General features: G+C 42.8%; 47 protein-coding genes and 1 pseudogene. 40 read left to right on the top strand and 8 right to left on the bottom strand.

What is annotated here, in order from left to right; all coding sequences use genetic code 11:
- The 9 genes from DXA13_RS16790 to DXA13_RS16750 all read left to right on the top strand — a co-directional run.
- Positions 1-1,539 (top strand): DEAD/DEAH box helicase family protein (locus tag DXA13_RS16790; RefSeq protein ID WP_118246205.1); only part of this gene is annotated, 1,539 nt, incomplete at its 5' end.
- Positions 1,520-1,705 carry a hypothetical protein gene (locus DXA13_RS16785; RefSeq protein ID WP_054348706.1) on the top strand — a complete coding sequence of 62 codons (186 nt, stop codon included), beginning with the start codon at positions 1,520-1,522 and terminating at the stop codon, positions 1,703-1,705. The genes DXA13_RS16790 and DXA13_RS16785, both read left to right, overlap by 20 nt.
- The gene (locus tag DXA13_RS16780) at positions 1,696-3,687 is read left to right on the top strand and encodes an AAA family ATPase (protein ID WP_118246204.1); all 1,992 of its coding nucleotides are present in this window, start codon (positions 1,696-1,698) and stop codon (positions 3,685-3,687) included. The genes DXA13_RS16785 and DXA13_RS16780 overlap by 10 nt, the downstream gene beginning before the upstream one ends.
- Positions 3,688-3,691: 4 nt before the next feature.
- Complete coding sequence (locus DXA13_RS16775) at positions 3,692-4,210, top strand: hypothetical protein (RefSeq protein ID WP_118246202.1); 519 nt, start codon at positions 3,692-3,694, stop codon at positions 4,208-4,210.
- A gap of 3 nt (positions 4,211-4,213) precedes the next feature.
- Entirely contained in the window at positions 4,214-5,275 is a 1,062-nt protein-coding gene (locus tag DXA13_RS16770; RefSeq protein ID WP_118246200.1) for a sigma-70 family RNA polymerase sigma factor, read from the top strand.
- An 83-nt stretch (positions 5,276-5,358) separates the two neighbouring features.
- Positions 5,359-5,868: a hypothetical protein gene (locus DXA13_RS16765; RefSeq protein WP_118246198.1), complete on the top strand. Its 510-nt coding sequence runs from the start codon at positions 5,359-5,361 to the stop codon at positions 5,866-5,868.
- Positions 5,869-5,872: 4 nt separating this feature from the next.
- Complete coding sequence (locus DXA13_RS16760; protein WP_118246196.1) at positions 5,873-7,144, top strand: DNA sulfur modification protein DndB; 1,272 nt, start codon at positions 5,873-5,875, stop codon at positions 7,142-7,144.
- Between the two features lie 1,171 nt (positions 7,145-8,315).
- The gene (locus DXA13_RS16755) at positions 8,316-9,026 is read left to right on the top strand and encodes a phosphatase (protein ID WP_118246194.1); all 711 of its coding nucleotides are present in this window, start codon (positions 8,316-8,318) and stop codon (positions 9,024-9,026) included.
- A 23-nt stretch (positions 9,027-9,049) separates the two neighbouring features.
- Entirely contained in the window at positions 9,050-11,758 is a 2,709-nt protein-coding gene (locus DXA13_RS16750) for a sensor domain-containing phosphodiesterase (RefSeq protein WP_118246192.1), read from the top strand.
- A 253-nt stretch (positions 11,759-12,011) separates the two neighbouring features.
- Here the strand turns inward: DXA13_RS16750 and DXA13_RS16745 are convergent, their stop codons facing one another.
- On the bottom strand, positions 12,012-12,899 hold the full coding sequence (locus tag DXA13_RS16745) for a LysR family transcriptional regulator (RefSeq protein ID WP_118246190.1): 888 nt from the start codon (positions 12,897-12,899) through the stop codon (positions 12,012-12,014).
- A gap of 113 nt (positions 12,900-13,012) precedes the next feature.
- On the opposite strand from DXA13_RS16745, the gene DXA13_RS16740 reads away from it, so the two are divergent.
- Both DXA13_RS16740 and asd read left to right on the top strand, forming a co-directional pair.
- Positions 13,013-14,269: an alanyl-tRNA editing protein gene (locus DXA13_RS16740; protein WP_181995721.1), complete on the top strand. Its 1,257-nt coding sequence runs from the start codon at positions 13,013-13,015 to the stop codon at positions 14,267-14,269.
- Positions 14,266-15,354: an aspartate-semialdehyde dehydrogenase gene (gene asd / locus DXA13_RS16735; protein WP_118246186.1), complete on the top strand. Its 1,089-nt coding sequence runs from the start codon at positions 14,266-14,268 to the stop codon at positions 15,352-15,354. The genes DXA13_RS16740 and asd overlap by 4 nt, the downstream gene beginning before the upstream one ends.
- A gap of 89 nt (positions 15,355-15,443) precedes the next feature.
- Here the strand turns inward: asd and DXA13_RS16730 are convergent, their stop codons facing one another.
- Positions 15,444-16,334 carry a LysR family transcriptional regulator gene (locus tag DXA13_RS16730; protein ID WP_118246184.1) on the bottom strand — a complete coding sequence of 297 codons (891 nt, stop codon included), beginning with the start codon at positions 16,332-16,334 and terminating at the stop codon, positions 15,444-15,446.
- Between the two features lie 299 nt (positions 16,335-16,633).
- Here DXA13_RS16730 and DXA13_RS16725 point away from each other — a divergent pair, with 299 nt between their 5' ends.
- From DXA13_RS16725 to DXA13_RS16695, 7 genes are all read left to right on the top strand, one after another.
- Positions 16,634-17,776 carry a mandelate racemase/muconate lactonizing enzyme family protein gene (locus DXA13_RS16725; RefSeq protein WP_207662184.1) on the top strand — a complete coding sequence of 381 codons (1,143 nt, stop codon included), beginning with the start codon at positions 16,634-16,636 and terminating at the stop codon, positions 17,774-17,776.
- Between the two features lie 96 nt (positions 17,777-17,872).
- Positions 17,873-18,796, top strand: coding sequence for a dihydrodipicolinate synthase family protein (locus DXA13_RS16720; protein WP_181995720.1), 924 nt, complete (start codon positions 17,873-17,875; stop codon positions 18,794-18,796).
- A gap of 87 nt (positions 18,797-18,883) precedes the next feature.
- Positions 18,884-19,546 (top strand): tripartite tricarboxylate transporter substrate-binding protein, encoded by a 663-nt coding sequence (locus DXA13_RS22565; RefSeq protein ID WP_118246180.1) that lies wholly within the window; start codon positions 18,884-18,886, stop codon positions 19,544-19,546.
- An 8-nt stretch (positions 19,547-19,554) separates the two neighbouring features.
- A complete protein-coding gene (locus tag DXA13_RS22560) occupies positions 19,555-19,944 on the top strand; it encodes a hypothetical protein (RefSeq protein ID WP_181995719.1) in 390 nt (129 codons plus the stop codon).
- 41 nt (positions 19,945-19,985) lie between these two features.
- Complete coding sequence (locus DXA13_RS16705) at positions 19,986-20,456, top strand: tripartite tricarboxylate transporter TctB family protein (protein ID WP_181995718.1); 471 nt, start codon at positions 19,986-19,988, stop codon at positions 20,454-20,456.
- Between the two features lie 8 nt (positions 20,457-20,464).
- Entirely contained in the window at positions 20,465-21,964 is a 1,500-nt protein-coding gene (locus tag DXA13_RS16700; protein ID WP_118246174.1) for a tripartite tricarboxylate transporter permease, read from the top strand.
- Positions 21,961-22,869 carry a dihydrodipicolinate synthase family protein gene (locus DXA13_RS16695; protein WP_118246172.1) on the top strand — a complete coding sequence of 303 codons (909 nt, stop codon included), beginning with the start codon at positions 21,961-21,963 and terminating at the stop codon, positions 22,867-22,869. The genes DXA13_RS16700 and DXA13_RS16695 overlap by 4 nt, the downstream gene beginning before the upstream one ends.
- Positions 22,870-23,038: 169 nt before the next feature.
- On the opposite strand, the gene DXA13_RS16690 is transcribed toward DXA13_RS16695, so the two are convergent.
- The 4 genes from DXA13_RS16690 to DXA13_RS22550 all read right to left on the bottom strand — a co-directional run bounded on the left by DXA13_RS16690 (position 23,039) and on the right by DXA13_RS22550 (position 27,183).
- Positions 23,039-24,532 carry an IMP dehydrogenase gene (locus DXA13_RS16690; protein WP_118246170.1) on the bottom strand — a complete coding sequence of 498 codons (1,494 nt, stop codon included), beginning with the start codon at positions 24,530-24,532 and terminating at the stop codon, positions 23,039-23,041.
- Between the two features lie 164 nt (positions 24,533-24,696).
- Positions 24,697-25,395, bottom strand: a complete 699-nt coding sequence (locus tag DXA13_RS16685) for a hypothetical protein (RefSeq protein ID WP_118246169.1) — start codon at positions 25,393-25,395, stop codon at positions 24,697-24,699.
- Positions 25,396-25,426: 31 nt separating this feature from the next.
- Positions 25,427-26,305, bottom strand: coding sequence for an SPFH domain-containing protein (locus tag DXA13_RS22555; protein ID WP_278287065.1), 879 nt, complete (start codon positions 26,303-26,305; stop codon positions 25,427-25,429).
- On the bottom strand, positions 26,302-27,183 hold the full coding sequence (locus DXA13_RS22550) for an SPFH domain-containing protein (RefSeq protein ID WP_118246165.1): 882 nt from the start codon (positions 27,181-27,183) through the stop codon (positions 26,302-26,304). Before DXA13_RS22550 ends, DXA13_RS22555 begins: the two co-directional genes overlap by 4 nt.
- A 265-nt stretch (positions 27,184-27,448) precedes the next feature.
- Here DXA13_RS22550 and DXA13_RS16670 point away from each other — a divergent pair, with 265 nt between their 5' ends.
- From DXA13_RS16670 to DXA13_RS16625, 10 genes and pseudogenes are all read left to right on the top strand, one after another.
- The gene (locus tag DXA13_RS16670; RefSeq protein ID WP_181995717.1) at positions 27,449-29,095 is read left to right on the top strand and encodes a toll/interleukin-1 receptor domain-containing protein; all 1,647 of its coding nucleotides are present in this window, start codon (positions 27,449-27,451) and stop codon (positions 29,093-29,095) included.
- Positions 29,096-29,329: 234 nt separating this feature from the next.
- Complete coding sequence (gene rsmH, locus DXA13_RS16665) at positions 29,330-30,379, top strand: 16S rRNA (cytosine(1402)-N(4))-methyltransferase RsmH (protein ID WP_118246161.1); 1,050 nt, start codon at positions 29,330-29,332, stop codon at positions 30,377-30,379.
- 33 nt (positions 30,380-30,412) lie between these two features.
- Positions 30,413-30,664 carry a Smr/MutS family protein gene (locus DXA13_RS16660; RefSeq protein ID WP_118246159.1) on the top strand — a complete coding sequence of 84 codons (252 nt, stop codon included), beginning with the start codon at positions 30,413-30,415 and terminating at the stop codon, positions 30,662-30,664.
- Positions 30,665-30,760: 96 nt separating this feature from the next.
- Positions 30,761-31,366, top strand: a complete 606-nt coding sequence (locus DXA13_RS16655) for a DNA-3-methyladenine glycosylase (RefSeq protein ID WP_118246157.1) — start codon at positions 30,761-30,763, stop codon at positions 31,364-31,366.
- Positions 31,367-31,458: 92 nt separating this feature from the next.
- On the top strand, positions 31,459-32,877 hold the full coding sequence (locus tag DXA13_RS16650) for an extracellular solute-binding protein (protein WP_118246155.1): 1,419 nt from the start codon (positions 31,459-31,461) through the stop codon (positions 32,875-32,877).
- Positions 32,861-34,819: a diguanylate cyclase gene (locus DXA13_RS16645; protein ID WP_118246153.1), complete on the top strand. Its 1,959-nt coding sequence runs from the start codon at positions 32,861-32,863 to the stop codon at positions 34,817-34,819. Before DXA13_RS16650 ends, DXA13_RS16645 begins: the two co-directional genes overlap by 17 nt.
- 123 nt (positions 34,820-34,942) lie before the next feature.
- Positions 34,943-35,350 (top strand): type II toxin-antitoxin system PemK/MazF family toxin, encoded by a 408-nt coding sequence (locus tag DXA13_RS16640; RefSeq protein ID WP_118246151.1) that lies wholly within the window; start codon positions 34,943-34,945, stop codon positions 35,348-35,350.
- Positions 35,351-35,632: 282 nt separating this feature from the next.
- Positions 35,633-37,245, top strand: a pseudogene (locus DXA13_RS16635) (CTP synthase).
- Positions 37,246-37,364: 119 nt separating this feature from the next.
- Entirely contained in the window at positions 37,365-38,141 is a 777-nt protein-coding gene (locus DXA13_RS16630; RefSeq protein ID WP_118246149.1) for a ZIP family metal transporter, read from the top strand.
- A 5-nt stretch (positions 38,142-38,146) separates the two neighbouring features.
- On the top strand, positions 38,147-38,710 hold the full coding sequence (locus DXA13_RS16625) for a GNAT family N-acetyltransferase (RefSeq protein ID WP_118246147.1): 564 nt from the start codon (positions 38,147-38,149) through the stop codon (positions 38,708-38,710).
- A gap of 9 nt (positions 38,711-38,719) precedes the next feature.
- On the opposite strand, the gene DXA13_RS16620 is transcribed toward DXA13_RS16625, so the two are convergent.
- Positions 38,720-39,331: a nitroreductase family protein gene (locus tag DXA13_RS16620; RefSeq protein ID WP_118246145.1), complete on the bottom strand. Its 612-nt coding sequence runs from the start codon at positions 39,329-39,331 to the stop codon at positions 38,720-38,722.
- A 211-nt stretch (positions 39,332-39,542) separates the two neighbouring features.
- On the opposite strand from DXA13_RS16620, the gene DXA13_RS16615 reads away from it, so the two are divergent.
- From DXA13_RS16615 to DXA13_RS16560, 12 genes are all read left to right on the top strand, one after another.
- Complete coding sequence (locus tag DXA13_RS16615; protein WP_118246143.1) at positions 39,543-40,100, top strand: hypothetical protein; 558 nt, start codon at positions 39,543-39,545, stop codon at positions 40,098-40,100.
- Positions 40,084-40,890, top strand: coding sequence for a hypothetical protein (locus tag DXA13_RS22545; RefSeq protein WP_118246141.1), 807 nt, complete (start codon positions 40,084-40,086; stop codon positions 40,888-40,890). Before DXA13_RS16615 ends, DXA13_RS22545 begins: the two co-directional genes overlap by 17 nt.
- Before the next feature lie 144 nt (positions 40,891-41,034).
- A complete protein-coding gene (gene galE / locus DXA13_RS16605) occupies positions 41,035-42,051 on the top strand; it encodes a UDP-glucose 4-epimerase GalE (RefSeq protein WP_118246139.1) in 1,017 nt (338 codons plus the stop codon).
- Between the two features lie 362 nt (positions 42,052-42,413).
- Complete coding sequence (locus tag DXA13_RS16600; RefSeq protein WP_181995716.1) at positions 42,414-43,304, top strand: phosphatidylglycerol lysyltransferase domain-containing protein; 891 nt, start codon at positions 42,414-42,416, stop codon at positions 43,302-43,304.
- Positions 43,305-43,356: 52 nt separating this feature from the next.
- Positions 43,357-44,412: a GNAT family N-acetyltransferase gene (locus DXA13_RS16595; protein ID WP_181995715.1), complete on the top strand. Its 1,056-nt coding sequence runs from the start codon at positions 43,357-43,359 to the stop codon at positions 44,410-44,412.
- A 23-nt stretch (positions 44,413-44,435) separates the two neighbouring features.
- Entirely contained in the window at positions 44,436-45,161 is a 726-nt protein-coding gene (locus tag DXA13_RS16590; RefSeq protein WP_118246135.1) for an NAD-dependent protein deacylase, read from the top strand.
- Positions 45,158-45,355, top strand: coding sequence for a DUF951 domain-containing protein (locus DXA13_RS16585; protein ID WP_118246133.1), 198 nt, complete (start codon positions 45,158-45,160; stop codon positions 45,353-45,355). Before DXA13_RS16590 ends, DXA13_RS16585 begins: the two co-directional genes overlap by 4 nt.
- Positions 45,356-45,498: 143 nt before the next feature.
- Positions 45,499-45,786, top strand: coding sequence for a 30S ribosomal protein S6 (gene rpsF / locus DXA13_RS16580; protein ID WP_118246131.1), 288 nt, complete (start codon positions 45,499-45,501; stop codon positions 45,784-45,786).
- Between the two features lie 21 nt (positions 45,787-45,807).
- Positions 45,808-46,266 carry a single-stranded DNA-binding protein gene (locus DXA13_RS16575; RefSeq protein ID WP_118246129.1) on the top strand — a complete coding sequence of 153 codons (459 nt, stop codon included), beginning with the start codon at positions 45,808-45,810 and terminating at the stop codon, positions 46,264-46,266.
- A gap of 20 nt (positions 46,267-46,286) precedes the next feature.
- A complete protein-coding gene (gene rpsR, locus DXA13_RS16570) occupies positions 46,287-46,553 on the top strand; it encodes a 30S ribosomal protein S18 (protein ID WP_118246127.1) in 267 nt (88 codons plus the stop codon).
- Between the two features lie 115 nt (positions 46,554-46,668).
- Complete coding sequence (locus DXA13_RS16565; protein ID WP_118246125.1) at positions 46,669-47,280, top strand: hypothetical protein; 612 nt, start codon at positions 46,669-46,671, stop codon at positions 47,278-47,280.
- Between the two features lie 186 nt (positions 47,281-47,466).
- On the top strand, positions 47,467-47,751 hold the full coding sequence (locus tag DXA13_RS16560) for a hypothetical protein (RefSeq protein ID WP_118246123.1): 285 nt from the start codon (positions 47,467-47,469) through the stop codon (positions 47,749-47,751).
- A 167-nt stretch (positions 47,752-47,918) separates the two neighbouring features.
- Here the strand turns inward: DXA13_RS16560 and DXA13_RS16555 are convergent, their stop codons facing one another.
- Complete coding sequence (locus DXA13_RS16555) at positions 47,919-48,206, bottom strand: helix-turn-helix transcriptional regulator (RefSeq protein WP_118246121.1); 288 nt, start codon at positions 48,204-48,206, stop codon at positions 47,919-47,921.
- Between the last annotated feature and the right edge of the window lie 133 nt (positions 48,207-48,339).

Genomic DNA, 48,339 nt, shown 5'->3' with positions numbered 1-48,339 from the left:
ATTTGTTATGAAGAAATAAAGCATTACTTTGATGAAAATGATAAATTTGAAGAGATTAATAACACAGAAGATTATATAAATATTCCACGAATTCCGTATAATGTTCGATTTCATGATTATCAAATTAAAGCAATAGAGAATTGGAAAATAAATAAATATACAGGAATTTTTGATATGGCAACAGGAACCGGAAAAACTTATACTGGACTTGGTGCAGTTGTAGCTTTGTCGGAATATGTACATAATCAGCTTGCGGTTATTATAGCGTGCCCGTATCAACACTTAGTTGAACAATGGGTTGAAGACATAAAAAAATTTAATATTAAACCTATCATAGGTTATAGCAACTCCAGGCAAAAAAATTGGAAATCTTTATTAGAGAATGCTGTTAGAGACCAAAAATTAAAAGTTAAAAAAAGAGATTTTTTTTGTTTTATTACAACTAATGCTACTTATTCTACAGAGTTTGTCCAAAATCAAATTAAGAAAATACGCGGTTCAGCGCTTTTAATAATAGATGAAGCTCACAATTTTGGAGCTGAAAGTTTGAGAAATTTACTAAATAATAAATTTCAATATAGACTTGCGTTATCAGCTACTTTAGATAGACATTGCGATGAAGAGGGTACAGCCTCACTGTATAATTATTTTGGGACAAAATGTATTGAATATACATTAGAGCAGGCAATTGAAGAGGGAAAATTGACAAAATACAAATATTATCCAGTGATTGTTACGTTGGAGGATGAGGAGCGAGAAAGGTATGATGCATTAACAATCCAAATCCAAAAATGTTTTATAAAAAACAAAAGAGGGAAGTTTGCACTAAACGAAAAAGGAAAACGTCTTGCTTTAACTAGGGCTAGGCTGGTTGCGGGAGCTGTTAATAAGCTTGCTGCTTTGGAAAGGGAAATTTTACCCTATATTCACGATAAGCATATTTTAGTATATTGTGGTGCAACAACTATAACAGATTTTAACCAGGACTATACAACTATTGAAGAAGAAGAGTTGAGGCAAATTGATGCGGTAACCAGTATATTGGGTAACAAATTGAATATGAAGGTTTCTCAATTTACCTCTAATGAAGATATAGAGGAGCGAGTGATTTTAAAGAATGAATTTTCAAAAGGAGATAACTTGCAGGCATTAATAGCCATTAAGTGCTTAGATGAAGGTGTCAATATTCCTAAAATAAAGGTGGCTTTTATCTTGGCTAGTACGACAAATCCTAAAGAATATATTCAACGAAGAGGCAGAGTTTTGAGATTGGCAGAGGGAAAAGACTACGCAGAGATATATGATTTTATAACATTACCACGAAAGCTAGAAAAAGTTCCATCACTTACAGAAGAACGAATGAAAAGAGAATTGACATTAGTTAAAAATGAATTATCCCGTGCTAAAGAGTTTGCTCGTTTAGCCATGAATGGAAGTCAAGCCAATATAATTATTGATGATATTATTGAGGCTTATGATTTACAAAAATATGATATAGAAAATTGGGAGGGATTTTCTGATGAGTACAAAAGTGAATGAAATTGTGATGGTTAATGGAATTGAAGTGGATACGGATAAAGCTCAAAAGATGATGAGAAAGATAATTATTAATGAAAAAAAGAATCTTAGTACAAAAGAACTTGATAATTTAAAAATGATTAGAAAAATCAAGAAGATGATAGAGGAGGAAGTGGAATGTTACTAAAAGAGATGAAACTTCGTGATTTTCGTCAGTTTAGAAATGAACAGTCCATCCAATTCTCAACAGATCCTGATAGAAATGTTACTATCATCATGGGGGAAAATGGATCGGGAAAAACTACTTTAGCGCAGGCATTTACGTGGTGTTTATATGGAGACACAGATTTTGAAGATACAGAAGTGCTCAATAAAATTAAAGCACAAGAAATGGGACCTAATCAGGAATGCATTGTAAAGGTAGAGTTACTGTTAAGACATTTAGATGTAGATTATACTATGATTCGTGAGCAAAAATATACAACAGATTCTGTAGGAGGGTTAAAACGCCCTAATAATACAATTTTTCGAATTGCCTACAAGAATGTGGATGGGCAAACAGAATTTATCAAGGATACTGAAACTGAATTTAGAATGAAGGAGATTTTACCCAAGGAACTATCTAGATATTTCTTTTTTGATGGAGAACGAATTGGAAATATGAGTAAAGAGATTAGAAGGGGAAGAAGTCCTGAATTTGCTGAGGCTGTTAAAAGGCTCTTGGGGCTAAGTGCATTCTCAGCAGCATTAGATCATCTTAATGGACGTTCTCAGAATTCGGTAATAAAAAGTTATGAAAAAGATTATGATAGTAAAAGTGACAGTAAGATTTCGGAATATACAAATGAAATGGATCGATATGATACTCGGTTACAGGAAATTGATAGTAGATTAGTAGAGATTGATAATGAACGATTAACAGTAAGTGATAAGGTAAAAGAAATAGAACAAAGGATTTCAGATAATAAAGATAGTGAAAAATATGCACAAGAGCGTATAAAACTAAATAAAAAATTGAATGGTTTGACTATTAGTAAAGTTAACAATACTGTGGGTATTATTCAGTTGCTTAATAATAGGGTAACGTCATGGATGTCACAAAAATTAATATATGATGCACTACAAGAGTTGGCAAGTTCAAATAAAATAGATACAGGAATTCCAGATATACATGCAAGAACTGTGCAGTATTTAATTAAGCGTGGTACATGTTTATGCGGTCGAGAGATAGAATTTGGAAATGATGCACATAAAGAGTTAATGAGACTGCTAGACTATATTCCGCCTCAATCAGTTGGAACTATTATAGGTCAATTTATAAGGGAATGCGAGTTGAAATCAAAAGCCGCAGATGGTACATTTGACGAATTAAGTGAAAAATATTCCATTGTTAGAAATTTTGAAAATGATTATGACGAGGTTTTACATCAAATTGAAAGTATAAATAAAAAGCTTGAGGGAATGGCAAATGTTGGTGAATTACAAAAAAGGTATACATATTATAATACAGAATTGAAAAAAATGGATATAGAGCATGACCGATTAATAGAAGAACGAGGTAAGCTTCAAACCAAGCGAGAACGTTGTGAGACTAATATTAATGAATTAAGTTTAAAAGATGAAAATAATAGGAGAGTTGCACGGTTTAAAGCATATGCGGTATATATATATCAACAGTTGAATGCAATATATAAGGAAAAAGAGCAAGAAACTAGAGAAAAACTAGAAAAAACAGTTAATGAAATATTCAAGGAGATTTACAATGGGGGATTTTCGCTTTCTCTCGATGAAAAATATAATATTCAAGTAACAGTGGATAATTTTGATGGATATATTGGTGACATTGAAACATCAACTGCACAGAGTATTTCTGTTATTTTTGCATTTATAGCAGGGGTGATAAGATTAGCTAGAGAAAATGATACTGATGAAAATGCAATGTTGCTTACAGAGGCATATCCGCTGGTTATGGATGCGCCGCTTTCTGCATTCGATAAAGCCCGAATAAAAACTGTATGTGATACATTGCCAAAAGTAGCTGAACAGGTGATTATATTTATTAAAGATACTGATGGCGAAATTGCGGAAGAGAATATGGGTAATAGAGTTGGAGCTCGATATTTATTTGATAAAATTAATGAGTTTGAAACACAATTAGCGGGGAGATAAGCTTATGTTTGATAAAGAGTATTCTTTTAAAGGTCAACACGCAGAAAAGGTTATTAAGTTAACTGCAAAATTCGATGAAAAAAATCAATTATTCAAAAGAAACTTGGATGTTTATCTTATGGCACCAATTGTAGGATTTTTGTACAATAGCAAAGCACCATTGGATACGGGAGAAACGACTAAAATATTCCCGCAGCAATTAACAGAAGCGTCAGAAGATCTACTTTTTAACTATCGTTTGATTATGTTGCTTAATAGAAAGAGGGAGCTAACAATCGAAGAAAGAATTGACAAGGCTTTTCGATACTATGGAAGTAATAAGGCAAAATCAGATGAAGATATTTTTGAAGAGTATGTTAGAGGTGGCGTAGATATTTTATATGAAAAAATAATGGCATCTGCTACTAAGCCAGAAGATTATATAAAGAACCTATATGACTTTATGGAGGAGATTGACGAGAGATACAATCAGGAGCTAGATACAGATAGTATTAAAGAATTATGTTCTCTTGCCAGAAAGTAGACAATGCATGATATACAAACTGTAGAGAAAAAACTTTTTGCTCAATATCAAGTAAAAGGAATATTGTCAGAAGATGAAATTATTAATATATGTATTGAGGAAGATTTAGATTTAACGGAGATAGATAGATTATGTGGTAGACTTATATCTAAGGGTGTTATTATAGGCAGTAAAGAATTTAATAAAGTATCATCTAGTAATAATATTATAGACAAAAGTCAGATAGACTATGGGATTTTGCAGGAGAAAATAGCAACTGAATATCCATCGATGAAGACATTAATTGAGTACACTAGTCAAATATTACCACCTCAGACGAAAGAATGGAGATCATTGATTGTACCGGCGCAGCAGGGAAATATTTATGCCAGGGAGCGTATTGTTTTAATGTATCTAAGAACAGTATTGAAGCAGGCCTACAATTTTGCTAAGTTGTATTCTTGTGACCTGGAAGAGGTATTTCAGTGGGGGGTTATTGGGTTAATAACAGCAATTGATAAATATGATGTGTCTAGTCCAGAGACGTTTGTTTCATATTTTCCTTTGAGGGTTAGACAGACGATGCAGCGAGAGGCTTCATTTAATAATGTACTGTTTTATTTTCCAGCGCATTTTAAAGAAAAAGTTTTTCCTGTCATGGAGTGCATCCAAGCGTATGACTGTGGCGAAAATGATATTGTAACGGCCATGAATTATGTTCAGGATGAATTAAGATGTAATATTGTCAGTAATGAAGAAGAGCTGAAAAAGATACTACTGTGCTTGAGTCCTCCTATTGAGTTAAAGGAAGAAACAGCAGAAATTGATGTTTGGGAGGAGTACATACGGGTTCAATGTTGTTCTACAGTTATTAATAAATTATTTGCACAACTGAAAGAACGGGAATTAGATATTATAATGACTCGCTATGGCTTTATTGATGGAGAAGAAAAAACGCTTGAGGAAGTTGGGGCTAAATTTCGCGTGACACGTGAGAGGATAAGGCAAATAGAGTTGAAAGCAATTAAAAAAATGCAGGTGTATATACAAAACAATCATATAAATTTGGAGGACTTACTATTATAAAAGTCGATAATCATATGTTATTAAGGCATTATATCAGATTTGTATAACGTATGGGAAAATACAAATGTGGGTGGTGACAAATTATGTCCGAAATAGTTGATATGTGTAGACGTCAAAAAGAAACAGAAGTTGTTTTTAGTTTGAATTATGATAAATGGAGAGACTTTGATGATGAAATAAAATTATTAGTTGATTCTGAATGGAGAACAGTCAAATTTTTAGATGAGAAAGGTGATTTGCACGAGGAATTAAAAGAAATTCCAGCCGATAAAGGTGGAATCTACATATTTATATTAAATCCAAACATAGTGCCTGGTGCTCATACATATATTATGTATATTGGAAGAGCACAATATACATCAAATAAGAATCTTAGAAAAAGATGTAGAGATTACCTCAGAGATATGAGGCCTAAAATAGCTACTATGCGTGAAACTTGGGGAAAAGAATTATATATAAAATATCTTCCTTTAAATGATAATGAGACAATTAGGAAGGTTGAAAAAGAGTTAATTAGAGTAATCATTCCACCATTTAATGATCAGATTCCGGATTTGTATAAAGCACCTAAGAAGTCAGCATGGGGAGGATAAATATATGAAGTTGCCAGCAATAAGAGCACAAATTGGAATATGGGTATATTATGTTTCTGCTTTATCATTTGGAGATGTAAGTAAATATGTAAAAAGAGTTGACGATGAGTTGCATAAATCTAGTTTATTGAGAGAAATGTTACAAAGAAGTATTACAGAAAATTATAAAAGTATCTCGGAATATATTAATACTCAAAATGAACGTTTTTTTAATGCTTTAATATTAGCTGTATATGATGGTGATCCTGAGTGGCATGAAATAAGGGTAGAATATGATGATGACGAAGAATTTGTTGATTTAGGGATTTTAGAATTAACTGGAGATGAGAAAATCTTTCCGGTTGATGGACAGCACAGAGTAGAAGGAATTAAGCATGCGCTTATTAATAATCCTGATTTGGCTACAGAAAAGATCCCTGTGGTTTTTGTCGGACATAAAAAAGATGATGAGGGCATGCAACGTACTAGAAGGATGTTTAGTACATTAAATCGATATGCAAAGCCAGTATCAATGAGAGATATAATTGCGTTAGATGAGGACGATATCATTGCTATAGCTTCTAGAGATTTGATTGATAACAATCAGATGTTTGGCGATAACAGAATTCTTGATTCAAAAACAAAAGCAATACCGGATACAAACACATCAGCATTTACAACTATAATTACATTTTATGAATGCAATCGAGAATTGTTATGGATCATGGTTAATGATATGGAAATATTTGATTTAGAGGGAAAAAAAATAAGGGGGAGTAGCAAAATTAAATATTATATCCGTCATAGACCAAGTGATGAGGCTATTAATGAATTTACGAAATTATGCAATGAATACTGGAGTAGTATTTTCGATATGTTTCCAAGCTATTCAAAGAGTGATCCTGCCGATGTTGGAGCACTCCGAAATAAAGAAGGAGGGAATTTAATATTTAGACCTGTATCTTTGATTCCATTTACAAAAGCCATTGTACGAATAAAATTAGAAACGGGAAAATCATTTTCGGAGATTCTCAATGGCTTTGAAAAGAGTATAATGTGTATTCAACATCCAATATGGAAAAATGTTATATGGGATTCAGAGCAGCAGGTCATGGTTATGAATCATCAAAAAGTAATAGAGCTTATGATAATATATATTTATGATAGAAAAATGCTGACTGAAAATGAATATAAGAAGCTTATGCAGGATTGGTCTAGTATTAGACAAATTTATGAAAAAGAAACGATTGGTTCAGTAATTGATGAGTTAATTCAAGAAGATGATTGGGAAGTATAAATGTTTGCCCTCCCGCTTGCGCAAACACCCCTCGGCATGCGCACCCCTCCATTCTTCAACGTTTTTCAGCCGTCATCCAGTTCAAATCGAGTTGGTATATTGTCCGTGAGTTCTGTGAAGGGGAATGGAAAGCCCTTGGGTATATGATATGACCATGTCTGGTAGATTGAGTTTACCATTGATCGCCTTTCTCATATCGGTATATCCACAGGCAAGGTAGATATTTTCTGCCCGTGAAAATTTCACCTGACATTTGGAAACAGACAGGATTGTGGACTGTATAAGGGAATTCAGAGCATCCACCGGGATTTCAGTAAATTCTATTAGTGCAGGACTGGATACCGTGAATGCCGTTGTTGGCGATCCGGATAACTTTCTTGGAATGTTTTCAATTGCCAGTTTTTGAATTTTTGAAAGCCAGTAATAATAGCATTTCGGCTCAATACCGTTATCTTCACACCACTGGCGGTTAGAAAGTCCGCTGTGTCTGCTACGATGAATGATGTCCAGCCATTTCTGGATGTTTATGTAGGATTTTCGAGGAAAATTCGTTCATAGTATCAGGCCTCCGTTTCTTAGCGTTTTAGGAGCTGCTCCCAAAACGCTAAAAGTTGGAAACCTAATTATGATGGATTTTATAAAAAATGAATCCACTACATTATTTGACGGTTATGTTTTACTATACAAATGTCTGATTTCCAATCGTTTTTTGTTGTAGAAGCGTATGTAATCCTAAATTACATATTGTTGAGTGGCATTATCGATAAATTTTATACTTCTAAATATATTTCAGCCGTGATGATTCCCTCAAAAGCTTTCCATCAGTACCATTGTCAATGCAATACCTGCCCCATAATATGGCGGTCTGTGGACGATTCGCTGCCTGACTTGCGGCAGCCGCATGCAGGGCCATTTTAATGAAAGTCAAGATGTATATGATATGCGGGCTTTAACAGAACTAATTAAGCATTAAATTTACGGAAATAAGCAGCGGTAATAAATGAATAAATCCGATAAAGATTAACCGAAGCTGCTGAATACATATTTATTTTAAATATAGGGCGAAAAACTGTTAAATGATTTTTCTGCTCTATATTTTTTTGAGTATATTTGATATAATAGTTAAGTTGGAATTATATCATGTATTTGTTTGATGAATAAGGAATTTACAATGGAAAAAATAAAGGCAGATATTCATACACACACAATAGCAAGCGGGCATGCCTATGGGACAATTCGCGAAATGGCGCGGGCGGCAGCTGATCAGAACCTGCAGCTGCTGGGGATCAGCGAGCATGCTCCAGGCATTCCGGGAACGGTGGATCCGTTTTACTATCGCAATCTTGAAGTGATACCCAGAGATCTGTTCGGAGTTCACATACTGCATGGGTGCGAAATTAACGTATTGAATGACGGAAAATTGTCTTTGGAGCAGGAATACATCGATATGCTGGATTATGCCATAGCCGGAATTCACCGTCAGTGCTATGAGGATCAGGGCAGGGAAAAAAATACAGAAAACCTGATCAAATGTATGCGAAATGAGAAAGTACATTTTGTCTCTCATCCGGATGATGATCATACGCCGCTGGATTATGAAAAACTGGTACAGGCGGCGGGAGAGACAAAGGTAGCGTTGGAGGTTAACAACAGTTCGCTGATTAAGAAAGATAGGCGATTAAATTGTATTGAGAACTACAAGACTATGCTCTATTACTGCAGTCTGTTTAGCGTTCCTGTAATCATTAGTTCAGACGCCCATGATCCAAGTGGTGTAGGCGTCTTTAATCTTGCTTGGAATCTTCTTAAAGCTCAGAATTTTAATGAGGATTTAATATTAAATACTGATATCGGAAGGCTCATGGACTTTATCCATACATAATATAACGAAAAGAAGGAGGGGCTATGAAAAAGAAGTTTGCACCCATAATATTAATAGCAGTACTGTTCCTGTCCGGCGTATGGTCACTGATGTCAATTCTCAGTGTCCAGGGAAACGCCCGTATTATTAACTATACCGGCGTTATCCGCGGGGCTTCCCAGTTGCTGATCAAACAGGAACTGCATGGGGATCCGAACGATGCATTAATTAACCGGCTTGACAGCATTATAGAGGAATTGATGACCGGAGAGGGGAAGAACCACCTTACGAAACTATCGGACAGGGACTACTTAGAGGCAATGAGTGTTTTTAAGGAAAGCTGGTTAGAGGTTAAAGACGAAATACAAAAAGTCCGTCAGGGCGGAGAGGAGGAAAATCTCTACCGGTTGAGTGAGGACTTGTTTAAAAAGGCTGACCTGGCGGTATCCGCAGCAGAAGAATATACGGAAAAGCAGGTCGCCAATTCTGTGAAGATATTTTTAGCCCTTTTTACGATCATTGCGATTGGAATCTGTTTGTTTGCAGCCAATGAGATCCGCCATCGCCGTAAGCTGAAAGTAATCGAAGATGCTGAAGCAAATAATAAAAAAGAGAGGGAACAGCTGGAAAAAATGTCCGAAGCGCTGCGCACCTCTTTAAACGACATGTCGGAACTTATGTATGTAGCGGATTTAGAGACGAATGACCTGCTTTTCTTTAATGAAGCCGGTCTGAAGAACTTTGGATTGGATTCCTATGAGGGAAAGAAGTGCTATAAGGTGCTGCGTGGACGGGATAATCCCTGCGAATCCTGCAGAGCTCATGTATTGCCGGATGGAGAGACCTACACATGGGAGGATAGAAATCCTGTTACAGGGCGTCACTATATGCTGAAAGACCGTGATATTTTATGGGAAGGCCGGCCGGCAAGGCTCGAGATCGCCTTTGATATTACAAAGGCGGAGGAGGAAAAGCAGAGGCTCAAATATACGCTGAAGACAGAAAACATAATCATGGAGTGTGTACGCACGCTGTATCAGGGACAGAGATTTACAGAGACAATTCCCAAAATTCTGGAGAGCCTTGGACAGTTTCTGGAAGCGGAGCGAAGCTACATATTTTTAGTGAGAAATGGGCGCGCTTACAATGATTTTGAGTGGTGCAAAGACGGTGTAGAGCCGCAGAAGGATAATCTGCAGGACCTGCCGCTGTCGTTTTTTGACAGCTGGATGCCGCGTTTTAACCGTCGGGAATGTATTCTGATTACCGACCTGGAATTGATAAAAGACAGTTCGCCGGAGGAATATGATATACTTAACAGCCAGAATATTCATAGTCTGGTGGCGGCTCCACTGGAACGGGACGGGGAGTTCTGCGGTTGTCTTGGCGTAGATAATCCGCCGCAGGAGCATTTGACCTACATCAGTACCATGCTGCAGACATTATGCTATTTCCTGATGCTTTCCATTAAGCGTACAGAGGATGAGGAGCAGCTGGCGCACCTCAGTTATCACGACACGCTTACCTCTTTTTACAACCGCAACCGCTATATGAAAGATTCCGAAGTCTTACAGAATTCGAACTTACCAGCAGGAATTATATATCTTGATGTTAATGGGCTTAAGGATTTGAATGACAAAAGAGGACATGCTTATGGAGACAAAATTCTGAAAGAAGCGGCAAACCGTATGAGAGAGGTATTCAGCAAGGCAGACTTTTATCGTATCGGCGGTGATGAATTTGTTATTATCTGCAAAGACATTGATGAGCAGACATTCACGGAACGAGTGCAGGTGTTAAAAGAGAGATTCCAGTCAGACACCGTCTGCCGGGCAGCAATCGGAAGCCAGTGGTCCGCGCATCTTCATGACATGAACGAAGTTACTTCACAGGCGGATGCACTGATGTATGAAGATAAAAAGGAGTTTTACAGAAAGAATCCGACTTCAAACCGTTACCGCCATCAGAGCGACGAACTGCTGGAACTGTCGAATCCGAATATTCTGGAATCCGAAATTATAAAAAATCGTTTTGTAGTTTATATGCAGCCGAAAGTATCATCGGATGACCGTACGGCAATCGGCGCAGAGGCTCTGATCCGCTATCATCCGAAAACGGGGTCCCTTGTCCTTCCAGGAAACTTCCTGCCTCTGCTGGAAGAAACACAGACTGTCAGCCAGATTGATTTCTTTGTGTTTGAATCTGTATGTTCCAGAATAAAAAAATGGGTGGATATGGGCAAAGAGGCATTTCCCGTTTCTATGAATTTTTCTCAGCATACCCTGGCTGAGGCCTCTTTTGTGAAACAGCTCAGTGCAGTGTGCGAAAAATACAACATATCGCCGCGCCTCCTGGAAGTGGAAATTGCAGAAAATGTTCTGGGATCCGAGGAATATGACTTGTATACGCTGATTCGTCAGCTGCATCAGGCCGGATTTATTGTAGCATTGACAGACTTCGGCACGAAATCAGAAGATATCAGCCTTCTGTCCTCTGCGGATTTTGATGTTCTTAAGTTGGATAAGGCGATGATTGTGGATGTTTCCAGGAATCCGGAAACCAGAAACTTCATAGCCTCAGTCGTTGAGACATGCCGCAAAAGGGGAATCCGACTGGTTGCAGAAGGAATTGAAACGGAAGAACAGATGGATGAACTACGCAAGTGCGGCGTTGAACTGTTGCAGGGCTTTTTATTCAGCAAGCCTATTTCCATGGAAGAGTATGAAGAGAAATATTTATCGAAGCAGCCTTAAACTCATTGAAAAAAGAATGAACAGGCCCCCTATGAATTCACATTGCCATAGGGGGCCTGTTTTCGATTTTATGATTTTTAACTTCAGTCAGGTTGTGATACCTCCCACGACATGAAAGCGTTTCAACGGTTTCCCAGCATAGTTAATTACCTGGCCCAGAGTATCAAAAAAGGTACAGATATCACATTCTGCTCAGAGCTTGCGGCCTGAGCTTTTCCAAGCGCGCTCTTCATTTAAATCTGTTTTGATTCTGCTATCCGTCAATTTCTGAGGTAATATCCATAAACAGCTGCATTAACGGGCTGATCCATTTGTTTTTGTGGTGGCCGCAAACAGCGGATATTTTTGCATCCGTTATCTCCGTCGCTATTTCAACCAGTTCTCCGCTGTCTAGTTCCTCCTGCACAGAAAATTTTGGAAGAAATGTAATTCCAACATTATTTTTAACCAGGTTCTTGATTGTAGGAATGCTCCACAATTCAATTGTGTGGTCAAGAATGATCGATTTTTTACAGAGGTACCGTTCAAATATCTGACGGAATACGCAGCTGGGTTCGTTGATAATCAGCGGAATCGGAATTACTTTGTCAGGCGTTATAAAGTCTGGGAACTGGTTTCGGATTTCGGGAGAAGCCACCAGTATGACGGGATAATCGCCCAGAGGCAGAGTCGTAAGATTGGAACCAAAACCGCCGATATCATCATAGAATACGCCTAGATCCAGGGTGCCGCTAAACAGTTCGTCACGAATATCATAGCAATTCATAGACCGCAGGAACAGCCGTGCCTTTGGCGCTCTCCTGTGAAATTCTTTTAAAGCGGCAGGGAGTTTGTAGCAAAGCAGCGTTTCGCCGACACCAACGCGCAGATCACCCTGACATTCAGCCAGATTGTCTTCAAAACAACGCAGCTTTTCCACAGACTGAAGTACCTCATTTACATAGGGTACCAGATGCTCGCCAGCCTTTGTCAGAACCATGTTCCGGCCTATTTTTTCGAAGAGACTGGCAGACAGTTCCTGCTCCAGCTGCCCGATTTGGAAGGTAATCGTGGATTGGGTATAGTTTAACTTTTCCGCAGCTTTCGTAAAACTCCCCTCGTTGACTATTGTCCGAAACGTATTCAGATACTTAAATTCCATGGCGGCCTCCTTGTAAATACTTTTATATAATTGAAGTTTGGATTAAAATACTTTAAATTGATAAAAATATTATCCAGGTGTATTATACCCATAAATAAGGAGGAATGCAAGAGATGTTTTATGTGACAAAAAGACTTTATTATAATGACCTTTATCAAATCGAATTCGATGCCTGTGTGATTACAAAAAAGGAGAGAAACGGGAAATTTGAAATTGTGCTGGATCAGACGCTTTTCTATCCTGGAGGGGGAGGACAGCCTTGCGATTTGGGGCGAATCGGCGATCAGCAGGTGATGGATGTTTATGAAAAAAACGGAGAAATTATACATGTTCTTGAGCAGGATCCGGTGGCCGAAGACAGCAGGATTCACGGCACAATCGACTGGGAACAGCGCTTTGAGCTCATGCAGCAGCACTTGGGGCAGCATATCCTTTCCGCCGTATTTGTTCGGGATTTTTCTAAAAATACGGTCGGCCTAAGGATGACCCGGGATGAAGTAACCATTGACCTTGACGGATTTGTGAGCGAACAGCAGATCGCGCAGGCTGAGGCAGCGGCTAACGAAGTTGTCTATAAAAATGATCATATAGAGATTTTATACCCGGATATGGAAGAGATCAGACGCTGCTCAAAACGCCCAGTGCCGCAGAAGGAAGAGGCAATCCGCATTGTTAAAATAGCCGATCTGGATTACGCGCCGTGCTGCGGCCTCCATACTGGAACCACAGGTGAAGTGGGCATGATTAAGGTGATTAAGGCAGATAAACAGAAATACGGTTCCCGCATTCATTTTACATGTGGAAGAAATGCGCTGCGCCGGGTCGGAACAGTATGCCGGAATTCCATGCAGTTGCAGAAGAAACTGAATTGCCAGGAAGATGAACTCATCGAACGCGTCGTTAGGCAGCAGGAGGAAGTGCAGCAGCTGAAGCAAAAATTAGATTTAATTATGAAACGGCTGGCAGCAGCTGAAGCAGAAAAACTGATTAAAAAAGCGCCTCGAACAGGAGAGGTAATTCTGGTTGCACACACCCTGATGAAGACGACACTGGAGGAAATAAGGCTTTTGTACGCGGAGCTGACCAAGATCAAAGGAGTCGCCGTGCTGCTTGGCGGGAAAACGTCCGATGGTGCAGTATTGATGTTTGGATGCAATAAGGCGGAAAAGCGGGTTGATGTGAGAGAAGCGTTCCAGCAGGCAATCAATACAATCGGTGGTAAAGGAGGCGGAGGCGCCTGCTGTGCACAGGGGTTCAGCCCTGATAGTACGAAGTTAGATGAAGCTGTGGAATCTGCAGTACAGATGTTAATAGTAAAAGAAAAAGAGTATGCTTTAAATTCTAAACAATATAAGGAGATGGTGTTATGACAGAAAAAATAAAGGTCGGCATATTAGGCGCTACCGGTACCGTAGGTCAGCGGTTTGTTTCTTTGCTTCAGAATCATCCATGGTTTGAAATCACTGCGCTTGCAGCCAGTAAACGTTCAGCTGGAAAGACATATGAGGAAGCGTTGTCAGGGCGTCTGAATCCGGAACTCATGGTTTCAGAAAGAATCCGATCCATGGCCGTTCAGAATCTGCATGATATTGGGGAAATTTCCTGTCACGTTGATTTTGTATTCAGCGCCGTCAATATGCCAAAGGATGAAATAAAAAAGATAGAAGAGCAGTATGCAAAGTGTGAAATACCGGTTGTCTCTAATAACAGCGCACATCGATGGACGCCCGATGTCCCAATGATTTTGCCGGAGATTAATCCACATCATGGGGAACTGATTGGAGAACAGAAAAAACGGCTTGGCACGAAACGCGGATTTATTGTTGTAAAGCCCAATTGTTCAATCCAAAGCTATACGCCGGTACTGACGGCATGGAAGGATTTCGAACCGTATGAAGCTGTAGTAACCACTTATCAGGCGGTTTCAGGAGCTGGAAAAACATTTGAGACATGGCCGGAAATGAAGGGAAATATCATACCGTATATTGCAGGAGAGGAGGAAAAGAGCGAGCAGGAGCCTCTGCGCATTTGGGGAAATATTGTGGATGGGAGGATTATACCGGCACAGGAACCTAAAATTACATGCCAGTGTATCCGTGTACCTGTCCTGCATGGACATACTGCGGCTGTATTTGTCAAATTCCGCAAAAAGCCAACAAGGGATCAGCTAATACAAAAACTTTTGAAATATAAAGGTGAACCGCAGCTTCTTAAGCTGCCAAGCGCGCCAAAGCAATTCATTCAGTATTTGAGCGATGACGACCGACCTCAGACAGCCATGGATGTAGACTATGAAAACGGTATGGGAATCAGCGTCGGAAGACTCAGACCGGACACAATCTACGATTGGAAATTTGTAGGACTTTCACATAATACACTTCGCGGCGCAGCAGGAGGATCTGTCCTGTGCGCGGAACTGCTGACTGCAAAAGGATATATTGATAAACACTGTTAGGCCCGCAAGGCCCTCTTTATCGCAAATACAATAAATTGCCGATAAAGAGGGCCTTTTGCATGGCTGACGTCTGTAACGCTATTTGTAAATTATCCGATCCAGTAATCTTTTGCCAGCTGAATAAACGCTTTAGCCGGTTCGCTCAGATATGCATTGGCACGGTAACAGGCGTAATTGCCCCAATCGGGCATATTATAGATGCGGTAAGCGCAGATATTTGGAATCGGGCTGCGCAGATAATAGTGGGAAACGATCCCGCAGCAAAGACCGTGCTGTACCATTGTTAAAATCGTAGGATTATGAGAGGTCTCAAACAGCACGTTCGGAGTAAAACCGGCCTTTTTAAACAGGCCATCTACAATTGGCCTCATAGTGGAATCCTTGCTGATTAACACGAACGGTTCTTCGCTGAAAAGCCGGATATCGACAGGCTCATTCAATTTTTCCGGCAGTGAAGAGCTGACGGGAACTACCAGAAAAAACTCTTCGGAGCAGAGTTTAATATATCGGTTGCCTGGTATTTTCTGCTCATCCCGAAGGGATATAAAGCCGATATCCAGGTCTCCGTCTGAAATCATCTGCTGCTGCTTTTTCACAAGGTTTTCTATGGGATTTACCGTAATGTCCGGAAACCGTTTATGAAATGCCGGATACACGTTTGCAAACATGACAACACCACGCCCCGGAGTAAAACCGATGGACATACTGCCGTGCTGGGTCTGCGTTATATCTGCAATCATTCGATAGGTATCCTGTTTGATCCGCAACAGTTCACGGGCATTTTTTATATAGATTTCCCCGGCTGGAGTCAGATGCCAATTGTTTCTGGAACGATAAAATAGTTGCGTCTGCAGTTCACGTTCCAGCTTTAACAGCTGCTGGGTAAGGGCAGACTGGGTGACGAACAGTTTCTGAGCGGCCCTGGTGATATTCTGTTCGTTTGCAATTGCAACAATATATTCTACCTGTTTTAAGTCCATGATTTGTTTCTCCCATTTAGCTGTATTTCAATATCGAAACAATATAAATAATCAAAGAAAAGATACGGTGCCGCAACGAGTGCGACAATCCGACGGATATTATGGGGACAGAACGAAGTCGGCCCCATCTTTATTATATTGGGTTATAAAACTACAGTCAACATAAGTATTAGAAAAAATAATGCAAACTAAAAAACCATTAATTTTACAAAAAATAGTGCGTGTGATATTATGCAGTTAATACAAAAAGAAATTAAAAATAATAAATAATCTGGCAAAAGATATAAAAGGAGGATGTTATGTCAATTATAACAAACGTTCGCACTATTCGTATTAAAGAGGTGCCGAATATCATCTGGGTGGAGTTGGAGACAGATGAAGGGCTGACAGGATTAGGCGAGGTCTGGAGAGGAGCAGAAGCGGTTGAGGCCGTCATACACAGCGAAATTGCTCCATGGCTGTTGGGACAGGATTCCTGCCGTATTGAATACATATCCCGCGTGTTGTTGACACCGTATGTGGGATTTCACAGTGCAGGAGCTGAGACAAGGGCAGCTAGTGCGATTGATATTGCGCTCTGGGACCTGGCTGGAAAACGTCAGAATATTCCTGTTTACGAGGCGCTGGGCGGTTCCAGCAGGCTTGCGGTACAGGTATATAATACTTGTTCCGGTTATTCCTATAACAAAAAAGGGGGATGCTTCAATAATTATTCGAACCGCAGGGAAATTAAAAATGACGACCAGATGACAGGTCCGTACGATGACCAGGTTGCATTTAACCAGGACGCTGGAAAGCTGGCTGAGAGCTTGATGAGCGAAGGCTATAAGGCTATGAAAATATGGCCCTTTGACCCTTACGCAGCGAAATCAGACGGTAAATTCATCTCAGATGAAGACCTGAGAAAGGGGTTGGAACCGTTTCGCAAGATCCGCGAAGCTGTAGGAAACAAAATAGAGGTTATGTGTGAGCTTCACAGCATGTGGAGTCTTCCGGCTGCTGTCCGTATCTGTCGGGGGCTGGAAGAATACGATGTCTTCTGGGCGGAGGACGCAATGTGTAAAATGGATGACACTCAGGCGCTCCATACTCTTCGCTCCAAGACAAAGACGCCGATCTGCGGCAGTGAGACACTTGCAGGGTCTGTAATTTTCCGACAGCTGCTCAGCGCAGGGGCCTTCGATTATACCATGATTGATCTGGGCTGGTGTGGAGGGCTGACGGAAGGCCGAAAAATATCCTATATAGCAGAAAGTTTCAATATTCCAATAGCGCCTCATGACTGTACAGGCCCTGTTCTGCTGTGGGCGGGTCTGCACCTGGCGTTTCATTGTTCCAATACGCTGTTTCAGGAAGTAGTGCGTGCAAACTTGGCTACCTGGTACCGTGATATGGTGGATGAACTGCCCATTATAAGGATGGATTGGCGGCTCTTCCTGTAAAGTCCGGCCTGGGAGTCCGCTTAAAGCCTGAGATCAGAAAGCGACCGGATGCTATTATACGGGAGTCGGGCAAACAGAAAGGCAGGGAGAATTAAAATGAAGGACAAGCAGATGCGGGGAGTATTTGCTATCCCTCCCGCTGTGTACCATGAAGATTTTACAGTAGACTATGAAGGTGTCGCCAGGTGCGTGGAATTCTGTCTGGCCTGCGGTGTACACGGTCTTGTAATACCGGTATATGCCACAGAATATGTGCTTCTGTCAACAGAGGAGCGGAAGAAGATTCTGGAGGCATGTCTTCGGGCGGCAGGAGGGAAAGTACCGGTTATCGCAGGCGTCTCAGCTGCTTACGTTGGGGAAGCGATGGAACTGACAGCACACGCCTGTAGCGTAGGAGCCGAGGCTGTTATTGCAGCACCTCCGCATGCACTTAAAGTGAGCAGAGGTGAGTTGATGGATTATTACGAAAGAATTAATACGGTTTCTGATATTCCTATTTTTATACAAAATCTGTTTCCGCCCCTTGGAGACCCTATGGACCTTTCGTTCTTAATTCGGCTGCTGACAGAACTGGAACATGTCAGCTATGTAAAAGAAGAAACTTCTCAGTCACGCCGTCTGATCTCTGCGCTTCATCAATACGAAACGAACCATCCCTCCGGTCCGTTGAAAGGGATTATGGGCGGGGGAGGTTCCAGGGCGCTGATTGAGGAGTATGACCGTGGCATCTGCGGAACAATGCCTTCCTGTCAGTTTGCAGACCTGTCGGTAAAAATATGGAACCTGCTGGAAGAGGGGGATATAAAACAGGCATATCAGACGTTCAGCCAATGTCTTCCGGCATTTTTATTCAGCGGAGCATATGGGGTGGGCTGTTATAAAAAGATTTTAAAGCGTCGTGGGATTGTTAAATTTGATGGCTGCCGGCCAGGAGGATGGCCTGTGATGGATGAGGCGGCTGAACGGGAGCTGGAACGCGTATTTGAGCTTGTAAAGCCTTTATTGGAGCCGCTTTCATAAGAGAGTATAAGAGACATGGATGAGAAAACAGGTATAAAGGGATGGAATCTATACGAGTAATTCAATCAAACTAAAAGGAGGAAAAACATGTTAAAACGAACAATGTTAATAAGGGTTGCAGGCATGCTGGCAACAGCTGCTATGGTATTCTCTCTTGCAGCATGCAAAAAGACAGCGGAAACATCTAGCAGTACTTCAAAAGAAAAAGGAAAGAGCCAACAGCAAACTGGTACTGAGGCCAGTACAGAAATAAAATGGCCGAAAAATGTAGAAATTGTCGTTCCTGCCGGGGCAGGAGGAGACACGGATTTTAATTCCAGGCTGCTTGCACAAAAACTTTCTGAGAGACTTCCGGCAAATTTTGTCGTATCAAATGTGACGGGAAACAGCGGTGCAACCGGTTCCAGACAGGTAAAAGAGGCGGAAAGTGATGGAGGAACTGTATTGTTCTACCATACGGCATTTCTCGTTAACCAGGCCAGTAAAACAACAGATTACGGAATTGAACAGTATTCTTTTGCCTGTATTGCTGCAATGAGCCGCGGAAATGTGGTGACTGTAAGGTCAGACCTTGGTATTCAGACATTGAAAGAGCTGTATGAATATACGCAGTCTCACCCGGGTGAGCTGAAAATGGCAGCACAGACGGGAGCAACGTCATATGCAATTGCAATGCAGATGAAAAGAGCCGGATTTGATATGAACGTAGTGGATGCAGGTGGCGCAGCGACCGTCTGGCGGCGATTGTAGGCGGACATGTGGATGTCATCCTGGCGGCATACGGAAGTATTAAAGATTATGTGAACGAAGGTTCCCTTACAGCACTCGCCATGGATGGAGAAGAGGATTTGGATGTAGGGGATCAGGGAGTTCATGTAGAGGCAATTCATAACCAGGGATATGAAGACATTAAGCTTCCGTTCTACTATTTCTTTGCTTTTCCAAAAGGTACGGATAAAGCGATGATAAAGCAGTTTAACGATGCGGTGAAAGATATTGTAGAAAATGATGAGGATTATCAGCAGAAAATATACGAAACATATCTGCAGAAGCCGTTCTATCAGGGTACAGAAGAAGGGCTGAAAACATTTGACGATATCACAGAGGTACTGAATAAAGTGGATTTGTCAGGAAAAGTGGAGCAGTAATCCGGATGATGGATGAGATATCTCACAAGGAGGGAGAGATCATGGGTATCAAAAAATTATCTGAGCTGGTTACTGATTTTGTGCTTTTGATCACTGGAGTTGGACTTTGGATAAGCGCACAGACAATAGAGACGGGTACAACAATGGGAAAGGGTAGCGATTTCATGCCGAAGGTGTGTACGGCAGTATGGGTTATTCTGGCAGTCATTCTGCTCCTTCAGACACTGAAAATGGCGGATGATAAGGACAAAACTTTGAAAATGAGCCTGAAAGGGTTTCTACTGACCTTTTTATATTTGGCAGTATACATGTTTCTGCTAAATGTCACGGGCTTTATCATATCATCCATTCTATATATGTTCGCGCAGATGATGCTGTATGTTCCAGAAACGGGAAGAACGAAAAAAAATGTGATTCTGTTTGCAGTGTTATCTGCAGCAGTGCCAATCGCTGTCAACATACTGTTTGTAAATGCATTTTCACTGCTTCTGCCTGCTGGAAGCATATTCTGAAAGGAGGGATGGATTTGGCAGTTCAAGGATTATTATCCGTATTGAATTTAGGCACCCTTGGGATTGTTTTTCTGGGAGTGGTGATCGGAATTATCTTCGGTTCTATTCCAGGTCTGACATCTACCATGGGCGTTGCGCTATGTCTGCCCTTGACATTTGGAATGAGTCCATTGAACGGGATTGCAATGTTAATCGGACTTTATGTAGGAGGAACTTCAGGAGGACTGATTTCTGCAATTCTGTTAAAAATACCGGGAACGCCGTCTTCTGTGGCGACAACCTTTGACGGCGGGCCTATGGCGGAAAATGGAGAGGCGGGAAAGGCGCTGGGGATCGGTATTTTCTATTCTTTTCTTGGAACGGTATTTTCAATTGTGGCTCTTATTTTTATCGCGCCTTCTCTGGCAAAAGTTGCCCTTAAATTTGGGCCTTACGAGTATTTTGCAATCTGTTTATTTGCGCTGACAATGATTGGCTCCATGGTAGGGGACAACCTGTTTAAGGGGCTTTTAAGCGGTGCAGCTGGTGTGACATTTTCTTTATTCGGTATAGCAAATATAGGCGGAGCGTCGCGATTTACATTTGGCCTTACATCCATGGAGAACGGTTTTTCTCAGCTGCCGGTTATGATCGGGTTGTTTGCGGTATCGGAAGTAATCCGTACAGGAGCAGAGAAGGTTAGCCAAAAAGGAATGATTATGAAGGAGGCGGACATACACGGATTCGGAATCAGTAGGAAGGAGTTCCTGGAGCAGTTTGTTAATTTTATCCGTTCTGCTCTGATCGGCATTGGAATCGGTATTTTACCTGGAATCGGCGGCGCGACATCGAATATTGTAGCATACAGCGTTGCAAGGCAGCAGAGCAGATACCCGGAAAAATTCGGTACCGGAATTATCGACGGCCTGATTGCTTCCGAAACCTCCAATAATGCATCGATTGGAGGGGCATTGATTCCCATGCTGACTCTGGGTATACCGGGAGATACAGTTACAGCGATTATGCTTGGAGCGTTAACTCTTCATGGGATTACCCCAGGCCCAATGCTGTTTAAGAACAGTGGGGAACTGGTATATGGAGTATTCGGGGCGTTTATCATGGCTACCATCGTAATGTTGATCGTTGAGTATGGGGGAATCAGACTGTTTATAAAGGTACTTGCAGTTCCGAAATATATCCTGCTTCCAATTGTGCTCGTACTGTGCGTTGTTGGTACGTATGGAACTAATCATAACATGTTTGACGTATGGTCTTCCCTGCTGTTTGGTGTCATTGGATATTTTATGGCTGTTCATGAATTTCCGAAAGCTCCGATGATTCTGGGATTTGTCCTGGGACAGCTGGTGGAAGAAAATCTTGTCCGTGGGTTGATGTATGCCAACAATAATTTCTGGGGATTCTTTGAGTCACCAATTGCATCCGTATTTATGGCTGTTGCAGCGTTTATGGTTCTTAGGACAGCGGTGAAACAGATTAACACAGCATTTATAAAAAAGGAGACAGGATGAATATTGATTTTATAAAAGGGGTAATCGTGCCGATTTTTACCCCGATTAATGAAAACGAGAAGATCGACGAAAAGAAATTGAGGAAACAGGTGGAATATGTAATAGAAGGCGGAGTCCATGGGATTCTGGCTTACGGAAGTAATGGTGAATTTTTTGGATTGGAAGACGATGAAATCGAAAGTGGTCTGAAAATTATTGTCGATCAGACAGCCGGCCGGATACCTGTCTATATGGGAATCGGTTCGATTACCACGAGAAAAGCTGTCCGACTTGCAAAAATAGGACGGGAAGCAGGAGCAGCCGGTATTTCCGTTCTGCAGCCGATGTTTATTCATCCATCGGATGAGGAACTGTACGACTACTTTGCGGAGATAGCAGAAGCAGTGCCGGATTTCCCTGTCATTTTATACAACAATCCGGGCAGAACAGGTTATCAGATCAAGGCATCCGTTGTAATGAAGCTCTGCAGCAGCTGCACCAACATCGTAGGAATCAAGGATTCCAGCGGAGATATGAATATGACTGCGGAATTGATCCGCCAGGCCAAGTGCTATCCGTTCAAGGTGTTGGGAGGGAAGGATACTCTGATTCTGGGAGCCATGGTATATGGAGCTGCGGGCTGCGTTGCAACTACAGCCAACATTTTCCCTGAACTTGTAGTATCAATATATGATCATTGTGTAAGCAAGAATTATGAAGCCGCACGGAAGGAACAGGAGAAACTTGCACCGATACGCCTTGCTATGGATAAAGCCAGCTTTCCTGTGGGAACGAAAGACCTGGCAAACATAATGGGACTGAATGCGGGGCCACCGTATAAGCCGAATAAGAGCGGCACAGAAGAAGTGTTGGCAGCTATGAGAAAAGCGGTTGAAGAAGCGGGTTTAAAAATGAAAAACGCTTAAGAATTTACAGACAGTTGAAAAGAACTTAAAAAAGAGTGTTGCAAGAGAATGATATGCCTACGATACCAGATTTTGTGCCCGGCAGCGGCCAGGTCATCCTTCTGGTATCGAAAACAATGATTCAATTTTTCTGCAGCACTCTCTTTTTGATTTGAAAATCTGTAATTCCCTAACGGTTATCCTTGAGCAATACGTCATGTGCTCCGCCTTCGACAATACTTGTTGAAGAAACCAGGGTTATCTTAGCATTTTTCTGAAGTTCCGGAATCGTAAGGCAACCGCAGTTGCACATGGTAGAACGTACTTTGCTCAGTGAGAGATTTACGTTATCTCTTAAGCTGCCGGCATAAGGAACGAGGGAGTCCACGCCTTCCTCGAAGGACAGTTTGGCATCGCCGCCTAAATCATAGCGCTGCCAGTTCCTGGCTCTTGCGCTTCCTTCTCCCCAGTATTCCTTCATATAACTGCCGTTTATATTGACTTTTTTCGTCGGGCTTTCGTCGAAACGGGCGAAATACCTTCCCAGCATCAGGAAATCGGCGCCCATAGCAAGGGCCAGGGTAATGTGATAGTCGTGCACGATCCCCCCGTCGGAACAGATCGGAACGTAAATACCGGTTTCCTTATAATATTCGTCTCTTGCCTTGGCTACTTCAATTACAGCGGTAGCTTGTCCGCGGCCAAGCCCTTTTTGTTCTCTTGTAATACAGATAGCGCCGCCGCCGATTCCTACTTTTACGAAGTCAGCGCCTGCCTCAGCCAGGAAACGGAAGCCATCGCCGTCTACTACGTTTCCGGCGCCGATTTTTACGGAATCGCCATAGTTTTTCCGAACGTATTCGAGAACGATTTTCTGCCACTCTGAAAAGCCTTCCGAACTGTCGATACAAAGCGCGTCGGCTCCGGCTTCGATCAGCGCCGGGATACGTTCTTCGTAATCTCTCGTATTAATTCCAGCTCCAACCATATAGCGTTTTGAGCTGTCGATCAATTCATTTTCATTCTTTTTGTGGGAGTTGTAGTCTTTGCGGAAGACAAGGGATACAAGTTTCTGATCCTTGTCAATGATGGGAAGACAGTTTAACTTATTTTCCCAGATCATATCATTGGCCTCTTTTAAAGTTGTACTGTCGAGGGCACAAACCAGATCTTCAAACTTTGTCATAAAGTCTTTGACTTTCGTATCTTCTGACATTCTGCTGATTCGGTAATCCCTGCTGGTTACGATTCCTGCCAGCTTTCCTGTAGGGCTTCCGTCGAACGTAACGGCCACCGTGGAATGGCCTGTCTTATTTTTCAGATCTAAAATATCCCTAAGCGTGCATTCCGGAGATATATTTGAATCACTGATAACAAACCCGGCCCTGTGATTTTTGACAAGGGACACCATCTGAGCCTGACTTTCAATGCTCTGTGAACCGTAAATAAATGATAATCCGCCTTCTTTTGCCAGCGCGACAGCCATATTGTCATCTGAAACGGACTGCATAATTGCGGATGTCATGGGGATGTTTAAAGAAATAGCCGGCTCTTCTCCCTTTTTAAATTTGACCAACGGGGTCTTTAAGCTTACATTCGCAGGAATACATTTCGTTGATGAGTAACCTGGAATTAACAGATATTCTCCAAATGTTCTGGATGGTTCATTCATATAAATAGCCATGTTTTTGTTCTCCTTGTTTTTTAATGCACTCACCGTGAGGTTTTGTAAATAGTTGCCGTTTACGAAAATTCTGTTTATTATATGTATTATATGTAACTGGTTATCCAAAGTCAACAGGGGACGAAAGATATAAAAAAGTCGTTTTTCGTATAATTTCTCGGTTATCACTTTTTTAAAGCTCTGCAGCGGCGGTTTCTGTCAGACAGAAGGTTATGAAGAAGTGCGACTTTTTCAGCGGCAGCGGCGTTATTGCCGGAGGATACAAGGCCGGACAGTAAGGAAACTTCAAAGCTAATGTGCGTCTCGGCTTCTGCCAGATCTTCGCTGGAGACCGGATCACTGTATTTGAACTCTTCAGACAAATCATGAAGTTTGTGGGACAGTTCAGGATCACGGCAGCTGTCTGCAATGCTTTCCATGTCAATTCTAAAATAAGCCATTGTTCTTGTCTGTATCTCTTCTTTTTTCTCAATGGATTCTATGGTATTACGTACGCTGTCTGTAGCGATTACCCCGATTAAAGCCATCCCCAGCAGAATAACGGATACAATGACAGAAATCCAACAAGGCATAGGTAGAGAAGCGGCTAATATGTAGATTATAATACAAAAGGCGATTTGGCATGCCAGATAGATATTCCCTACCATGAAAATGGGAAACCCATACACTTTGCTTTTTAACGTTGTGGCTTCTTTAAAGGCATGGAAACTAATGCCGCCGCTGATTATAAAAGAAAGAATGGAAAAACCGTATGCGACCCAGGAGGCAGCACCCTTTGGAAAGGGAATGATAAAAAATAGGACGTTATATACAATAAATAAAATAATATACACAGCCATTAAAGAGGCGCCTTTTTTAGACATATATTCTGTACTCCCTTCATTTTATAATGGGTTATTTCATTTCATCTTCTCTTTTTGCACCACATTCAGGGCAAAATCTGCTTGCAATGTTTTTCGCTCCGCAGGAACAGTCCCACAAGTTACCAGGGGGTGAATCAGGACGGCGAGCACCGCATTCGGGGCAAAAACGGGAAGTGTTGTTTTTTGCGCCGCAGGGGCAGTCCCATGAACCGGACTTACCAGAAATGACGTTTCCCACACTGGAACCGATTGATTCAGAGGTCTCGAATACAGGAGTTAATACATCCTTCGTCATATTGATTATGCCGCCCATGGCGCCAAGAGTAATTCCCAGGGAGGCAATATCATGAAATGTGCCGGCTCCTAAAGGAGAATCAGAACCTGAAGAAGAGGCAGATGAGCCGCCGCCTGTAATACCGTTTTGCAATGCTTCCAAACCGACCTGACGGGCAGTTTCCTGTTGATAAGTATAGCCTTTGGCCTTCATTTCTTCCGCCTCTGCCAGCGCCTGCAGACGGTATGCTTCCGCTTCCGCCATAGCCTTGATTTTAAGTGCCTGAGCTTCGCTCTGGGCGTTTACCAGTTTCAGCTGAGCCTCGGTCTGAGCTTCTATTATTTTTCTGCTTTGCATGGCTTCCGCCTCTTTCTGGCGTATTTCCTCTTCGCGGACTCTCAAAGTTTTTTCCGCAAACTGTAACTTTAGACGCTGAAAATTCGGGTCCTGATCTGGTGTCATAATTGTGGTAATATAAAATTCCGGCATAACCAGGCCGTATTCTTCCAGCGCAGGGTTGATAAGATTTTTAAGGCTTTCAGCCAGCACATCCAAGTAGCTGTCTAATTCCAGTACATTAATTTGATTCTCTTTGATTGTTCGGGCAAAATTAGCTTTTACTTGGCTCACAATCAAAGATTTGAATTTTCCAACAACCTCCCCTGCCGTGCAGCCGTCGGATCCAAGAATTTCATTTTGTGATAGTCCGTCTGTAGTGCTACCAGCTTCAGTAATAATTTTCTGGAATTGGCCACACGCAGATTAAAAGTACCGCAGGCTCCCAGTTCAACATAAAGTCCGGAACCTGGGTCAAAGAGCCGCACTTTGCTGTCGGTTCCCCATTTGATGCCCATTTGGGTCACCATATTTATAAAATAGATTTCGGAATGAAATACTTCGTTCGCATTAAGCGGAAGTTTGTATAGTGATTCCAGAAGAGGGAGATTCTGAGTAGCCAGGGTATAGCGTCCGGAACTAAAAAGATCAAGGGCCTTCCCATCCCGGAAAAAAATAGCTTCCTGGGATTCGTGGACAATTAACTGGCTGCCAAGATTAAAATCCTCAATCGGATGTTTCCATACGAAAACGTCATTGCTTCCTTCATATTTAATCACGCTGGCTATGCCGTCTTTTTTGACCTTTTCCTTTTCCAGCTGTTTGCGAATATCAATTGTAGTATTACACAGAACACAGGTGCAGACTTCATCATTTTTATTTGCAAAAACTTTGCAGCTGCATACGGGACAGGTGAGTTCGACAAGACTGGACCGGCCTTCGAGGATATTAAGCCTTTCATGGCAGACAGGGCACAGTGCTTTTTCTCCCTTTGACCAGTTAAAGATGACCGTATTGCCGCAGTGATCACATATTTTGGAGGAGAGCTTATCTGATTTGATTCGTATCGTATATCCGCAAGTGCATTTAATCTCCCTGGTGGCCATCAAGCCTAAAAAGCCGAAAGATGCTTCTGCATACTTGCCGCAGGATGGGCACTCTATAACAAATTTAGACATTTTTATACCTCCTTGGAACTGTCGTATTGAAGAGAAACTATTTGGCTTAAATTATATCATGGTAAAAGCAAGAATTCTATAATTTAACTAAAAATAAAGGGGCAAAGATTTGCCTTTTTTGTATTTTTTTTACGAAAATTGTATGCTATAATGTCCATAATAGTAATAAATTTCGCTGGAGATCCATGGCCGTTTTGCAGCTATGTTATAATGTGGATATTATATATGTAAGGGGAATCTTTGTAAGTGAAGGGAGGAAATGACATTGTCTGTATTGAGATGCACCATGTGTGGAGGAGAGCTACAGGTAGATACAGATTTGTCTGTGGGGAAGTGTGAATATTGCGGCTCCCTTATTTCGATTCCACCGAACTTGGAGAGGGTAGGGAATCTCTTAAACCGCGCTAATTTTCTGAGGCAGAATAATGAATTCGATAAGGCAGCGGAAATTTATGAAAAGATTTTAATGGAGAATAATCGGGATGCCGAGGCTCATTACGGACTGGCACTATGCCGTTACGGAATTGAATACATAAAAGATCCTGTTACAGGTAGGCAGATACCCACATGCCACAGGACAGAGACGATTTCCATCCTGGATAATTCGGATTTTCTCCAGGCATTAAGTTTGGCAGATGTACTGACAAGAGCTGTATATCAGCAAGCGGGAGAACAAATTGATGAAATTCAAAAAAAGTTTTTGAAAATTGCCAGGGAAGAGCAGCCATATGATATTTTCATATGTTATAAAGAGACCGCGGAAAACGGAGAACGCACCCGTGACAGCGTTCTCGCCCAGGAAATATATACGGAGTTAAGTAAAAAGTATAAAGTTTTTTTCTCCAGAATAACGTTAGAAAACCGTTTGGGGGAAGAATATGAGTCTATTATATTTACCGCTTTAAACAGCGCCAGGGTGATGATTACAGTTGGCACTTCCACAGAGAATTACCAATCGGTCTGGGTGAAAAATGAATGGAGCAGATACCTGGAGATGAGCAGAAAAGATTCCGGAAAGACGATTATACCATGTATACGTGATATGTCGCCCTATGAATTGCCAGGAGAATTGCTGGCGTTTCAGGCCCAGGACATGGGAAAGCTGGGATTTATGCAGGATTTATGCAGTGGAATTGACAAACTTCTGGGAGGCGGCAGAGAAAAGGATTCAGATATTAGAATTGAAGCTGACTCTCAAATGGCACGTTGGGCTAAAAATGCAAATACTTTTCTGAAGCTGGGAGAAATAGGAAAAGCTAAGAAACTTTATGAAGAACTGGCAGATGAATATCCGGATTATTATGGAGGATGGTTGGGACTTGCCCGTGTTGTGTCCGGCGGCTTTAAAAATGAAAACGAAACAGTAGCCAGAGAAGTAGAGCGCTATCTTATATATGCGGAGAAGTTTGCCTCTGAGGAACAAAAAGCGGAAATTGCGGCTGTGTCTGGTAATTATAGAGAAAGGGTGGAGAAGCGAAGAATACAGAACCGGCTGAAAGAGTTCCTGAAGCAGAAGGCCGAGGCTGACAAAAATGTGGCCCTTCATTCTGGCGGAGAAATATCCGAAATAAAGGAGGAGTGTATAGATACGGATGAGAAGATTCGGAATCTAAAGCAAAAGGGCCAGGAGCTGAAGCAGCAGATAGAAGCGCAGAAAAAGGAACGTGAAAAGAAATCAAAAGGGATAGTATTATTGGTATTTCTGGGTTTCCTCTTTATGGCGCTGCCATTAAGTGTAATAGAATATATAGGTGTGCCGCTGTTGTTGTACTGCTGGGTAGTTGGAGGCTCCTTGATGTTCATAGGTATATACCGTCCTACAGCGATACGTCGTATCGAACAGATGAGAACAGCAGAGCTTAGGAAAGTACAGGATGAGATAAAAAGGCTGGATGAGATAAGAAAAAATTAAAGGCAAATAAAAGATATTGAGTGCTTATTAAAGCTTCTGACCAGGATACAGTGCAGGTTCCGGAGTCTTATGGTTCAAGATTCCGGAACTTTTTGACCTTTCGGGAAAGAAAAAGTACTCGGCGTGGGAGATCCCGCAAAAGTTTACTAAGGGGAACCGGTTGCTCTAAAACAAAATTATTGATAAAATGATCAGGCAGATATAGACAGATATAGGCACAGTAGGAGGGAATCGATGGACAATCAAGAACAGGGACACAAGAGGCGGGTCCGTTATAAGGGAACCCATCCCAGGTCATATAAAGAAAAATATAAAGAGCTTCAGCCGGAAAAATATGCAGATACGGTGGAGAGGGTCATTCAGAAGGGCGGAACTCCCGTGGGCATGCATATTCCGATCTGTGTAAAAGAGATTCTGGAATTTCTCCAGATTAAGCCGGGACAGGTGGGTCTGGATGCGACGCTGGGATACGGCGGGCATACCAGGGAGATGTTAAAATGTCTGGAATCTAAGGGCCATTTATACGCTCTCGATGTGGATTCAATAGAAATTGCTAAGACGAGAAAACGACTGGCTAATCTGGGTTACGGGCCTGAGATACTGACCATCAGACAGATCAATTTTGCCAATATCGACCAGATAGCGGCTGAAGGCGGGCCTTTTGACTTTATCTTAGCCGATCTGGGCGTATCATCCATGCAGATCGACAATCCTGACCGGGGATTTTCATTTAAAAATGAAGGGCCATTGGACTTGCGGCTGGATCCTGAACGCGGTGTAACAGCGGCACAGCGTCTCAGAGAAGTGGACCAGGAAGAACTGCAGGGCATGCTGACTGAGAATTCAGATGAACCCTACGCGGAAGAGATTGCAAAGACGATTATTCAGGAGCTGAAAAGAGGCAGGGAGATTGCCACCACGACCCAGCTTCAGCAGGCGATTGAGAAAGCGCTTTCTTTTATTCCCCAGGGGGAGCGGAAGGAAGCGGTTAAAAAGTCCTGCCAGAGAACATTCCAGGCGCTCAGGATCGATGTGAACAGTGAGTTTGAAGTGCTGTATGATTTCCTGGATAAGCTGCCGGAAGCTTTGGCCAGCGGCGGACGTGCGGCAATTCTGACATTCCATTCAGGAGAAGACCGGCTTGTTAAAAAGTCATTTCAGCGTCTGCATAAAGAGGGGATTTACAGTGAGATTTCTCACGAGGTAATCCGCCCTTCCGCAGAAGAATGCATACGTAACAGCCGCGCCCGTTCTACAAAGATGAGATGGGCTGTGAAGGCCTGAACAAAGGATGAAGAGCGTTAAAGGAGTTTAGATATGCTGTCGGGAATAATCGAAATTGATCTTCATGGGAAAAATTATGATCAGGCAAACCAGGAAATTGAACGTACGCTTAGAAACTGCGGACAGGCTGTTTACCGAATCCGGATTATTCATGGCTATCATGGCGGTACCGGTCTGAAAAATATGGTGATGGAGGAATACGGTTTTGGACGCAGCTCCAGAGTACTGAGAATTCAGCCAGGTACGAATCCGGGGATTACGGAACTCGTATTGAGAGAGTACTGACTGAGGTGAAAAAAGGAATATAGAGGGACGTAAGGGGACGGATTACATATATAATCATATGGAAAGAGTTGTGAAGGGAATGGTGCAGAGGGCTATATGGTAAAATACGGCATTGCTGAAATGGATTATATTTCAAAAAAGGATCCTGTAATGAAGGAACTGGTCAGCCGTTTTGGATATCTGAATATGGGAATGAAAGATGAGAAAGATATTTTTACATCGCTGGTGATCAGTATTGTGAGCCAAATGCTGTCGAACAGCGTTGCGGATATCATTGTGGGGCGGCTGATGGAAAAGGTAGTGAAGATTACGCCGGAGAATGTATTGTCGAAAGGGGCGGACGATATAAAAAGCTGTGGTATCTCCAGGAGAAAGGCCGAATATATTGTTGGGCTGGCGCGGGATGTATCGGATCAAAAATATGATTTCTCCCTGCTGGAACGTATGTCCGATGAAGAAGTGATAAAATATCTCATGCAGATTAAGGGAGTCGGGCTCTGGACGGCGGAAATGACAGCGGAGTTTACAATGGGCCGGCTGAACATATTCAGCTACAGTGATGTGGCTCTCCAGAACGGAATTATGAAGGCCCATGGATATAAGACATTAAGCCGACTGCGGTTTGAACGGCTGAGAAAAAAATATTCACCTTACTGTTCGGTTGCCTCATTATACTATTATGCATTAAACGATGAACACTGAGACGTTTTGCGGAAGAAGCAGGAGGAACTATGACTTGCATACTTACCTCAGAATCTATATAATGATAACAAGAGGGGAGTAAAGGAAAGATAATGAAGATTAGAACATATACAGGCAGAGTTATCTTGTATCTTATAGCGGCCTGCGCTTTGACGGGATGCAAAACGGGAAACAGCGAGGAAAGGATTCCGGAAGCACCGGCAGCCGTTACCGTCTGGCACAGCTATAATGCACTTGCAAAAATAAAATTTGACCAGCTGGTAATGAATTTTAACGAAACAGTTGGTATGGAAAAGGGGATTGTGGTGGATTCTCAGGGATATGGTTCCAGTGAGGAACTGTCCGATGCCCTTTATGATTCTGCAAATGAGATGACAGGCTCTGATGCGCTTCCTAATATTTTTATATCGTATCCGGACAGCGCATATCGGTTAAATGAAATTGCGCCTCTTGTAAAGATGGAAACTTATTTTACGGAAGAAGAACTGGCAGCATACAGGAAGGAATTCCTGGAAGAAGGGATTTGGGACGGAACGGACTCCTACAGGATGATACCGATTGCCAAATCAACGGAGCTTCTGTATCTGAACCGCACGGACTGGGATCGCTTTGCAGAAGAAACGGGAGCATCCATGGAGCTACTGCGTACATGGGAGGGGCTCAGTAAGGCGGCATCCATGTATTATGACTGGTCGCAGGGCAAGGCATTCCTGGGTATAAATTCCTATAATGATTTTGCTGTTTTGAGCGCTGCCCAGGCAGGAGAAGAACCGTATGATGAAAAAGGCGGGTTCCATTATTCGCGTGAGACGGCAAAGCGGGCCTGGGATGCATATTATGTTCCCCATATCCAGGGATGGTACAGAAGCAGTGTCTATAACCAGGATGGAATCAAGAGCGGAAATCTGATCGCTTATATCGGTTCTTCAGCAGGGGCTTCCTTTTTCCCGGAAGAAGTCATTGTAAACGATCATGAAACATATCCTGTCGAATGTGAGGTTCTGCCTTATCCTGTATTTAAGGACGGGGGAAATTATATGACGCAAAGAGGGGCTAATCTGGCTGTTTTTGAGTCTGATCCCGTTCATGAGGCAGCTGCAGTCGAATTCTTAAAGTGGATTACGGCGCCGGAACAGAACGTAAAATTTGCCGTATCAACTGGTTATCTTCCGGTACAGAATAAGGCGCTGGATTCTGCAGAACTGGTGGTGGAATATGTCGAAGAAGAAAATAACCCGGAAGCTGTAAAGCTGGGAATGAAAGCAGCAATCAAGGCGATGGAGAGCGGCATATTCTACAGCAGAAAACCTTTTAAGGGATCCTATGAGAGAAACGCCGTTTTTTCAGAATCCCTTGCAGACAGAACATCCAGAGATATTATGGAATTGGAGGCATCCGGAGCGGATTATGATGATAAGCTCCATAAATTTTTGAGTGAAGAAAACTTCGAAGCGTGGTATCAGTCCCTTTTAATAGAAATGGATGGCGGGGCCAATGAGCAGAAAGATTAAAAGCAGATCAATTGCATTCCGGCTGGCAATGGCGTTTATCGTTACTGCCATTCTTCAAAGTGTGCTTTTGGCTTCCCTGATGATCGCAGGAGGCGTTCTGGACCAGACCAGAAAAAACCAGTACAAGATATTTGCGGAAAAAGTAAACGGGCGCAAGGATAATTTGATAAATGAGATGAATTACGTCTGGACGAATTTCGAAAGGGATACAGAACAGATTACACGGTATTTTGATGAGAATGGTTATGACGGTGCCCCGGATCAGGCAGATCAGGTGTTGGAAGATCTGGCTCCGCTAATTCTGGATGCCCTGTACCACACGAAAACTACAGGGGCTTTCTTTATACTTCCGGGAGAAGGGGAGAACGACGATTCCCTGCCTGCTCTGTATTTCCGCAATATGAATCCAGACCGGAACTACAGAGGCGAGGACAATATCTATATGCACATTGGTCCCTGGAATGTGGCGGAAAAGCAGAAGGTAGCGACAACGGCGAACTGGACTTTGAGGTTGAAATTGGATGATGGCAACAGGGCCTTTTATGATAAGCCGTATCAGGCGGCTCTGAAAGAGGGAAAATCCAAGTGGCTGGGATACTGGAGCACCCCATTTATAGTAAACCCTCAGGATGATGAAGCTGTTACATATTCCGTGCCGCTGTTTGGAAAAGACGGCAGGATTTTGGGAATCTTCGGTGTTGAAATATCCGTAGATTACATGTACCGCCATCTTCCTGCGCTGGAACTGCAGCCCCAGAACGCATACGGTTATATTATTGGAATCCGCCGCGGAGAAACGGAGCCTTTGGAACTGGCGGTTACCCATGGAGCTATGCAGAAACGGATGATCAATCAGCAAGAGCCGCTTACGCTGGAACCGGTCAATGAGGAAAATTCAATTTTCCGATTAAAGAACCATAACAGCGGCAGGGATATTTATGCATGTGTAAACCACATGGGGATGTATTACAGCAATACGCCATTTGCCAACGAAGAGTGGTATCTGATCGGCCTTATAGATGGGCCTTCCATGCTTCAGCTTCCCATGCAGATTGCGGATATCCTGAATTATTCCCTTATTATATCGCTGTGCCTCGGTGTTGTTATTGCCGTTTTCATGAGCAGATGGTTTACGAAACACTCTCAACTGATGGAGATTTCCGGGCTGCCGGCGGGAGCCTTTGAGATTAAAAACTATTCCGGACGCGTATTGATGACGAGTCAGGTTCCAAGACTGCTTGGACTGAGTCCGGAACAGGAAAGAAAATTCTGTAAGGATAAGAAGAAGTTTCTGGAGTATCTGGACGGTTTGAAGCCGTATGAATCAGAAAAGGAAAACCTGTTTCTCCTGGAGAAAGACGGCAGAAAGTGGTGGCTGAAAATCAGCAGAAAAAGGACGGACAGTTCGATTCGTGGTGTGATTGAAGACGTGACGGACGATGTGCTGCAGACAGAGGCGCTGGTCGTGGAACGTGATAAGGATGGTCTGACGGGAGTTAAAAATAGAATGGCGTTCCAGACAATGATGGAACATACCGATCTTCAGGAGGCTATTACAGAAAAAACGGCCTTTGTTATGTGCGATCTGAACGATCTGAAAGGCGTCAATGATGTCTATGGACATGAAGAAGGAGATGGATATATCATAGCGGCTGCAGAGGCGATCAGGCGGGCCTTTGGAAACAACGAGCTGTACCGTACGGGAGGAGACGAATTTGTTGCTGTTGTAAAGGGGTGGGAACAGAATCAGATCGATCAGGCGATACGGTCAATGGAGACGGATATGAAAGAATACAGTTCCCATACAACGTATCATGTGGCGATTGCTGCAGGCGTTGCTTTCTGCGATCTGAATCAGGATGTGCGCATAGAGGGGACTCTTTCCAGAGCGGACGCGGATATGTACCGCAATAAGAAGCGGATGAAAAGCAGAGAAAGATAAATAAAAATAAATCAGATAAAATAGTTTGAAAAATCAAAACTGCATCATAAAAATTGAATAAAGCTCCAAATCGTGGTGATACTCTCAGCAGGAAACAAAGATTAACTGCAGGGAGGTATCACCATGAACAGAGAAAATAAACCGGACAAGCCAAATGTATTCAGGGGAGAACTGTATTATGCAGATTTGTCACCTGTCGTAGGCTCTGAACAGGGCGGTGTCCGTCCGGTGCTGATCATACAGAACGATATGGGAAACAGACATAGTCCGACAGTGATCGTGGCTGCGATTACGAGTAAAATGACAAAGGCATTGCTGCCGACGCATGTAAGCCTGGGCAGAGAAGAAAACGGGCTGAAACAGGATTCAGTTGTTTTAATGGAACAGATCAGGACAATAGACAGGAATCGTTTAAAGGAATACATAGGACGATTGAAACAGGAGCAGATGGCGCGGGTGGAAACGGCGGCAGCCGTAAGTCTGGGACTGCTGGGCATGGGAAATACGGGAAGAAACAGCAGAACAGCGTAATGAGGCCATGCCGGTAAAATTCAAAACAAAAAAATATTGACAATCAGCGACCTGAAAGCTATAATTTCACTTTATGAAATGAAACTGAATAGTCGTGGCAAAGGTGTCCGATTCCGGAAATAGATTGATAGATATACAGTTATCTGTTAATAATTTTCTTAGGGAGAGGACATCTTTTTGTTTTCCGGAAAAGCCCAATTTATTGCAAGGCGATAAAGAGGACGATAACCTGAGAAGCAAAAACGTACCGCGAGCGGGATATTTTTATGGAGGGAAAAACAGATGGAGACAAAGTATATTTTTGTGACAGGCGGAGTCGTGTCCGGCCTGGGAAAGGGTATAACGGCTGCATCATTAGGCAGGCTTTTGAAGGCCAGAGGCCTTAAAGTAGCGGCTCAGAAGCTGGACCCGTATGTGAACGTCGATCCGGGCACGATGAGCCCGTTTCAGCATGGAGAGGTATTTGTTACAGAAGATGGGGCGGAAACGGATTTGGATTTGGGCCATTATGAACGGTTTATTGATGAAGACTTAAACAAGATGTCAAACCTGACTTCCGGAAAGGTGTACTGGAATGTACTGAACAAGGAACGGAGGGGGGAATATCTTGGAAAAACGGTGCAGGTGATTCCTCATATTACGGAGGAAATCAAGAAATTTATTTATGGAGTCGGGACTTATACGGATGCGAATGTGGTAATCACGGAAATCGGCGGAACGATCGGCGATATTGAAAGCCAGCCGTTTTTGGAAGCCATCCGCCAGGTCTTCAGGGAAATGGGTCATGAACGCTGTCTGCTCATGCATGTGGTTCTGGTTCCGTATCTTAAGTGCTCCGGAGAGCATAAGACGAAGCCGGCTCAGCATTCGGTAAGAGAGCTCCAGGGAATGGGGATTATGCCGGATATCGTCATTGCCCGTTGTGACGAACCTCTGGAAGATGAAATTCCCCAGAAAATAGCAATGTTCTGCGACGTTGAGCCGGACTGTGTCATCGAGAACATGACTTTGGGCAGCCTGTATGAGGTGCCTTGATGCTTCATGATAAAAAACTGGACGAGATTGTTTGCAGGAAACTGAACCTGCACTGCAGGGAGGCGAAGCTGGAGGAATGGAACCGGCTGTGCAGGACGATCGGTGAAGCCAAAAAAGAAGTTAAGATAGCAATTGTGGGAAAATACATTGAACTACACGACGCATATTTGTCTGTTGTGGAGGCATTAAACCACGGAGGGTATGAAAATCTGGCTAAAATTAAATTAGAGTGGGTAGATTCGGAATTTCTTACAGAGGCTGATATGGCTGAAAAACTGAAAGGCGCGGCTGGAATTCTAGTACCAGGAGGATTTGGCGAACGGGGTATTGAAGGAATGATTGCAGCTGCACGCTATGCCAGAGAAAAGAAAATTCCCTATTTTGGTATATGCCTTGGCATGCAGGTAGCGGTCATGGAATTTGCGCGTCATGTAGCTGGTATGGAAGACGCGGACTCGCGGGAGTTCAGTCAGACTTCGAAGCATCTAGTCATTGATTTAATGCCGGATCAGAAAGGGAATATTCCAAAGGGCGGTACGATGCGGCTCGGCGCCTATCCATGTGAGATTCTAAACGGTTCCCGTCTGAAAGAAATTTATGGGCAAAGTAGAATAAAAGAGCGCCATCGTCACCGTTATGAGGTAAACAATGAATTCAGAGAAGAATTGGAGAGGGCGGGACTTGTATTCAGCGGGCTCTCTCCGGATGGACGCCTTGTAGAAGCAATTGAACTGAAGGAGCATCCGTTTTTTATTGCGGTACAGTATCATCCCGAGTTTAAATCCAGGCCGAACCATGCGCATCCGATCTTCAGAGAGTTTGTGAAGGCGTGCCTCCTAAGCAGCCATAAACAGTCATAAGAACCTCTGGACCTATGAATATAATTGATATTTCAGCCGTAACGTGTCATAATATACAGGAAAGAATATAAAAAATATAGCAACTCATTATTCAGATTATTTCGAAAAAGGGGAAATTTATGAATATATTTCTTGGGATTATGATACCTTTTATAGGTACGACAGCCGGTGCGGCCGGCGTATTTTTCTTGAAAAATGAAATAAGGCCCAGAGTCCAGAAAATGCTGCTTGGATTTGCATCCGGAGTTATGGTGGCAGCTTCCGTGTGGTCTCTTCTTATGCCGGCCATGGATATGGCGGAAGATATGGGAAAATTTGCGTTTATTCCTGCGGCAGTCGGTTTTCTGCTTGGAATCGCCTTCCTGCTTGGAATGGACCGCCTGATTCCTCATCTCCACGTGGGGAGCACGGAGCCGGAGGGACCGAAGAGCAGCTGGAAAAAGACGACAATGCTGGTATTGGCTGTGACCCTTCACAACATTCCGGAAGGCATGGCCGTGGGTGTTGTTTTTGCAGGAATGATGAACGGGAACAGCGGAATTACGGCAGCAGGCGCATTTGCCCTGTCTCTTGGAATTGCAATTCAGAACTTTCCGGAAGGCGCGATCATTTCCCTCCCGCTAAAAAGCGAAGGTATGAGCCAGTCTAAAGCGTTTATGTACGGTACGGCCTCTGGAATCGTTGAACCGATGGGAGCAGGAATTACGATACTTCTGGCAGCATACATCACGCCGGTTCTGCCCTATCTGCTGTCCTTTGCAGCAGGCGCTATGATTTACGTAGTAGTAGAGGAGCTGATACCGGAATCAGCAGAAGGAGAACACTCCAATATCGGTACGATCGGTTTTGCAATTGGTTTTGTAATTATGATGATTCTGGATGTTGCGTTAGGATAATTGGTATGGATATGAGCACGGAAATAGAGATCAGACATGCACAAGAAACGGATGTGAAAGAAATTGTTCGCCTGATTAAAGAGGCAGGCCAGGGATTGGAACACAGAGACTGGTTCGTTCCGGATGATGAGACGTTTATCAGGCAGCATATGAGACACGGGTCAGGAAGCTTTGTTCTGGCAGCAGACTGTCGGGAGACAGAGGAAAGCAGGAAGGAGCTCGCCGGCTATCTGATTGTCCGCTGTCCGCAAAAAGACGATGACAATTTAGGGCGCGTTTTACAAAATCAGGAACGAATGCCGGATGAAAGTATGATGGACAGAGTTTTTCATATGGAATCGGCAGCTGTTTCAAAAAAGTATTCCGGAAGGCATATTCAGTACCGGTTGATGGCAGCAGCGGAAGAAGAGCTGAAAAATACGAAAGGGAGTCCTGTATGGCTCTGCGGAACGGTTCACCCGGACAATAAAAAAAGCCTCCATACATTTCTTAGGCTGGGATATGAAATCGATGCCACAGTGAAAAAATATGGAGGACTGGACAGACATATTATGTGTAAATACTGTTGATCATCTGTTTCAGAAGAAATCGCAGACTTCTTCTAGGGATTTTTTCTTTAAAACTGGGAGTTCATAGGAAGGATCTGGTTTGCCTACACATAAGATCATAACGGGAGTCTCGCCTTCCGGCCGGTTCAGAAGAGTTCTCAAAAATGCAGGGGGAGCCGGTGTATAGGTCAGGCTGGCATAACCCGCATTCCTTATGGCATTAATAAGAAAACCGATGGCGATACCTATGGATTCATTGACATAGTAGTTCATGTCTCTGCTTCCGTCCTCAAGTATGCGGTACTGCTCCTTAAAAATTGCGATCAGGCACGGAGCTTCTGTTAAAAATGGTTTTTCACTGCCGGTTTTCAGCTTTTTCAGATCCTGGCGCCACGCATCGCTGATTTTTTCTTCGTAAAATGTGCGTTCAACGAGTTCGGCTTCGCGCCGTATATTCTGTTTCAGCGCAGGGTCAGTGATAACACAGAAATGCCATGGCTGCTTATCTGCTCCGCTGGGAGCGGTGGCGGCTGTCATAATGCAGTTGCGGATCCCATTCAGATCCACCATATCAGGCAGAAACTTTCGGTAAGTTCTCCTAAGGCGGCTTTCTGATAATAGTTCTTCAGGTGTAAGGGGCATGAGTCATATCTCCTTTATGTATAATTATATGATATCAGTATACAGGATGGGAAATTAATAAACAATATAAAATAATCCGAAAAGGGATTTCTGCCAGGCAGCGCCTGTGGAGAGCCCTTTTTCTTGCGTTAAAAGGAAACTTATGATATTCTAAAAGGTGGATAATAAGAGATTAATTATACATAAGAAAAGAGGAAAAGGAGGGGATCGTATGGAAGTCGGTTTTGAAATGGCGCTGGAACAAAAACAGACGCTGTCGCAGACACAGATACAGTCTTTGGAGATTCTGGCAATGGACAGTATAGAACTGAATCGCTTTCTGCATGATGAATATCTGGAGAATCCGATTCTGGATTATACTGGGGGAAGCTCCGGTCCGGTAAAGACACAGGAACTGAGTACGGAATATGTGAGTATGCCGTTTTATCAGCATGGCGAAGATATCAGTGAAGAAAGAGAAAAAAATGACGGGATTATTCCGGCAGAGGAAAAGGATACGGTAAAGCTGTATCTGATGTGGCAGCTGGATAAAGGCAAGTATTCAGAAGAACAGTGGGGAGTCATTGAGTATTTGATTGACTGCCTGGAAGATAACGGTTTTTTTACGATTCCGGTAGAGGAAGTTGCAAAAATGTGCAAGGTTCCGGTTCAGATGGCGGAAGACTGCTGGATGATCTGCGGCAGCTGGAGCATACGGCATTTTTGCAGAAGATTTAAAACACTGTCTGTTAAAACAGCTTCAGGTTACAGGAATGGAAGAATCATATGAGTGGAAAATCGTGGAAGGATATCTGGAACAGGTCGCAGAAGGGAAAATAAGCGTCATTTCCAGGGAACTGAAGCTGCCTACGGCAAAGGTCAGAAAGTGCATAGAAAATATCGGCGGACTGAATCCAAGACCTTTAACAGGATTTAATACGGAAAAAACCTCTTATGTTGTTCCTGACATTGTGCTGAAGAAAGAAGAGGGCGTCTGGACAGGAGAACTGAATGATTCCTGGGTGCAGGACTACAGGATCAACGATTATTATCTTCAGATGATGAAAGAATCCAGTGAGGAAGAACTGGTTAATTATTTTAGAACAAAGCTGGAGCGGGTGCGGTTTATTATGAACAGTATTGAACAGCGCCGCCAGACGATGATGGGAATTGTGAATCTGATTATAGAGAGACAGATTGATTTTCTGGAGGGAAAAGGGCCGTTAAAACCGATGACAATGAGCGATGCGGCAAGAGAACTGGGTGTTCATCCGTCTACGGTCAGCCGCGCAATCAGAGGCAAGTACGTACAGTATCCAAGCGGCAGCATTTTCATGAAGGCGCTTTTCACAGCCTCCGCGAGCAAGGAAAGCAGTGGCGATGAGGGTATCACCACGATGGGAATCAAACAGTTTATTAAAGAGCTTATTGAAGGGGAAAATAAGCAGAAGCCGTTCAGCGATCAGGAACTTGTAAAAAAGCTGGACGAACAGGGGATACATATATCCAGAAGAGCAGTAGCCAAATACAGAGAAGAGATGCAGATTAAAGGAAGTTTTGAGAGAAAGTCGTTTGGCTGATCCAAATAAAAAAATATTATAGATAGATCATAAAAATTCTGATTTTTATTGAGGATATGCCGTGGTATAATAGGAACACTTGGCAGGAAGCTTTAACCATTCCCTATTGGATCGGTGCCAGAGAAATAAAAGGAGGAGCAGAACATGAGAATATTAGTTACCGGAGGAGCCGGCTATATTGGAAGCCATACATGTTTAGAACTGCTGAATCAGGGACACGAGGTTGTTGTATTCGATAATTTATGCAATTCTTCAGAGGAAGCGTTGAAAAGAGTACAGGAAATTACGGGAAAAAGTCTGACATTTTATAAGGCGGATATGCTGGACCGTGATGCACTGGAAGAAATCTTCTCGAAAGAAAAGATTGATGCAGTCATTCACTTTGCCGGGCTGAAGGCTGTTGGAGAATCTGTAGCCAAACCTTTGGAGTATTACTATAACAATATTACCGGTACGCTGATTCTCTGCGATGTGATGAGAAAACACGGGGTAAAGAAGATTATTTTCAGTTCTTCTGCTACTGTTTATGGAGATCCGGCGTTTGTTCCGATCACAGAAGACTGTCCAAAGGGAAAAATCACCAATCCTTATGGACAGACAAAGAGCATGCTGGAACAGATTCTGACAGATCTTCATGTGGCAGATCCGGAGTGGAATGTAATCCTGCTTCGCTACTTCAATCCGGTAGGCGCCCATGAAAGCGGAATGATCGGGGAGGATCCGAAGGGAATACCGAACAATCTGACTCCGTATATCACTCAGGTAGCGGTCGGAAAGCTGAAGGAAGTCGGTGTCTTTGGCGATGATTATGACACGCCTGACGGGACGGGAGTAAGAGATTATATCCATGTTGTAGACCTGGCGATCGGACATGTAAAGGCCCTGAAAAAGTTCGGGGATGCACCGGAAGTTTATATATACAATCTGGGAACAGGCTGCGGTTACAGCGTACTTGAGGTGATTCATGCTTTTTCCAAAGCGGTAGGCCGTGAAATTCCATATGTAATCAAGCCGAGAAGAGCGGGAGATATTGCAACATGCTATGCAGACTCAACGAAAGCGAAAGAAGAGCTTGGATGGACGGCAGAGCGCGGCATCGATGAGATGTGTGCGGACAGCTGGAGATGGCAGTCTAAAAATCCGGACGGTTATCGCAAGTAAAAGATAGAAGATATGATTATGTGACGCTGCGGCAGCTGCATTGAGCGGGATTCCTTGAGAATCCCGCTTTGTTATTTAACAGGGATCCCCGGCATCTCGAGGCACGGGGAACAGGCAGACATAAATGGGTTTGTGATAAAAGAGGAGAGGCAGCAGGATTTGCCTTTGTTTGACAATTGTGAGAGTCAAAGTATATAATGGAAGAAGTTGGAATACGCAGCCTCGCGGATCAGACTTACGGTGCAGGAAACCGGACGGAAGTTCAGTTGTGGCGGCATATCTGAACAGTGAATAAGGCATACTAATATATAGCATAATGAACAAAATACAGAGAGAGTATAGGGAATACAGAAGGGATTAAAATGAAACTTGAATTTAAACCAGTAGAAGCAGAAGATATGGCGGTTATCACTCCTTTTATCGGACTGAGACCAAACAAGAGCTGTGACAGTGTTTTTCTTGACAGTTTTTTATGGAAGGAATTCTATCATGTCCGTTATGCAATCAGTGATGGAAAAGCGGTACAGTGGATGATGGAAGATAAGGGCGGACCATTTGGGGCGATGCCGTTATGCAGAGAAGAAGAGCTGGAGCATTATTTTTATGAAATGGTGGAATATTTTAATGAGGTTCTCCACGTACCATTCCGAATCTATCTGGCAGATGAAGAAGGGGTGAAGAAGCTGAATCTTGATCCGGCTAAGTTCCGAGTGACAGAGCAGGAAGATTTAAAAGATTACCTGTATGATGGGGAAGCGCTCCGTACGTTGGCAGGAAAGAAACTTCATAAGAAGAAAAACAACATTAATGCCTTTATGAGAGAATATGAAGGCCGTTTTGAATACAGGAAATTATGCTGTTCCGACAGGGATGATGTGTGGAAATTCCTGGATCACTGGAGGGAACAGAAGGGTGAGGAAGTAGAAGAGCATCTGGACTATGAGGTGCACGGAATCCATGCAATATTAAAGAACTGTTCGTCGCTCCCTGTTGAAATGGGGGGCGTCTATATCGATAATAAAATGGAGGCATTTACGATCGGAAGCCTGAATCCAAGGGAGAATATGGCAGTTATACACATCGAAAAGGCGAATCCTGATATCCGCGGCCTGTACCAGTACATCAACAGGGAATTCCTGATTCATGCATTTCCGGATGTTGCTCTGGTGAACCGTGAAGACGATCTGGGGCTGGAAGGACTGAGAAAGGCAAAGATGTCTTACAATCCCATTGCCTCGAAAGAAAGTATATGATCGAACAGATCTTGTAAGAATGGTACAGGAAAGGAATGGGCTGAGATTCTGTATGGAGACAAAAATCAGATATCTGGATGAACGGGAAAAGAGCCGCAGGTTGTGGGAAACGGCATTTCCCGAAGATTCAAAAGAGTTTGCCGACTACTATTTCAGGGACAAAATCAGGGATAACAGAGTTCTGGTTAAGGAAGAAGAAGGGGAGATTCTTTCTATGCTGCATTTGAACCCCTATAACATGAAGGTCGGAGACAGGGCGTACAGGCTGGATTACATCGTAGGGGTAGCTACAAGGCAGGACAGACGCCATGAGGGCCATATGAAAAGCCTTTTGGAGAAGATGATGGAGGATATGTATGAGGAACGTGTACCGTTTACATTTCTCATGCCGGCCAGTGAAAAAATCTATTCTCCTTTTGATTTCCGCTTTATTTATGATCAGCCGTACTGGAAACTTAGCCCTGGCTATGAGGAACGGAAAGTCACCGCAGGACATCTGGCAGAAGCGTCCGGTGAGAAGCTTCCTGATGCCGCCAAGGTGGCCGATTGGATGAATCAATGGCTGGAAGAGCGTTTTGACGTTTATACAATCAGAACCGAAGAATATGTAAAAAGGCTGGACGCGGAACTTGCCAGTGAAGACGGGAGCTGGATATTTCTGTACAGGGATGGCAAACTTGCCGGAATCCGCTGCTTATGGGGCTTGAAAGAGAAGGAAGAGCGTCTTTTATATCTGAGCGATAAGGGTACAGCAGAGGCAGACAGGATGAAACCGGCTGTCATGGCCAGGCTGATCTGTTTAGAAGAGTTTACCGCCAATATCCGCCTGAAACATGACTGCGGGATCCATTCCATGGAAGTGAAAATCGGTGTAGAAGACCATTTTATCCGCCAGAATAACGGAATCTGGCTGTGGAAGTTAAGCATGTCCGGTTCTGTTCTGGAAAAAATATCAGACCAGGTTCCTTCTGACGCAACAGAGGAAAGTACGGTCTTTACTCCGGGGGAACTGATTGAGTGGCTGACAGGATACCGGACGGATATGAAAAGGGAATGGATGGAGTTTGTGGAACCGCTTGGAAAGATATTTATTGATGAGGTTGTCTGAAACCAGAAAGGGGACTTAGGCTTATGGATGGACGGGAACAATTGAAAGAATGGATTGATGAGAGCAGCAATATAGTATTTTTCGGAGGGGCAGGTGTCTCTACGGAAAGCGGAATTCCTGACTTTCGCAGCACGGACGGCCTTTATCATCAGCAGTATGATTACCCTCCGGAGACGATTTTAAGCCACAGTTTTTATGTGAAGAAGACGGAAGAGTTTTACCGGTTTTACAGAAATAAAATGATCGTGACGGGGGCAAAGCCGAATAAAGCGCATCTGGCCCTTGCAAAGCTGGAATCAGAAGGAAAACTGAAAGCAGTTATCACTCAGAATATCGATGGACTTCATCAGGCTGCAGGAAGCAGGGAAGTGCTGGAGCTGCACGGCTCCGTCCACCGCAATTACTGTACGCGCTGCGGAAAGTTGTATGGACTGGATACAATTGCGGAATCAACAGGCGTTCCTAAGTGCAGCTGCGGCGGAACAATTAAGCCTGATGTAGTTCTTTACGAAGAAGGGCTGGACCAGGACACGCTTAGAAAGTCTGTTGATTACATAAGCCATGCGGATGTTCTGATCGTAGGCGGAACTTCCCTGACCGTGTATCCGGCAGCAGGATTGATCGATTATTATAGAGGACATAAACTGGTTCTGATCAATAAGGACGTGACGCCTCTCGACAGAAGGGCTGACCTTGTGATCGGCGGTAAAATCGGAGAGGTCCTTGGCGGAATTATGGAGGAAATATGATTGAACGGCCGAATTATGAAATAGGTGATGTTGTAACTCTGAAGAAACCTCATCCATGCGGAAGCCAGGACTGGGAAATTCTGCGCGTAGGCGCTGATTTCCGTCTGAAATGTACAGGCTGTGGCCATCAGATTATGGTACCCAGGAAACTGGTGGAGAAAAATACGAGAGGATTGAAGAAAAAAGGAGAGTAAATCCTTATTTTTAAAGGATTTCTCTTGGAAAGTGCTTGCAATCAAAGAAAATATCTGGTAAAATATTTACTCGTGACACAAATAATATCCTTGCTCCCGAAAATGAAATTCAGGGGCCAGAGACCACAAGGAGGTAGAAAAGCATGAACAAATATGAGTTAGCAGTTGTTCTTAGCGCAAAGCTCGAGGATGAAGAAAGAGCAGCAGCAATCGAAAAGGTGAAGGGTTATATCACTCGTTTCGGCGGTACTGTTACCAACGTTGATGAATGGGGTAAGAAGAGATTAGCTTACGAAATTCAGAAGATGAAGGAAGCTTACTATTACTTTATCCAGTTTGATGGCGATTCCGTATGCCCGAATGAAGTAGAAGCTCACATTCGTATTATGGAACCGGTTATCAGATACTTATGCGTAAGACAGGATGCATAATAGATAAGAAAGAGTGATCGTATGAATAGAGTTATCTTGATGGGTAGATTAACAAGGGATCCTGAAGTAAGGTATTCCCAGGGCGAACGTTCTATGGCAATTACAAGATATACCCTTGCAGTTGACAGGAGAGGCCGCAGAAACCAGGAAGGTTCTGAACAGACAGCAGATTTTATCACCTGTGTCGCATTTGACAGGGCTGGAGAATTTGCAGAAAAGTATTTCCACCAGGGAATGCGCGTACTTGTTTCAGGGCGTATTCAGACTGGAAGCTACACCAACAGAGACGGTCAGAAGGTTTATACTACAGAAGTGATTGTAGATGATCAGGAATTTGCAGACAGCAAGGGATCAGCTGCAGATATGGGGGGCTATCAGGCTTCCGCACCTGCACAGAGACCGGCGCCGTCCAGCGCAATCGGCGATGGATTTATGAACATTCCTGACGGAGTAGAAGACGAAGGTCTTCCGTTTAACTAAAATATAAGGAGGTAACAGCAATGGCTTTTAACAAGAATGATAGAGCTGATGGTTCCAAGATGAGAAGAGGCGGAATGCGCAGAAGAAAAAAAGTTTGTGTATTCTGTGGTGAAAAGAATGGCGACATCGATTACAAAGATGTTAATAAATTAAAGAGATACGTATCTGAGAGAGGTAAAATTCTTCCTAGAAGAATCACAGGAAACTGTGCAAAACATCAGAGAGCTTTAACTGTAGCAATCAAGAGAGCTCGCCATATCGCTTTAATGCCATATACCTGCGATTAATGGTCCATTTTTAAGGCTGCTGCATTGGCTGGTTTTATAAACCGGCTGGTGCGCAGCCTTTTTGTACTTACGGAACTGATTGTGTTTATTACGATAATTGAGGGAGAGAATGAATATGATGAAAAAAATTTACCGGACAGGAGCTGCGCTTCTGATGATCTTACTTTTAGCAGGATGTTCATCCAAGAAAGCGGAGACAGAGCCGGAGACGGACCCGGCTGACCAGGCATATCCGATTACAATTGGAGATACAGAGATCGTCGTAGGAGAAACATCGGTTGGGACGCTGCTGGATGCAGGATTTATGATCACGGTTTCAGACATGGACAGCCAGAAGAACATAACTGTATATGAAATTGATCCGGCTCAGGAGCTGGAAGCAAACAGCTATTATACAGGCGGTACTCTTCGCAAAGACGATATCATTTATGGAAACATATCGATTATAACCGTAGAAGCAGGCCCTATGGGAGATGCAGTAGTTGCGCGTCTGGAACTGGATGGCTATGATTTCGATAAATCTGCTGTCAAATTCGCAGGCGTTCCGCTGAATGAGCTTACAAATGAGAAGGTTCAGGAGGTGGCAGAAGGTCTGACCGGAGATGAGTATATGCAGTTCTATAAAGGCGATGAATACGAAGTGTTCTTTGGCTTCGATACAGAAGGGGGCCTGACAAAGGTTTCCATGGAAAAGAAATATGATATAGACTGGACGAAAAAAGAATAAAATACATAAATAAAAGGAAGCTGGTGCTCGAAGCAATTCGGAGCATCAGCTTTTTTGTTTTCCGGGAAGGACCTTGTTCTTATAGGGAAGTTTGACCTATGAATAAAAAAGCACCGTAATTTAAATAAAATAAAACTTTACGAATCTGGAATGGTACATATAGATAGAAGAATAGGAGGGGGAACAATGATTGAAAATAGCTTAACTAAAATATACGATGGACTATTTGAACTAAGAGACAGTATGGATCAGATGATTCGGCAGCTTCAGGATGTACAAAAGGTTTTAGATACCACCGGCTATTGGCTTGGGTATGTGCAGGATGACAACTGTGAATTTGAGGCAGCAGCTGTACGGATTATGTTAAATTATTTAAAGGAGCTGGAAACTAAAATGATAGAAAACGAAACTCAGATAGGATTAATGGAAAATGCGGCAGAGGCCATTAAAGATAAGGTAAAACATAAATAAAGAAAAAGAACAGGAATACGTATGGAAGAAGCGATAAAAAATAGTGACGCGCCGTGAAAGCGCGGAACTATTTGCTACGGCTGGACCGCAAGGTCAAGGCGTTTCCCGTCCGTTTTTATGGAACGAAGTATGAGCGGAATAAAAAATAGGATACATACGCACGTATCCTACTTCTTATTTTTCATTATACTGATTAGAGAAGCTAAAGCATTTATCTCTTCGTTAGTCAGCATGGCAGTATCCAAAGCAGATTTCGAGTCGTTGCCTAACAGATAATCAGTCGAAACATGAAATAGCTTAGATAACTGTATCAGATTTTCGTATGACGGACGCCTAATTGCGGATTCATAAGCAGAAATCATGCTGGACGTACAGCCGATCTGCTGTGCAACCTGCGATTGCGTTAAATGTCTGCCTTCACGCAGCTTTTTTAATTTGTCGCTGAAATCGATCATATGTTACTTCTCCTTTTGTGTTATCTTACATGAATGTTGAAAACTATTGGCAATTTAAAAATTCAAATAGTTGAAAAAAGGAAAGTAGTAGTATATAATAAGAAAAAGATATGATATTATGTGAAAATTATTT

The organism is Clostridium sp. AM58-1XD, from assembly GCF_003464085.1.
Lineage (GTDB): Bacteria > Bacillota > Clostridia > Lachnospirales > Lachnospiraceae > Lachnoclostridium_A.
The sequence above is the reverse complement of the archived record's forward strand: the minus strand, read 5'-3'. Positions and strand labels throughout refer to the sequence as shown.

Excerpts from the sequence above, each read along its gene's own strand:
- DXA13_RS16655 (WP_118246157.1), top strand. The coding sequence starts at position 30,761 with ATGGTAAAATACGGCATTGCTGAAATGGATTATATTTCAAAAAAGGAT.
- DXA13_RS16565 (WP_118246125.1), top strand. The coding sequence starts at position 46,669 with ATGATGAAAAAAATTTACCGGACAGGAGCTGCGCTTCTGATGATCTTA.
- DXA13_RS16770 (WP_118246200.1), top strand. The coding sequence starts at position 4,214 with ATGCATGATATACAAACTGTAGAGAAAAAACTTTTTGCTCAATATCAA.
- DXA13_RS22565 (WP_118246180.1), top strand. The coding sequence starts at position 18,884 with ATGTTAAAACGAACAATGTTAATAAGGGTTGCAGGCATGCTGGCAACA.
- DXA13_RS16590 (WP_118246135.1), top strand. The coding sequence starts at position 44,436 with ATGGATGGACGGGAACAATTGAAAGAATGGATTGATGAGAGCAGCAAT.
- asd (WP_118246186.1), top strand. The coding sequence starts at position 14,266 with ATGACAGAAAAAATAAAGGTCGGCATATTAGGCGCTACCGGTACCGTA.
- DXA13_RS16775 (WP_118246202.1), top strand. The coding sequence starts at position 3,692 with ATGTTTGATAAAGAGTATTCTTTTAAAGGTCAACACGCAGAAAAGGTT.
- DXA13_RS16750 (WP_118246192.1), top strand. The coding sequence starts at position 9,050 with ATGAAAAAGAAGTTTGCACCCATAATATTAATAGCAGTACTGTTCCTG.
- DXA13_RS16620 (WP_118246145.1), bottom strand. The coding sequence starts at position 39,331 with ATGCCCCTTACACCTGAAGAACTATTATCAGAAAGCCGCCTTAGGAGA.
- DXA13_RS16600 (WP_181995716.1), top strand. The coding sequence starts at position 42,414 with ATGAAACTTGAATTTAAACCAGTAGAAGCAGAAGATATGGCGGTTATC.
- rsmH (WP_118246161.1), top strand. The coding sequence starts at position 29,330 with ATGGACAATCAAGAACAGGGACACAAGAGGCGGGTCCGTTATAAGGGA.
- DXA13_RS16645 (WP_118246153.1), top strand. The coding sequence starts at position 32,861 with ATGAGCAGAAAGATTAAAAGCAGATCAATTGCATTCCGGCTGGCAATG.
- DXA13_RS16660 (WP_118246159.1), top strand. The coding sequence starts at position 30,413 with ATGCTGTCGGGAATAATCGAAATTGATCTTCATGGGAAAAATTATGAT.
- DXA13_RS16690 (WP_118246170.1), bottom strand. The coding sequence starts at position 24,532 with ATGGCTATTTATATGAATGAACCATCCAGAACATTTGGAGAATATCTG.
- DXA13_RS16615 (WP_118246143.1), top strand. The coding sequence starts at position 39,543 with ATGGAAGTCGGTTTTGAAATGGCGCTGGAACAAAAACAGACGCTGTCG.
- DXA13_RS16745 (WP_118246190.1), bottom strand. The coding sequence starts at position 12,899 with ATGGAATTTAAGTATCTGAATACGTTTCGGACAATAGTCAACGAGGGG.
- DXA13_RS16785 (WP_054348706.1), top strand. The coding sequence starts at position 1,520 with ATGAGTACAAAAGTGAATGAAATTGTGATGGTTAATGGAATTGAAGTG.
- DXA13_RS16585 (WP_118246133.1), top strand. The coding sequence starts at position 45,158 with ATGATTGAACGGCCGAATTATGAAATAGGTGATGTTGTAACTCTGAAG.
- DXA13_RS16700 (WP_118246174.1), top strand. The coding sequence starts at position 20,465 with ATGGATTTGGCAGTTCAAGGATTATTATCCGTATTGAATTTAGGCACC.
- DXA13_RS16755 (WP_118246194.1), top strand. The coding sequence starts at position 8,316 with ATGGAAAAAATAAAGGCAGATATTCATACACACACAATAGCAAGCGGG.
- DXA13_RS16595 (WP_181995715.1), top strand. The coding sequence starts at position 43,357 with ATGGAGACAAAAATCAGATATCTGGATGAACGGGAAAAGAGCCGCAGG.
- DXA13_RS16630 (WP_118246149.1), top strand. The coding sequence starts at position 37,365 with ATGAATATATTTCTTGGGATTATGATACCTTTTATAGGTACGACAGCC.
- DXA13_RS16575 (WP_118246129.1), top strand. The coding sequence starts at position 45,808 with ATGAATAGAGTTATCTTGATGGGTAGATTAACAAGGGATCCTGAAGTA.
- DXA13_RS16640 (WP_118246151.1), top strand. The coding sequence starts at position 34,943 with ATGAACAGAGAAAATAAACCGGACAAGCCAAATGTATTCAGGGGAGAA.
- DXA13_RS16695 (WP_118246172.1), top strand. The coding sequence starts at position 21,961 with ATGAATATTGATTTTATAAAAGGGGTAATCGTGCCGATTTTTACCCCG.
- DXA13_RS16740 (WP_181995721.1), top strand. The coding sequence starts at position 13,013 with ATGTTTTATGTGACAAAAAGACTTTATTATAATGACCTTTATCAAATC.
- DXA13_RS22545 (WP_118246141.1), top strand. The coding sequence starts at position 40,084 with ATGGAAGAATCATATGAGTGGAAAATCGTGGAAGGATATCTGGAACAG.
- DXA13_RS16685 (WP_118246169.1), bottom strand. The coding sequence starts at position 25,395 with ATGTCTAAAAAAGGCGCCTCTTTAATGGCTGTGTATATTATTTTATTT.
- DXA13_RS16720 (WP_181995720.1), top strand. The coding sequence starts at position 17,873 with ATGAAGGACAAGCAGATGCGGGGAGTATTTGCTATCCCTCCCGCTGTG.
- DXA13_RS16560 (WP_118246123.1), top strand. The coding sequence starts at position 47,467 with ATGATTGAAAATAGCTTAACTAAAATATACGATGGACTATTTGAACTA.
- DXA13_RS16730 (WP_118246184.1), bottom strand. The coding sequence starts at position 16,334 with ATGGACTTAAAACAGGTAGAATATATTGTTGCAATTGCAAACGAACAG.
- rpsR (WP_118246127.1), top strand. The coding sequence starts at position 46,287 with ATGGCTTTTAACAAGAATGATAGAGCTGATGGTTCCAAGATGAGAAGA.
- DXA13_RS16625 (WP_118246147.1), top strand. The coding sequence starts at position 38,147 with ATGGATATGAGCACGGAAATAGAGATCAGACATGCACAAGAAACGGAT.
- galE (WP_118246139.1), top strand. The coding sequence starts at position 41,035 with ATGAGAATATTAGTTACCGGAGGAGCCGGCTATATTGGAAGCCATACA.
- DXA13_RS16725 (WP_207662184.1), top strand. The coding sequence starts at position 16,634 with ATGTCAATTATAACAAACGTTCGCACTATTCGTATTAAAGAGGTGCCG.
- DXA13_RS16765 (WP_118246198.1), top strand. The coding sequence starts at position 5,359 with ATGTCCGAAATAGTTGATATGTGTAGACGTCAAAAAGAAACAGAAGTT.
- DXA13_RS16650 (WP_118246155.1), top strand. The coding sequence starts at position 31,459 with ATGAAGATTAGAACATATACAGGCAGAGTTATCTTGTATCTTATAGCG.
- rpsF (WP_118246131.1), top strand. The coding sequence starts at position 45,499 with ATGAACAAATATGAGTTAGCAGTTGTTCTTAGCGCAAAGCTCGAGGAT.
- DXA13_RS16760 (WP_118246196.1), top strand. The coding sequence starts at position 5,873 with ATGAAGTTGCCAGCAATAAGAGCACAAATTGGAATATGGGTATATTAT.
- DXA13_RS16705 (WP_181995718.1), top strand. The coding sequence starts at position 19,986 with ATGGGTATCAAAAAATTATCTGAGCTGGTTACTGATTTTGTGCTTTTG.
- DXA13_RS16555 (WP_118246121.1), bottom strand. The coding sequence starts at position 48,206 with ATGATCGATTTCAGCGACAAATTAAAAAAGCTGCGTGAAGGCAGACAT.
- DXA13_RS22550 (WP_118246165.1), bottom strand. The coding sequence starts at position 27,183 with ATGTCTAAATTTGTTATAGAGTGCCCATCCTGCGGCAAGTATGCAGAA.
- DXA13_RS16780 (WP_118246204.1), top strand. The coding sequence starts at position 1,696 with ATGTTACTAAAAGAGATGAAACTTCGTGATTTTCGTCAGTTTAGAAAT.